Annotated in this window: 30 protein-coding genes; 5 read left to right on the top strand and 25 right to left on the bottom strand. The window is 71.7% G+C overall.

The window, feature by feature from the left end; all coding sequences use genetic code 11:
• Positions 1 to 352: 352 nt before the first annotated feature.
• From ACWCP2_RS33675 to ACWCP2_RS33660, 4 genes are all read right to left on the bottom strand, one after another.
• On the bottom strand, positions 353 to 751 hold the full coding sequence (locus tag ACWCP2_RS33675) for a hypothetical protein (RefSeq protein ID WP_450912363.1): 399 nt from the start codon (positions 749 to 751) through the stop codon (positions 353 to 355).
• Positions 752 to 849: 98 nt separating this feature from the next.
• A complete protein-coding gene (proB, locus tag ACWCP2_RS33670) occupies positions 850 to 1,977 on the bottom strand; it encodes a glutamate 5-kinase (protein WP_450912360.1) in 1,128 nt (375 codons plus the stop codon).
• A gap of 109 nt (positions 1,978 to 2,086) precedes the next feature.
• Positions 2,087 to 2,473: a GtrA family protein gene (locus ACWCP2_RS33665; protein ID WP_450912362.1), complete on the bottom strand. Its 387-nt coding sequence runs from the start codon at positions 2,471 to 2,473 to the stop codon at positions 2,087 to 2,089.
• Between the two features lie 167 nt (positions 2,474 to 2,640).
• Complete coding sequence (locus ACWCP2_RS33660; RefSeq protein WP_450912359.1) at positions 2,641 to 3,642, bottom strand: glycosyltransferase family 2 protein; 1,002 nt, start codon at positions 3,640 to 3,642, stop codon at positions 2,641 to 2,643.
• A gap of 156 nt (positions 3,643 to 3,798) precedes the next feature.
• Here ACWCP2_RS33660 and ACWCP2_RS33655 point away from each other — a divergent pair, with 156 nt between their 5' ends.
• Positions 3,799 to 6,678: a bifunctional glycosyltransferase/CDP-glycerol:glycerophosphate glycerophosphotransferase gene (locus ACWCP2_RS33655; protein ID WP_450912358.1), complete on the top strand. Its 2,880-nt coding sequence runs from the start codon at positions 3,799 to 3,801 to the stop codon at positions 6,676 to 6,678.
• Positions 6,675 to 7,889 (top strand): glycosyltransferase, encoded by a 1,215-nt coding sequence (locus ACWCP2_RS33650; RefSeq protein ID WP_450912357.1) that lies wholly within the window; start codon positions 6,675 to 6,677, stop codon positions 7,887 to 7,889. The genes ACWCP2_RS33655 and ACWCP2_RS33650 overlap by 4 nt, the downstream gene beginning before the upstream one ends.
• 76 nt (positions 7,890 to 7,965) lie before the next feature.
• Here the strand turns inward: ACWCP2_RS33650 and galE are convergent, their stop codons facing one another.
• The 19 genes from galE to folC form a co-directional block, all read right to left on the bottom strand.
• Positions 7,966 to 8,955, bottom strand: coding sequence for a UDP-glucose 4-epimerase GalE (gene galE / locus ACWCP2_RS33645; RefSeq protein ID WP_450912356.1), 990 nt, complete (start codon positions 8,953 to 8,955; stop codon positions 7,966 to 7,968).
• 55 nt (positions 8,956 to 9,010) lie between these two features.
• Entirely contained in the window at positions 9,011 to 10,633 is a 1,623-nt protein-coding gene (locus tag ACWCP2_RS33640) for a glycosyltransferase family 2 protein (protein ID WP_450912355.1), read from the bottom strand.
• Positions 10,634 to 10,763: 130 nt separating this feature from the next.
• The gene (gene obgE / locus ACWCP2_RS33635) at positions 10,764 to 12,206 is read right to left on the bottom strand and encodes a GTPase ObgE (RefSeq protein ID WP_450912354.1); all 1,443 of its coding nucleotides are present in this window, start codon (positions 12,204 to 12,206) and stop codon (positions 10,764 to 10,766) included.
• A 180-nt stretch (positions 12,207 to 12,386) separates the two neighbouring features.
• Positions 12,387 to 12,641: a 50S ribosomal protein L27 gene (gene rpmA / locus ACWCP2_RS33630; protein ID WP_030013081.1), complete on the bottom strand. Its 255-nt coding sequence runs from the start codon at positions 12,639 to 12,641 to the stop codon at positions 12,387 to 12,389.
• Between the two features lie 13 nt (positions 12,642 to 12,654).
• Entirely contained in the window at positions 12,655 to 12,975 is a 321-nt protein-coding gene (rplU, locus tag ACWCP2_RS33625) for a 50S ribosomal protein L21 (protein WP_214950890.1), read from the bottom strand.
• Between the two features lie 359 nt (positions 12,976 to 13,334).
• Positions 13,335 to 17,324, bottom strand: coding sequence for an Rne/Rng family ribonuclease (locus tag ACWCP2_RS33620; RefSeq protein WP_450912353.1), 3,990 nt, complete (start codon positions 17,322 to 17,324; stop codon positions 13,335 to 13,337).
• Positions 17,325 to 17,569: 245 nt separating this feature from the next.
• Positions 17,570 to 18,361: a TIGR03936 family radical SAM-associated protein gene (locus ACWCP2_RS33615; protein WP_450912352.1), complete on the bottom strand. Its 792-nt coding sequence runs from the start codon at positions 18,359 to 18,361 to the stop codon at positions 17,570 to 17,572.
• Positions 18,362 to 18,495: 134 nt separating this feature from the next.
• Positions 18,496 to 19,590 (bottom strand): hypothetical protein, encoded by a 1,095-nt coding sequence (locus ACWCP2_RS33610; protein WP_450912351.1) that lies wholly within the window; start codon positions 19,588 to 19,590, stop codon positions 18,496 to 18,498.
• A gap of 133 nt (positions 19,591 to 19,723) precedes the next feature.
• Positions 19,724 to 22,714, bottom strand: coding sequence for a hypothetical protein (locus tag ACWCP2_RS33605; RefSeq protein ID WP_450912350.1), 2,991 nt, complete (start codon positions 22,712 to 22,714; stop codon positions 19,724 to 19,726).
• A gap of 143 nt (positions 22,715 to 22,857) precedes the next feature.
• Positions 22,858 to 24,783, bottom strand: coding sequence for a TIGR03960 family B12-binding radical SAM protein (locus ACWCP2_RS33600; RefSeq protein ID WP_450912349.1), 1,926 nt, complete (start codon positions 24,781 to 24,783; stop codon positions 22,858 to 22,860).
• Positions 24,784 to 24,885: 102 nt separating this feature from the next.
• Entirely contained in the window at positions 24,886 to 26,424 is a 1,539-nt protein-coding gene (locus ACWCP2_RS33595) for a CYTH and CHAD domain-containing protein (protein WP_450912348.1), read from the bottom strand.
• A 160-nt stretch (positions 26,425 to 26,584) separates the two neighbouring features.
• Positions 26,585 to 27,787, bottom strand: coding sequence for a rod shape-determining protein RodA (gene rodA, locus ACWCP2_RS33590; RefSeq protein WP_450912347.1), 1,203 nt, complete (start codon positions 27,785 to 27,787; stop codon positions 26,585 to 26,587).
• A 15-nt stretch (positions 27,788 to 27,802) separates the two neighbouring features.
• Positions 27,803 to 29,986 carry a penicillin-binding protein 2 gene (gene mrdA / locus ACWCP2_RS33585; protein WP_450912346.1) on the bottom strand — a complete coding sequence of 728 codons (2,184 nt, stop codon included), beginning with the start codon at positions 29,984 to 29,986 and terminating at the stop codon, positions 27,803 to 27,805.
• A gap of 13 nt (positions 29,987 to 29,999) precedes the next feature.
• Entirely contained in the window at positions 30,000 to 30,704 is a 705-nt protein-coding gene (gene mreD / locus ACWCP2_RS33580) for a rod shape-determining protein MreD (RefSeq protein WP_450912345.1), read from the bottom strand.
• 12 nt (positions 30,705 to 30,716) lie between these two features.
• On the bottom strand, positions 30,717 to 31,664 hold the full coding sequence (gene mreC, locus ACWCP2_RS33575) for a rod shape-determining protein MreC (RefSeq protein WP_450912344.1): 948 nt from the start codon (positions 31,662 to 31,664) through the stop codon (positions 30,717 to 30,719).
• A gap of 226 nt (positions 31,665 to 31,890) precedes the next feature.
• The gene (locus ACWCP2_RS33570; protein WP_069923827.1) at positions 31,891 to 32,910 is read right to left on the bottom strand and encodes a rod shape-determining protein; all 1,020 of its coding nucleotides are present in this window, start codon (positions 32,908 to 32,910) and stop codon (positions 31,891 to 31,893) included.
• 296 nt (positions 32,911 to 33,206) lie between these two features.
• Positions 33,207 to 33,617: a nucleoside-diphosphate kinase gene (gene ndk, locus ACWCP2_RS33565; protein ID WP_327306765.1), complete on the bottom strand. Its 411-nt coding sequence runs from the start codon at positions 33,615 to 33,617 to the stop codon at positions 33,207 to 33,209.
• A gap of 105 nt (positions 33,618 to 33,722) precedes the next feature.
• Positions 33,723 to 34,082, bottom strand: coding sequence for a DUF4233 domain-containing protein (locus tag ACWCP2_RS33560; RefSeq protein WP_266877615.1), 360 nt, complete (start codon positions 34,080 to 34,082; stop codon positions 33,723 to 33,725).
• 3 nt (positions 34,083 to 34,085) lie between these two features.
• Positions 34,086 to 35,600 carry a bifunctional tetrahydrofolate synthase/dihydrofolate synthase gene (gene folC / locus ACWCP2_RS33555; protein ID WP_450912343.1) on the bottom strand — a complete coding sequence of 505 codons (1,515 nt, stop codon included), beginning with the start codon at positions 35,598 to 35,600 and terminating at the stop codon, positions 34,086 to 34,088.
• Between the two features lie 118 nt (positions 35,601 to 35,718).
• Here folC and ACWCP2_RS33550 point away from each other — a divergent pair, with 118 nt between their 5' ends.
• Positions 35,719 to 36,768, top strand: a complete 1,050-nt coding sequence (locus tag ACWCP2_RS33550; RefSeq protein WP_450912342.1) for a rod shape-determining protein — start codon at positions 35,719 to 35,721, stop codon at positions 36,766 to 36,768.
• 38 nt (positions 36,769 to 36,806) lie between these two features.
• On the opposite strand, the gene ACWCP2_RS33545 is transcribed toward ACWCP2_RS33550, so the two are convergent.
• On the bottom strand, positions 36,807 to 37,958 hold the full coding sequence (locus tag ACWCP2_RS33545) for a sensor histidine kinase (RefSeq protein WP_450912341.1): 1,152 nt from the start codon (positions 37,956 to 37,958) through the stop codon (positions 36,807 to 36,809).
• A gap of 151 nt (positions 37,959 to 38,109) precedes the next feature.
• Between ACWCP2_RS33545 and ACWCP2_RS33540 the strand changes: the two genes are divergently transcribed.
• On the top strand, positions 38,110 to 38,673 hold the full coding sequence (locus ACWCP2_RS33540) for a vitamin K epoxide reductase family protein (RefSeq protein WP_450912340.1): 564 nt from the start codon (positions 38,110 to 38,112) through the stop codon (positions 38,671 to 38,673).
• A 90-nt stretch (positions 38,674 to 38,763) separates the two neighbouring features.
• Here ACWCP2_RS33540 and ACWCP2_RS33535 read toward each other — a convergent pair whose 3' ends face one another.
• Positions 38,764 to 41,385 carry a valine--tRNA ligase gene (locus ACWCP2_RS33535; protein WP_450912339.1) on the bottom strand — a complete coding sequence of 874 codons (2,622 nt, stop codon included), beginning with the start codon at positions 41,383 to 41,385 and terminating at the stop codon, positions 38,764 to 38,766.
• A gap of 127 nt (positions 41,386 to 41,512) precedes the next feature.
• Here ACWCP2_RS33535 and ACWCP2_RS33530 point away from each other — a divergent pair, with 127 nt between their 5' ends.
• Positions 41,513 to 42,481 carry a hypothetical protein gene (locus ACWCP2_RS33530; RefSeq protein ID WP_450912361.1) on the top strand — a complete coding sequence of 323 codons (969 nt, stop codon included), beginning with the start codon at positions 41,513 to 41,515 and terminating at the stop codon, positions 42,479 to 42,481.
• The last annotated feature ends 136 nt before the right edge of the window (positions 42,482 to 42,617 follow it).

Genomic DNA, 42,617 nt, shown 5'->3' with positions numbered 1-42,617 from the left:
CGGCGGCGGGGTGGGGGGGGGTCCGGGGCTGCGCCCGGACCCCCTGGGGCCCCGCCCCAGACCCCGCGCCTGGGTGTATCCAGCCCCTCCGGCGTTTGAGGAGCGGGGGTCCGGGGGCCGGCCCCCGGCAACGGCGCCGCACGCGGCAAGGGTCCGGGGCGCAGCCCCGGGGAACGGGCGAAGGGCGGGTAGGGGACTCCGCCCCGCAGGGCCCGCCCACCCGCACCCGCCCTCCGGCCCCGAGCCGGACCGGCAGTGGCCCCGGCACCGACCCGCCACCGCCGGACGGAGTCCGGCGCAGCGCGGCGAAGCCGGTAAGGCCCGCCAGGGCCGAGCCGTGCGAGGCGCGCGTCTAGTAGGGGTGCACGCCCACCGGGTGGGCCGGGGGTGGGCCGTAGCCCTCGGCGACGCGTTGGTGGTACGTCGCGCGGTCGATGACTTCCAGGCCGACGATCTCCCAGGGCGGGAGCTTCGCCGAGGAGCGGTGTTCCCCCCAGAGCCGCAGCGCCACGGCCGCCGCGTCGTGGAGGTCGCGGGCTTCCTCCCAGTAGCGGATCTCCGCGTGGTCGTCGGCGTAGCGGCTGGTCAGCAGGAAGGGGTGGTCATGGGCGAGCTGCTCCAGCCCACGGCGTACGTCGCACAGCGGCGCGGGCTTTCCGGAGACGCTCAGGGTGATGTGCCACAGGCGGGAGTCGTCCCGGTCCTCCCCGCTCCCGCCGACGTCACCGTCCCCGGTGCCGACGCTGGTCAGCGCTCGTCTCACCAGCCGCCTCCTTGTCTGCGCTCCGCGTGTCCGCCCCTCACAGTTGACCAGTCCTCGGCCGACCGCGCGGCGGTTTTACGTAAACCTCAGCCCTGTAGCAGGACCAGATCGTCGCGGTGGACGACCTCCCGCTCGTAGGCGGGTCCGAGTTCCCGGGCGAGCTCGCGCGTGGAGCGCCCGAGGAGCTGCGGGAGCTCCTTGGCGTCGAAGTTGACGAGCCCGCGGGCCACCGCCCGGCCGTCGGCCGAGCGCAATTCCACGGGGTCCCCGGCGACGAAGTCGCCCTCGACCGCGGCGATCCCGGCGGGCAGCAGCGAGCCGCCGCGTTCGGTCACCGCGCGGACGGCGCCGTCGTCCAGGACGAGGTGTCCCTGCGGGGCCGAGGCGTGCTGGAGCCAGAGCAGCCGGTCCGTGGAGCGGCGTCCGGTGGAGTGGAAGAGGGTGCCGGTCTCCCGCCCGGCGAGGGCGTCCGCGGCCTGGCTGGCCGAGGTGAGGACGACCGGGATGCCGGCGGCGGCGGCGATGCGGGCCGCCTCGATCTTGGTGGCCATGCCGCCGGTGCCGACGCCCGCCTTGCCGACGCTGCCGATGGTGACGTGCGCGATGTCCTCGGGGCCGCGCACCTCGTCGATGCGGCTGGCGCCGGGCTGGGAGGGGTCCCCGTCGTAGAGGCCGTCCACGTCCGAGAGCAGGACGAGGAGGTCGGCGCGGACCAGGTGGGCGACGAGGGCGGCGAGGCGGTCGTTGTCGCCGAAGCGGATCTCGTCGGTGGCGACGGTGTCGTTCTCGTTGACGACGGGCAGCGCCCCCATGGCCAGGAGCTGGTCCAGGGTCCGGTAGGCGTTGCGGTAGTGCGCGCGCCGGCTCGTGTCGTCGGTGGTCAGGAGCACCTGGCCGACGCGTACGCCGTACCGGGCGAAGGAGGCCGTGTAGCGGGCGACGAGGAGGCCCTGGCCGACGCTCGCGGCGGCCTGCTGGCGGGCCAGGTCGGTGGGGCGGCGGCGCAGGCCGAGCGGGGAGAGTCCGGCGGCGATGGCTCCGCTGGAGACCAGGACGATCTCCTTCTCGCCGCCGCTGCGCGCCTTGGCCAGTACGTCGACCAGTGCGTCCACCCGGTCGGCGTCGAGTCCGCCGGCCGCGGTGGTCAGGGAGGAGGAGCCGACCTTGACCACGATCCTGCGCGCGTCGAGCACACCCTGCCTAGCCGCTGACACTTCTGTCCCCTGACCCTTGACCCTCGGTCCTCGACCGGACCTGTCGAACCTGCCCTGTGAACCTGCCCGCCCAATCTACGGGGTGGCCGGGCGGAGACGCCCGCCGGTTTCAGAGCGTGGACGCGCGGTGGGTCTGCTCCGGTTCCCCGGCCGCTCCGCCCGTTCCGGGAATGAGGATCTTGCGGGAGATGACGAAGGTGAAGGGGATGGCCACGACGGCCGCGACCAGCGGCGCGATCTTGGTGTTCATGCCCGCCCAGGTCACCAGGGCGTACAGGCCGGCCGACTGGATCACGTAGTTGGTGATGTTGGTCAGCGGGAAGAGCAGGAACTTCTTCCAGGTCGGCCGGGTCCGGTAGGTGAAGTAGGTGTTCATGAAGAACGAGCCGACCATCGCCAGGACGAAGGCGAGGGAGTAGGCGGCGAAGTACGGCATCCACGGGTGCAGGACCAGGTAGAGGACGAAGAAGGTCCCCGTGTTGACCCCGCCGACCATGCCGAACCGGATGATCTGGCCCAGCTTGGCCTTCCGGTCGGCGGCCGCCTGCGCGGCCGACTGCGCTGCCGACGACTGCGCTGCCGACGACCCCGTGTCCGGCTCCCGCTGCCCGGCCGGCTGCGCATCGTGCTGCCCGGCCGGCTGCCCCTTCGTCGTGCGTGACATCAGTTGCTTCGCTCCGCGATCACGGCCTGGGTTCCGGACAGCAGCCCGTCACGGGCGTCCGTGGTCCTGGACGTCCGGTCGGCGCCGTGGGACTCCTTCACCAGGAAGTGCGGCCGGCGCTTGCTCTCGTAGTAGATGCGGCCGATGTACTCGCCGATCAGGCCCAGCATGATCATCTGGACGCCGCCCAGGCCCGCGATGAGCGCGACGATCGTGACGTAGCCCGGGGATTCCACCCCGTTGGTCATCGCCATGATCGCGATCCACACGGCGTAGAGCACGGTCAGCGCCACCAGCGACACGCCCGACCAGATGCCGATGCGCAGCGGCCGGTTGTTGAAGGAGATGAGGCCGTCCATGCCGTAGTTCAGCAGGGCGCCGAACTTCCACTTCGTCTCGCCGGCCTCGCGCTGCGCGTTGCGGTAGTCGAAGTGGACCGTGTCGAAACCGATCCAGGAGAAGAGGCCCTTGGAGAAGCGGTTGTACTCGGGCAGCGACAGCAGCGCGTCCACGGCCGGGCGCGACAGCAGCCGGAAGTCGCCGACGCCGTCGGTGAGCTCCACGTCGACCCAGCGGTTGATGCCCCGGTAGTAGAGGCGGCTCAGCGCCGTGCGGAGCTTCTTGTCCCCTTCACGGGTGCGGCGGGCGATGATCTGGTCATGGCCCTGCCGGTAGTACTCGAGCATCGTGGCGATGAGCTCCGGCGGGTGCTGGAGGTCCGCGTCCATGATGACGACGGCGTCGCCGGTCGCCTCGCGCAGGCCGGCGAGCATGCCCGCCTCCTTGCCGAAGTTGCGGCTGAAGGAGACGTAGCGGGTCGCGTCGGGGTACTGCGCCGCGATCTTGCGGAGTTTGCCGAGGGTTCCGTCGCGGCTACCGTCGTCGACGTAGCAAACCTCGTACTCGACGGGAAGCGCGTCCAGAACCTTGCGAATCTCCGTGTCGAAGCTGTCGATGACAGCTTCCTCGTTGTAGCAAGGGACTACTACAGACAGCTTCATGAACACTTCCTGCGGTCCGAACGGGTGATTTACGGCGACCGGACCGGCCACTCACCTCTTCGTTAGAAGTATGCACGGCGGTGGCCGCCCTGCCGGGCACGAGTGCGGCACAGGGTAGCTTTGACGGGATAAACGCAAAGAAACAGAGGGATCGAGGTGCACGTGCCTGACGTCTCCGTGGTCGTCATCGTCTACAACGACGCAGAGCGTCTCCCGGCAGCCGTCCAGTCGGTTTTGGACCAGACCCTGCACGGGGTCGAGGTCGTGATCGTCGACGACTGCAGCAAGGACGGGTCCTACGCGGTCGCCCAGAAGCTCGAAGCCGCGCATCCGGGCAGGGTGCGCGCCTTCCGGCTGCCGGAGAACAGCGGGGGCTGCGGCGCTCCGCGCAATCACGGCATCCAGCAAGCCACCGGCACCTACGTCATGTTCCTGGACAGCGACGACGTACTGGACCGCAACGCCTGCCGCAACATGCTGGACGCCGCCGAGCGCACCGGGTCCGACCTGGTCTCCGGCATGTGCGTCCGGGTCCACCTCGACAGCCGTTCGGGCAAGACCACCGAGTGGTACCCGTGGATCTACGCGCGCACCCGCACGCTGGAGTCGATCACCGAGTACCCGGACCTGCTGGTCTACGACACCCTCTCCACGAACAAGTGCTACCGGCGTGCGTTCCTGCTGGAGCAGGGCCTCGAGTTCCCGGTGGGCATCCACTACGAGGACCTGCTCTTCTCCGCGCAGGCCTACGTCGCCGCCCGCCGCATCACGCTCATCCCGAACCACGTCTACTACTGGAACGTGCTGGAGAGCGCCTCGGCGAAGTCGATCAGCAACCGGCGCCACGAGATCGAGAACTTCGTCCACCGGATGGAGATCCACCGCCGGGTGGACGAGCTGCTGGCGTCCAAGGGCCACGCGGAGATCAAGTCCGCGAAGGACGCGAAGTTCCTCAAGCACGACCTGGTGCTCCACCTGCGGGACCTGCCGCTGCTCGACGACGCCTACCGCCAGGAGTTCGCCCGGCTCGCGAACGGCTACCTGGCCGGCATCGACCCGGCCGCGTACGACAACGTCAGCAACATCCAGGCCATCTGCGCCTACCTGCTCGGCAAGGAGGACTGGGACAACCTCCTGCTCGCCGCCGACGCCATGACCAACCACGGCCGGCTGACGTCCCCGCTCGCCGAGCGCGACGGACGCGTCTACTGGTGCGAACAGCACATCGACGGTCCCGACGCGGACGAGGCCCGCCGGATACTGGACGTCACCAACCAGTCCTACGCCGGCGCCCCGCTCTCCTCCCTCGCGCTGGGCAACCGCCTCACCGCGTACGAGGACGACGGCCGCGGCACGGTCACCATGTCGGGCGCCATCGTGAACCCGCTGGGCCGGATCCGCCCCGACGCGGATCTGAAGGCCACGCTGGAGTTCCGCGCCCGCCGGCAGATCGGCGTCCGCTCCTTCAGCTTCCCGGTGGAGTCCGTGCGCCACGCCGGGGACACGATCGAGTGGAAGACCACGGCCGACGTCCGCGGCACGGTCCGCCCGCTCGGCATCATCGACGCGGTCTGGGACGTACGCCTGAAGCTGACGGTCGGCAGGGACCGGCTCACCACCCGCGTCTCCGTCGGCGCGGTCGACCTGGAGAAGGCGGCCCGGCTGCGCGTGCGCCCGAGGCTGACCCGCCTGGTCTCTGACCGCTTCGCGCCGGAGATGACCAAGAAGGGCAACCTCTCCTACGTCCTGACCGCCGAGGGCGCCGCCGCCGTGCACACCCAGGCGCTGATCGACGGCGCGATGCACGGCAAGGCCGCCGGCGTGGTCAAGCGGAGCCTGCGCAAGGCCCTGCGGGCCCGCCGCAACCTGGGCTCGGGCGAGCAGAAGGTCAAGGTCTACCACGAGGTCTTCTCGAAGCTGCCCATCAAGAAGGGCACGGTCGTCTTCGAGAGCCACATGGGCAAGCAGTACAGCGACAGCCCGAAGGCGATCTACGAGGAGCTGGTGCGCTCCGGCGTGCAGTTCGAGGCGATCTGGGCGCACGCGGGCGGCAAGCCCACCGGCTTCCCCAAGGAGGCCACCCTGGTGCGGCGCTGGAGCTGGGCCTACCTGCGGGCGCTGGCCCAGGCCGAGTACTGGGTCGACAACCAGGGCTTCCCGCTGGCGCTGGCCAAGCGCCCGGGGACCACGTACATCCAGACCTGGCACGGTTCGGCCCTCAAGCGGATGGGCTTCCACGAGCCCCGCACCAAGGCGCAGGACCAGGGCGGCCAGGCGCGCTTCCAGGCGGCCGTCGACCGCTTCGACCACTTCCTGATCCGCTCCGAGCACGACGCCCGCACCCTCGCCAAGGGCTTCCGGCTGCGTGACGAGGTGCTGCTGCGCACGGGCTACCCGCGCAACGACGCCCTGGTCGAGGCCCACCGCTCCGAGGCGCAGAGCGGCGAGCGGGTCCGCGGCCCCCTGGCCGGCGAGTTCGGGATCGACCCGGAGAAGAAGGTGCTGCTGTACGCGCCGACCTTCCGGGCGAGCGCGGACGGCACGGTGGAGGGCTTCGAGTTCCCCTTCGACGTGGAGGAGTTCGCCGACCGGCTCGGTGACCGCTTCACCCTGCTGGTGCGCACCCACTACCTCAACAGCGTGACGCTGCCGCCGTCGGTCGCGGGCCGGGTCATCGACGTGTCCAGGCACCACGACATCACCCCGCTGCTGGCGCTCGCCGACGGGCTGATCACGGACTACTCGTCCGTGATGTTCGACTACGCGGTCCTGGACCGGCCGATGCTGTTCTTCGCGTACGACTACGAGAAGTACGCGAACGACATCCGCGGCACGTACTTCGACCTCAAGGAGAAGGCCCCGGGCCCGGTGGTCGCCACCGCGGACGAACTGCTCCAGGCCCTCGCCGCCTTCGACGAGGCGGACGCCAAGTACGCCGAGGCGCGCCAGCGTTTCCTCGCCGAGTTCGGCGAGTACGACCGCGGGGACGCGGCCCGGCAGATCGTCGAGAAGTTCTTCACCAGGAGCGGCAAGTGAGCGAGCAGACTTCCACCGCCCCGCAGACCCCGCAGTCCCCGGCCACCCCGGCGGAGGCCGCCGGTGGCCGGGACATCTTCCTCGTCTCCAACAGCGTGGACGAACTCGGTGGCGTGACCACCTGGTCGCACCAGATGGCCCGGCTGTTCACCGACCGCGGGCACCGGGTCCACATCATCGGCATCAGCCCCGTCGACGAGGAGATCCGCCAGCAGCTCCCGGCGGACCTCCCCTACGCGGTGACCACGCTGTACGACGCCCGCCCGCCGGCGGCCCGCAGCCTGCACGGCATCAAGGGCCGGCTCAATGCGCCCGAACGGCGCCGGCAGGCGGCCCGCAGGGCGAAGATGCAGGCCAAGGCGGACCAGCTGGGCGCGCTGCTGCGCGCGGCCCGTCCCGGCGCCGTGGTGATCGTCACCCAGATCTGGGCGATGGAGTGGGTGGCCCTGGCCGACACCAAGGGGTGCTCGGTGATCGGCATGAGCCACGAGTCCTTCGAGGCGAGCAACAGGTCCTCCAGGGGCCAGCGGGTCCGCCGGTACTACCGGCAGGTCGACCGCATGCTGGTGCTGACCCCCGAGGACTCGGACCTCTGGATCCGCGCGGGCATGGAGAACGTCTCCAGCATGCCGAACCCGCTGCCGTTCATGCCCGGCTCCCCCGCCCCGCGCACCGAGAAGGTCGTGGCGACCGTCGGCCGCCTCGCCTTCGAGAAGGGCATGGACCTGCTGCTCGACGCGTGGGCCGACGCCGCCCCGCACCACCCCGACTGGGTCCTGCGGATCTACGGGGCCGGCGCGGAGGAGGCGACCCTGCGGGCGTACGCCACCGGGCTCGGCCTGGACGACTCCGTGGAGTGGATGGGCAGCACCAGCGATGTGCTGGGCGCGCTGAACGGGGCCTCCGTCTTCGCGCAGGCCTCGCGCGCCGAGGGCTTCCCGATCACGCTGCTGGAGGCCATGGCCGCCGGCGTGCCGGTGGCGGCCTTCGACTGCGCTCCGGGCGTCCGGGAGATCGTGACGCACGGCGAGGACGGGCTGCTGGCCCGGCTCGGGAACACCATGGAGCTGGCCGGACAGCTGGAGCGGCTGATGGCCGACCGCGAACTGCGCGACCGGCTCGGCGACGCCGCCTTCCGCAACGTGCAGCGGTACTCCAGCGTCGAGATCACCGACCGGTGGGAGGAGCTGTTCTCCTTCCTGGAGCGCTGAGCCCGGTAGCACGTACGAAGCCGCCCGCCCCGGAATCGACCGGGGCGGGCGGCTTCGCGTGTGCGTCCTGCGGGCTTCAGGCCGTGCGGTGGGCCTCCCAGCCCTCCCAGGCCGAGGTGATCATCTCGCGCACGTCGTGGCGGGCCTTCCAGCCCAGCTCCGCCGTGATCCGGTCGGCGGAGGCGACGACCTTCGCCGGGTCGCCGGCGCGGCGCGGGGAGACCACGGGCGCGTAGGCGGGGTCGGTGTGCCCGGTGGCCTCGTTCACCAGCTCGACCATCTCGCGGACGGAAACGCCCTCGCCGCGGCCGATGTTGACGGTGAGGTCCTTGTACTCGCCCTGCGCGCCCCATTCGACGAGCTTGCGGGCGGCCACCACGTGGGCCTCCGCGAGGTCGGCGACGTGGATGTAGTCGCGGATGCAGGTGCCGTCCGGGGTCGCGTAGTCGTCGCCGAAGATCCGGGCGCCCTCGCCCTTGCCGAACCGCTCGAAGATCATCGGGACCAGGTTGAAGACCCCGGTGTCGGCGAGCTCGGGGGCCGCGGCGCCCGCCACGTTGAAGTAGCGCAGGCAGGCGGTGGAGATGCCGTGGGCCTTGCCCGCGGCGCGGACCAGCCATTCACCGGCCAGCTTCGTCTCGCCGTACGGGCTCAGCGGCAGGCACGGGGTCTCCTCCGTGACCAGGTCCACGTCGGGCATCCCGTACACGGAGGCGGAGGAGGAGAAGAGGAAGTTGCGCACGCCCGCGGCCGCCACGGCCTGGAGCAGGACGGTGAGGCCGCCCACGTTCTCCTCGTAGTAGTGCAGCGGCTTCTCGACGGACTCGCCGACCTGCTTCTTGCCCGCCAGGTGGACCACGCCGGTGATCCGGTGCCGGGCGAAGGTCTCGTCGAGGAACTGCCGGTCCAGCACGGAACCGACCACCAGCGGGACGCCCTCCGGGACGCGGCCGGCGTTGCCGGTGGACAGGTCGTCCAGCACCACGACCTCCTCACCCGCGAGCAGCATCGCGCGGACGACGTGCGCCCCGATGTAACCGGCACCACCAGTGATCAGAAACGTCATGCGTGTCTCCCTAGCTCTCTCGTCCCGAGTTTCGTTGTCCCGCGCCGGCCGCGGCCTAGCCGCGGACTATCCGTGCCCGGTTGAACCGGTGGCGGGCCAGGCTCACGACGCCCGCGGCACCCGGCGCGAGCCGCAGCGCCAGGGATCCCCCGGTGGTGCGGTACGGCTGCGCCAACAGCACACCGTACCGGCTGCTGGGCAGCACCCGCCGGTGGAGCAGGCGGCGCAGGGGGCGCGGGGAGGTGAGCACGGAGCTCCCGTCCGCGCACTCCACGTACAGCTTCACGTCCCACGCCTGCAGGCCCCGCCGGCCCTCGCCCCGCCCGAGGCTCGCCAGCGTGGTGAGCCGGAAGGGCAGCTCCGCGGTCCACCCGTCGCCGTCCGCGGCCGGTACGAGCTCCACCGGTTCGGCGACCAGCAGCTCGCCCAGGTCGCCCCGGGGCTGGAAACGCAGCTGGACGGTGCGCGGGCCGGCCGCGGCGAGCCGCCCGTACAGGTCGTGCACCCGGATCCGGAGCCCGGCGAATCCGCTCGGCTCGGCATCGATGGTGACGGGCAGTTGCGCCGTCCCCAGCTTCTCGAGCCCGTCCAGCTCCACCGGCAGCGTGTCGCTCCAGACCGGCGCCCCGGAGGGGCCGGTGGCGTACGGGGGCAGCAGGCGGGGCGGATCGGCCGCAAAGCGGACCAGGCGGTGCAGGTCGGCGGGGGCGGGCGGCGCCTCGGAGGCGAGCAGCACGCGGACGATCCAGCGCGCGTGCGCTCCGGCGGCCTCGATGTCGGCCTCGGAAAACCCGGCGACGTAGTCACGGGTCAGCGTCCACCAGGCGGCCTGGTAGCCGGGGTCCTGGCCGAGCTCGCGCAGGTACATGCGCAGGTCGTACTCCAGGAACTTGACCTGACAGGCCCGGCCCAGCTCGGGCGAGGAGGCGGTCATGAGCCGGGAGGCCACCCGGTGGGCCTCCACCCGGGCACGCCAGTTGCCCACGTCCTTGCGGTCCAGGGAGATGGAGACCTGGGCGGCGTTGCGGCGCACGTGCCACACGTAGACGAGGTCGCCGATCACCGCGATGCGGGGGCCGGCCGCCAGCACGCGGGCGGTGAACACGAAGTCCTCGTAGATGAACCGGCCGTCCGGGAAACGGATCCCGTACATGTCCAGGAAGGCCCGCTCGTACAGCTTGTTGACGCAGAGCGTGTCGCGGACCAGCTCCGGCCGGTCCGCCGGGCGTTCGATGACCTCGCCCGGCGTGTACAGGCCGGGCACCCAGGGCACGTCGCGGCTCTCGGGCAGTTCACGGCGGACGCAGGAGCCGACGGTGACCGGCGAGCGGTGCTCACCGGCCGCGCGCACCAGGGCGTCGATCGCGCCGGGGGGCAGGACGTCGTCGCTGTCCAGGAACATGACGTACGGGGCGGTCGCGACCGCGATGCCGTCGTTGCGGGGGGTACCGCAGCCCCCGCTGTTCTCCGTGCGGTGCACGACCTTCACGCGGGGGTGGCGGGCCGCCAGCTCGTCCAGCACCTGGGCGGTGCCGTCGCTCGACGCATCGTTGACCGCGATGACCTCGGCGACGACCGGACCCTGGGCGAGAGCCGAGGAGACGGCCTGACCGACGAGCTCGGCATCGTTGTACGCGATCACGACGACGGCAACTGCGGGGGTATGGGTGCTCGTCACTCGTGGATCCTAGGCCACCTGGGTAAACGTCACCTTAAGACGGGCCACCCGAACGGGGGATAACCGGAATCCTGTGACGAGCCTGTGACGGCGGCCGGAGTTCCGGCCGCCGCCCTAGGTCAGGGGCCCGTCAGAAGGGACGGAACTCGTCGTACTCCTTCTGCGCGGAATCCCGCTCGGCTTCCTTCTCCTTGCGGCGCGTGGTCGCCGGACGCGGCGCCTCCAGACGGTGGTCCTCACCGCGGCGGCCCAGCATCTCGGCTCCGGCCATCATCGTCGGCTCCCAGTCGAAGACGACCGCGTTGTCGTCGGAACCGATCGCGACGCCGTCGCCGGCACGGGCACCGGCCTTCTTCAGCGCCGCCTCGACGCCGAGGCGGTTGAGGCGGTCGGCGAGGTAGCCGACGGCCTCGTCGATGTTGAAGTCGGTCTGGCGGACCCAGCGCTCCGGCTTCTCGCCGCGCACGCGGTACACGTCCTCGGCCTCGTCGTAGGTGATGGTGAAGCCCGAGTCGTCCACGGCCTTCGGCCGGATGACGATGCGGGTCGCCTCCTGCTTCGGCTTGCGGGCGCGGAACTTCGCGATGACCTCGGCGAGGAAGAAGGACAGCTCCTTCAGGCCCGTGCGGTCGACCGCGGAGACCTCGAAGACCTTGTAGCCGCGGGCCTCCAGGTCCGGGCGGACCATCTCGGCGAGGTCCTTGCCGTCGGGGATGTCGACCTTGTTCAGGACGACGAGGCGCGGCCGGTTCTCCAGGCCACCGCCGTAGAGCTTGAGCTCCTCCTCGATGGCGTCGAGGTCGGCGAGCGGATCGCGGTCGGACTCCAGGGTGGCGGTGTCCAGCACGTGCACGAGGATCGAGCAGCGCTCGACGTGGCGCAGGAACTCCAGGCCCAGGCCCTTGCCCTGGCTGGCGCCGGGGATGAGGCCGGGGACGTCGGCGATCGTGTAGACCGTCGCGCCCGCGGTGACGACGCCCAGGTTCGGGACGAGCGTGGTGAAGGGGTAGTCGGCGATCTTCGGCTTGGCCGCGGAGAGCACCGAGATCAGCGAGGACTTGCCGGCGCTCGGGAAGCCGACCAGCGCCACGTCGGCGACGGTCTTGAGCTCGAGGATGACGTCGCCGCCGGTACCGGGGACACCGAGGAGCGCGAAGCCGGGCGCCTTGCGGCGCGCGGAGGACAGCGCCGCGTTGCCGAGGCCGCCGCGGCCGCCTTCGGCAGCCACGTAGGTGGTGCCCTGGCCGACGAGGTCGGCGAGGACGTTGCCCTCCTTGTCGAGGACGACGGTGCCGTCCGGCACCGGGAGGATCATGTCCTCGCCGTCCTTGCCGGAACGGTTGTCGCCCGCGCCGGGCTTGCCGTTGGTGGCCTTGCGGTGGGGGCTGTGGTGGTAGTCCAGCAGGGTGGTGACAGCCTGCTCCACCACCAGGATGACGTCGCCGCCACGGCCGCCGTTGCCGCCGTCGGGGCCGCCGAGCGGCTTGAACTTCTCCCGGTGAACGGAGGCGCAGCCGTGGCCCCCGTTACCCGCGGCGACATGCAGCTCGACGCGGTCCACGAAGGTGGTCATGGTTGTTCCTCCAGATACAGCGGGAATAACCCGGAAAGCCCGGGCGGGTAGGCCTTGCTACCCATTAAACGTGTCTATGTGACAACGCGCCGAGGGCGGACCTCTCTTCCCGGCTCGCGCCGGGAAGAGCTGAGATCCGCCCTCGGGATGCTTCGACTACCGATTCAGCAGGAGCTGAAATCAGGCGGCCGGAACGATGTTGACGACCTTGCGGCCACGGTGCGTGCCGAACTCGACCGAACCGGCCTGCAGCGCGAACAGCGTGTCGTCGCCACCACGACCGACACCCGAACCCGGGTGGAAGTGGGTGCCGCGCTGGCGGACGAGGATCTCACCAGCGGAAACGACCTGACCGCCGAAGCGCTTCACGCCGAGCCGCTGAGCGTTGGAATCGCGCCCGTTCCGGGTGGACGATGCGCCCTTCTTGTGTGCCATGTCTCAGTCCCTCTTACTTCGCAGCCGCGGGGATACCGGTGACCTTGATCGCCGTGTACTGCTGGCGGTGACCCTGGCGACGGCGGTAGCCGGTCTTGTTCTTGTACCGAAGGATGTCGATCTTGGCACCCTTGTGGTGGTCCACGATCTCGGCCTGGACCTTGATGCCGGCCAGGACCCACGGGTCGCTGGTCACGGCTTCGCCGTCGACAACGAGCAGGGTCGAGAGCTCGACCGTGTCGCCAACCTTGGCAGTGGGAATCTTGTCAACTTCAACGATGTCGCCGACAGCAACCTTGTGCTGGCGACCACCGCTGCGCACGATGGCGTACACGCGGATCTCTCTCTCACTCGAAATCGGGAACCCCTGAAGCCAGCCGGCCCCGCGTGAACCGCAGGCCGGCCTCCCCCGAACCGCGAGGCGGTACGGGAGGTGAGGTGCTCAGTGGATTGGCGTGTGCATAGACACGCCAGCGACCTAGGTTACGGGGCCCGGTCGGAGGGGTCAAACCGAGCTCCTACGGGGCCTTGCGGAGCCCTGGGGACGGCCGTGGGGCGGGCGCGGGGACGGGCGCCCCCGGCCCCGCGGGGCCGGGAAGGCGGCTCAGCGGGGCGCTGACGGCCGGGAAGGCCGAAGCCCCCGCCCGGCACCAGGCGTGCCGGACGGGGGCCGGTGGAGCGGGATCCGGCCGGTCAGGCCTCGGTCGGAGCCGAGACGGAGGGCAGCGTCTGCTGCTCGGCCGCCGCGGTCTTCTTCGTCGCCCGCTTCGCGACCGTCTTCTTCGCGGCCGTCTTGGCGGTCGTCGTCTTCTTGGCCGCCGTCTTCTTCACGGCCGCCGCCTTCTTGGCCGGGGCCTTCTTCGCCGCGGTCGTGGCCGTCTTCTTGGCGGCCGTCTTGCGGACCGCCTTCTTGGCGGGAGCCGCCGGGGCGTCCTCCTCCACGACGGTCTCGGCCGGGGTCTGCGCCGCCTCGACGGGCGCCTCGACCGGCGCCTCGACGACCAGCACGGCCGCCTCCGCGCCCGCCGGGGAACCGGCCGGAGCGGTGGCCTTACGGGTGGCACGGCGACGCGGACGGGCCGGCGCGGCCTCGGCCTCGGCCGGGGCCTCGACGACGGCCGGCGCGGCCTCGACGACGGCCTCGGGCTGCGGCTCGGGCTCGGCCACGGAGGCCTCGGCCACCGGCTCCGGGGCCTGGACCGCCTCGGCCGGGGCGCCCGCCGGAGCGGTCGCCTTACGGGTGGCACGGCGGCGGGTGCGGCCCTTGGGGGCCTCCTCCACGACCGGCTCCGCGACGACGGCCTCGACGGTCTCGACCGTCTCGACGACGGCCTCGGGCTCGGGCGCCTCGACGACCTCGGCGACCTGAACGTCCTCGGCCTCGGCCACCGGGGCAGGAGCCGGGGCCGGAGCCGCCGGGGCGCGGTCCGTAGCCGCACCGCGCGGGGCGCCCGCCGGAGCGGTCGCCTTGCGGGTGGCGCGGCGGCGGTTGCGGCGCCCGCTCACTCCGCCGGCAGCGGCCTCGGCCTCGGCCGGGCTGCCGTAGAGCTCCTCGTCGTCGACGAAGGAGGGCTCGGGCAGCGCGATCGGGGCGGCCACCTCGGCAGCCAGCTCCGCCTCGGTCTCGATCTCGTAGACATCGCCCTCGGCGGTGTCCACGGACTCGGTCTCGTGGTCGTGGTCGTGCCCGGCGCCCTGGCCACCGCGGCGCTTGGAGCGCTTGCCGTTGCCACCGCCGCCGACCACGGTCGGGGTGTCCATGTGCACGATGACGCCGCGGCCGTTGCAGTGGACGCAGGTCTCGGAGAAGGACTCCAGCAGGCCCTGGCCCACGCGCTTGCGGGTCATCTGGACCAGACCCAGCGAGGTCACCTCGGCGACCTGGTGCTTGGTGCGGTCACGGCCCAGGCACTCCAGCATGCGCCGCAGGACCAGGTCGCGGTTGGACTCCAGGACCATGTCGATGAAGTCGATGACCACGATGCCGCCGAGGTCGCGCAGCCGCAGCTGGCGCACGATCTCCTCGGCCGCCTCCAGGTTGTTCCTGGTGACGGTCTCCTCGAGGTTGCCGCCCTGACCGGTGAACTTGCCGGTGTTGACGTCGATGACGATCATCGCCTCGGTCTTGTCGATCACAAGCGAACCGCCCGAGGGCAGCCACACCTTGCGGTCGAGCGCCTTGGCGAGCTGCTCGTCGATCCGGTACGTCGCGAAGACGTCCACCTCGGAGGTCCAGCGCGACAGCCGGTCGGCCAGGTCCGGGGCCACGTGGTTCACGTAGCCGTGGATGGTCTCCCAGGCGCTGTCACCGCTGACGATGACCTTCGAGAAGTCCTCGTTGAAGATGTCGCGCACGACGCGGACGGTCATGTCCGGCTCGCCGTACAGGAGGCTCGGCGAAGAGGTCGAGATCTGCTTCGACTTCTTCTGGATGTCCTCCCACTGGGCCTGCAGGCGCTCGACGTCGCGGCGCAGCTCGTCCTCGCTCGCGCCCTCGGCGGCGGTGCGCACGATGACGCCCGCGTCCTCGGGGACGATCTTCTTGAGGATGGTCTTCAGGCGCGCGCGCTCGGTGTCGGGCAGCTTGCGGCTGATGCCGGTCATCGAGCCCTCGGGCACGTAGACCAGGTAGCGGCCGGGCAGCGAGACCTGGCTGGTCAGGCGGGCGCCCTTGTGGCCGATCGGGTCCTTGGTGACCTGCACCAGGACCGACTGGCCGGACTTGAGGGCGGACTCGATGCGGCGCGGCCCGTTCGCCATGCCGAGCGCCTCGAAGTTGACCTCACCGGCGTACAGGACGGCGTTGCGGCCCTTGCCGATGTCGATGAAGGCGGCCTCCATGGACGGCAGCACGTTCTGGACCTTGCCCAGGTAGACGTTGCCGACGTACGAGGTGGCTTCTTCCTTGTTGACGTAGTGCTCGACGAGCACGTTGTCCTCGAGGACGCCGATCTGGGTGCGCTCGCCGGCCTGACGGACGACCATGACGCGCTCGACGGCCTCGCGGCGGGCCAGGAACTCGGCCTCGGTGATGATCGGAACGCGGCGGCGGCCCTGCTCGCGGCCCTCGCGGCGGCGCTGCTTCTTGGCCTCCAGGCGGGTCGAGCCCTTGATGGACTGGACCTCGTCGGAGGAGGTGGAGCCGGACGCGAGGGACTCAGCGCGCTCGCGCGCCGGGCGCGGCTCGCGGACCTTGACGACCGTGCGCACGCCGTCGTCCTCGGCGGCGTCGGCGTCCGTGCCTCCGTCACCGCTGCGACGGCGGCGGCGCCGGCGACGACGGCTGGAGCTGGAGCCGAGGGCGCCGTTCTCCTCGTCGTCATCGGACTCTTCGGTGTCCGCCTCTTCGGCGGATTCGGCGGACTCGGCCTCCTCGGCCTCTTCCTCGGCGGACTCGTCGAGGTCGGCGGCCTCACCGCGACGGCGGCGACGGCCACCGCGACGGCGACGGCGCGACGGGCGGTCGCCCGACTCGTCGGTCTCGTCCTCGTAGGACTCGGTCTCGGCCTCGTCCTCGACCTGCTCCACGTCGGCCAGCGTGACCGGGCCGGACGGCGCGGCGGCGGCCGGAGCCGGGGCCGCGGGTGCGGCGGTCTCGGCGGCGGCGCCACGGCCGCGGCGGCGGCGACGGCCGGTGGGCTGCGGGGCCGGAGCGGCCTCGGTCTCGGCCTCGGCCTCGACGAGGTCGAGCTCCTCCTCCTCGGCCTCCTCGGCCGGGGCGGCGGCAGCGGCGGCCGCGGCCATCATGGCGGCGGTCTCCGGGGTCTGGAACATCGGCTCGGCGAACACCGGGGCCTGGAACACGGCGACGGCCGGACGGCCGGCGCGGCGGCCGCGGGCCGGAGCCTCGGCGGCCGGGGCCTCGGCGGCGGGAGCCACCGGCTGCGCGGCGGCGGCCGGGGCGGTGGTGGAACGGGTGGCGCGGCGGCGGCCGCCGCGCTTCGGGGAGTCCACGGCGTCGGCCACGGTGACGGTGGCCTTGGCGGGGGCGGCGGCCGGAGCCTCGGCCACGACGGCCTCGGCGGGGGCGGCGGCTTCCGCGGCGGGCGCCTCGGGGGCGGTCACGGCGCGGGTGGCGCGGCGACGGGCACGAGGCGCCGGAGCGGCGGGCTCCTCGGCGGGAGCGGCCGGGGCGGCCTCCACGACCGGAGCGGCGACCGGGACCTCGGCGACGGGCGCCTCCGGAGCGGTCACGGCGCGGGTCGCACGGCGACGGGCACGCGGAGCAGGAGCGGCGGGCTCCTCGGCCGGGGCGGCCGGGGCGGCCTCCACGACGGGAGCCTCCACGACCGGAGCCTCGGGAGCGGTGGACGCACGGGTGGCACGGCGACGGGCACGCGGCGCGGGAGCGGCGGGCTCCTCGGCGGGAGCGGCCGGGGCGGCCTCGACGGGGGCCGCCGCGGGAGCCTCGACCACGACCTCGGCTGCGGACGCCTCGGGGGCGGCCACGGCGCGGGTCGCGCGGCGGCGGGTACGGGCCGGGGCGGCGGCCGGAGCGGCCTCCTCGGCGGGAGGCGCGGCGGCCACGGGCGCGGGAGCGGCCTCGGCGGCGGCCACGGGGCCGCCCGGCGGGCCCGCCGGGCGGGACGCGGCACGGCGGCGCCTGCGCGGCGGCAGGTTGTCGCTCGGGCTGCCTGCGTCGGCGGCGGTGTTGGCGGTGCTGTCGTTTTCGTTGTTGAGCATGCGGGGTTTCTCCCGTCACGCTCCCGGGCGCCGCGGCTGACTTCCGGTCCGGCACGGCTCCGCGTAATGAGCGCGGAGCCGGCCTCCGGGGCGCGTTCGCCACACGGGAGCTCAGTTCAATGGCCGCCGGTTCCGTACGTGTAGTGCGTACGGCCTGGCGGAAGTCTTCAAGTCTTCAGGTCTGTCCGTGCGCGGCCCGACCCAGGTGGCTCCCGAGTCCCAGGGCTGCGCGACGACGACGTTCCTTACGCGGCGGGACCTTCCGGCGCCTTCGCGTCGGCGGTTACGGCCGCCGTGGGTGGGGCGGTCGTGACAGCCTCGCGGTCGGGCGCGAGCGGGTCGGTCACCGTGCCGGACTCCTCGTCGAAGAGCCCCTGCGCCAGCCTGGTCACCGCAGCGGGGACCGGCGGCGTTAGGTCGGCCACAGCTCGGAGACCGGACAGGACGTCGTCGGGTCGAACGGCAGGTGTCAAATGCCGAACAACCAGCCGCAGTATCGCACAAGCATTGTCCAGGGGCCTATCAGCCTCTGCGGTCGCCGTTGCGGGAACCACTTCCAGACCGACCACGGCGCCGCGCGTGTCGAAGGTGCGCATGCCGTTCTTGGTGCGGCGCTGGACCTCCACGGCCTCGGCCGCGAGGAAGGCGCCGACGGCCTTCTGCGCGTCCCCGGGCTCCACGCCGTCCAGGCGCAGCTCCCACACGGAGGCCGTCAGCCGGTCGGCGAGACCGGAGGTGTGCGCCTCGACGGCGTCGATGATGTCGAGGCCGACGGGCATCGACTCGTCGAGCAGCTCGCGCAGGACCGCGGGGTCGCGGGTCTCCGCGAGGGCGATCTCGAGGTACTCGGCCTCGCTGCCGGTCCCGGTCGGGGCGGCGTTCGCGTACGAGACGCGGGGGTGCGGGGTGAATCCCGCCGAGTAGGCCATGGGCACCTCGGAGCGGCGCAGGGCCCGCTCGAAGGCGCGCTGGAAGTCCCGGTGGCTGGTGAACCGGAGGCGGCCGCGCTTGGTGTAGCGCAGTCGGATGCGCTGCACCACCGGTGCGGGAGGCGGGCCTTCGGGCTGTCGCTTGCCCAGTGGTTCATCTCCTTGTGCGGGGCTCCGCGGCTCGCGCGTCGCCCTGAGGTCTGTGGGGCCTGCAGGCCACTCCGCGCCCGGTGCCCTCCGGCTCACCCCTGCTTGTGCAGGGAGCTCGTCGGGCTCTGCATGGCGGCGGGCGTGTCGCCTGCGGCTCTGTTACTACCCAGAGTACGCGCCCGTGACCTCGCCGGTTCCCGGGGCGGCCCCCCGAACACCGCCCGCCGTACGTCGGCCCGCGCCTCGCGCACCGCCCGGCGGGAGGCCCGCCACACCTCGCCGATCGCGCGGCCGGCGGGAGCGATCGCCTGCCGGTGCACCGAGCGGGCGGCGCGGCGGCCGGCGTTCCACCCGGCCCGCAGCACGTTGGCGACCGGGGTGAGCACGTGCCGGCGCAGCCACGCGGCGGGCCGCACGACGGCCCACCGCCACAGCCGCACCAGCCCGCGCCCCAGTGTCCGGCTCACCCGCCCCGCCAGGTGCCATGCCCCGACGAGCAGCCGCCAGAGGGGCACGAGCAGGTACGCCCACACGCCCCGCCCGGCCGGCGCGAGCAGGTACGTCCAGAGCCCCGCCGCGACGGGCCGCACGAGATGCCGCCACAGCGCCACCCAGGGCCGGACGAAGAGCGCCTTGGCGAGCCAGGCCGCGGCCGCCGCGACCGTCCGGGCCAGCCACCGCAGTCCGTGCCCGACGGGGGTGAGGACGTACCGGTACAGCGCGCCGGCCGGCCGTACGAGCAGGTACCGGACGGCGCCCGCGAGCAGCAGGGCGATGCCCCGTCCGGCGGGCAGCAGCCCGTACTTCCAGAGCGGGACCAGCAGGTACCGCCAGAGCCCCGTGCCGGCCGGCTTGAGCAGGTACGCGTACGCGGCCCGCGCCACCGGGAGCACGGCGTAACGCCACAGACCGGCCCAGGGCCAGAGGAAGACCAGCTTGAACAGGACCCCGAGCAGCCATCCGGTCCCCCGCAGCACCGGCAGCGCGGCCCGCTCCCAGAGCCACCGCACCCCCTGTCCCAGCGGCCCGAGCACGCTCCGGTTCAGCATGCGCGCGAAGGCGACGAGCAGGTCCCAGACCACGCGCAGGGGCAGCACGACCAGTACGGCCACGATCTTCACGGGGATCCGTACGGCTCCGACGAGGCAGCCTTCTCCCCCGGGTGCGGGCGTCTTCTGCGGTTCCATGCAGTTAAGGACTCCGCGGGGGCCCCCGCCGTTGCGGGGAACGCCCCGCGGGCCGGTCCGGATGCGGCGACGGCCCGTACCGCCCCGCGCGGGGTGGTACGGGCCGTCGCCGGCGGGCCGGTTCGCCGGCGGGTCAGTTCGCCGCCGGATGTCCGCCGGGCGCGGTCCGCGCGGACGGCGGAGCCGCGGTCACCTTGTACGCACCGGGGAGGTACCCCGGGGAGCGGGTGCCCGAGGAGAATCCCGGGGAGTCGAGCACCAGGTCGTAGGTGCCCGGCGCGGCGCCGAAGGTGCTGACCTGCACCACGAGGACCGTCCCGGCGGTGTTGACCGAGGTCGCCCGGACCATCCGCGAGGAGATGTCGCTCCCGCCGTTGGCGGACCTGAACTCCATCTCGGTGCCGAGGGTCAGGTTCACGCCGCGCAGGGTCACCTTGGTGAGGGTCTGGGCGGGGCTCGTCGCGGGCGTCAGCGAGGTGGCGTCGGCCTGCTTCGGCCAGACGGCGCACCCGGAGGCGCAGACGCCCTGCATCTGGTACTTGAGCGGGGTGGCCGCCGTGTACGCGTCCAGCAGGAACAGGTACTCGCCCTTCGGGGCGTTGGCCGAGACGGCGCAGGAGAAGCGGAAGTCACCGACGTTGTCGTTGCCGCACTGCACCAGCGGGTCGAGGCCCGAGCCGGTGAAACCGGTGGGGCTCAGCAGCTCCACGTTGGGATTGGTCATGCTCGCCTTGCTGTCGTCCGCGCCGTGGACGTCGAAGCGCTGGCCCGGCTTCATGTCGGCGACGGCGCAGTAGCCCGCCGCGTCCTCGGTCAGCGTGCCCTTGCGCGGCGGGAAGTTCTCCGCCCCGATGCGCTTGCCGGTGCACTCCGGGGCCCAGCCGGCCGCGGTGGCGACCCGCCAGGTGTCGATGTGCGCCGCGATGGGCGTGCTGCCGTCGTAGCCGGAGGCCAGCACGTAGACGAGGTACCCCGTCGAGCCGGTGACCCGGCAGGCGGTGCCCCACTGCCGGCAGAGGAACTTCCCGGAGGCGTCGACCACCATGAGCACCGCGCCGGTGCGGTACGCCGCTTCGGGGGTCCTTTCCGAGATCACGAGCTTGTCCGTGGCGGCCGTCTTGAACTGCACGCAGGTGCTGTCCAGGGCGGACCTGAAGGTGTAGCCCGTGGACGCGCCGCCGACGGTCAGCGACGTGGGCGCGGGGCACTTCGCGGTCTGCGAGATGTCCCGGCGGACCAGCCGGTAGCTGTCGGCGGAGCCGGTGCCGAGGAGGAGCGCCGCGTAGGCCGGGGCGGCCTTGAGCGCGCAGCTGGTCGTGGAGCCGCCGACCGTGCTGCACACCTGGTCACCGGCGGCGTCGTAGATCTGCACCGAGGCGTTGACCCGGTTGCTGGTGTTCGTGTAGTCGATCATCTCCGCGGTCGCGTGCTTGCCCGCCGCGAGGGCGAGGCACCTGACCTGCCGGTCCGCGGTCAGGTCGAACCGGGTTCCCGGGGAAGGCCCGAAGGCGGTGCTGTTCCAGGTGGCACAGCCCGCGGTGTTGCCCGTGCCGTGGATGATCATCCGGTAGCTTCCCGTGGCGGGTCCGTTGAGGACCGCGCGGAAGGGGGCGGTACCGGTCAGCTTGCAGACGGCGAAGCGGCTCGTGGCCTCGCACTGCTGCGCGCCCTTGGCGTCGTAGACCGTGGTGCTCACGTCCGCACCGCCGTCCGCCGGCGGGTTGTCGTAGAGGTAGAGCCCCTTGCCCGTGGCCGTCGGGAGGGTCCGGCAGAGCCGCTGGCCGGGTCCGGTGAAGGAGCCGGTCGCCGGGCCGGAGGCGAAGCCGTCGTCGCGGACGTCCGTGCAGCCGGCGGACTGGCCGGTCGCGTGGAACCAGATGCCGTACGCCTCGGTGCCGGTGTTGCTGGAGTCGCGCGCCCAGGTGTACGAACCGACGGAGAGGTTGCACGGCTTCAGGAGCTTCGGCGTGCAGGCCGCCGTGCCGTTGGCCCGGAAGAGCTGACCGGAGATCCACGAGGGGACCTCGGTCGGGCCGAAGGTGTGGAGGCCCGCGGTGGTGACGTGCAGGGTCCGGCACGGCGCCGTGGAGGTGGCGTCGGGGACGGTGCCGTAGGCCTGCTCCTCGACGACGGGGCAGCGGGCGGCGTTGGACAGGCGGGCGACGCTCAGGCCGTAGTCCGCGCTGCGGCCGTAGTCCTCGCTGATCAGCACGGTGTACGGGGCGGTCCCGGTCAGCTTGCAGTCGAAGTCCTGGGAACTGGCGTCCCGGGTGGAGCAGACCGGCTTGCCGGAGGCGTCGAAGACGGTGCCCCGCACCTGGTACGAGGTCAGGTGCACGCGGACGACGGAGCCGGTGACGATGTTCGTCGGCAGGCGGTAGCAGTCACCGGTGGAGCCGGCCGCCACGGTGGCCCCGTAGAGCTTCGGCGCCCCGAGGGTGGCCGCGGACGCGGCGACGGCGGTGCAGGTGGTGCTGGAGGCCAACGACCGGTAGGAGACCGAGAAACCGGCCGCCGAGGAGGAGCTGACGTCCAGCGTGTACGCGCCCGCCTTGGTCGTGGGGCAGCTCGCCTCGCCGTACGAGGGCTGCGGGTTGGTGCAGGTGACCGCGGCTCCGTCGGGCCCGGTCAGCTTCGTGTACGCGGGTCCGCCGTCGTTCAGGGTGACGGCCTGGACGAGGACCAGGTCGGTCGCCGCCGTCAGCGGGAAGGTGAACCGGAAGGGTCCGGGCCCCTGAGGCTGGGTGCAGGTGTGGACCGTGTCCGGGGCGATGGCGCCCGAGCAGGTCTCGGCCGCCGCGCCGCGGCTGATCTCGCGGGCCGCGTCGGCCCGCGCGGCCCTGGGGTCGGGCTGCTCGCGCTCGGGCGGGGCGGGCGGCGCCTTCGGCGCGGGCGCCGCCTCGGGCGCCCCGTCGGCGGTGGGCCCGGACGCCCCGGCGGCGGGCGCGGCCGCGGCCTCGGCCCGTCCCCCGTCCTTCGGCGCGACGGCGGCGGTGGCGGCGGTGGCCGCGCCGGCCGGTGCGACGAGCGCGGCCAGGACGGCGATGACCAGCGCGACGAGCGCGAGGGCGCCGTGGCGTCCGGCTCTCCCCCGACAGCGGACGCCCTTGAAGAGTTGCAGCATGTGATCCCCCCAGGATCTACCGCCCCGCCGCATGTCGGTCACTGTGGCTCGGGGCCAGCGGATCCTAGCGAACCCCCCGGACACGACGACGGCCCGCCCCGGAAAAGGGGCGGGCCGTCGTCACGGGCGGGGGCGCGGACGCGCTACTTCACGACCGACAGCGGCAGCAGCTTCTTGCCCGTCGGGCCGATCTGGATGCTGGTGTCCATCTGCGGGCAGACGCCGCAGTCGAAGCACGGGGTCCAGCGGCAGTCCTCGACCTCGGTCTCGTCGAGGGCGTCCTGCCAGTCCTCCCACAGCCAGTCCTTGTCCAGGCCCGAGTCGAGGTGGTCCCAGGGCAGGACCTCCTCGTAGGTGCGCTCGCGGGTCGTGTACCAGGCCACGTCGACGCCGTACGCCGGGAGGGTCTTCTCCGCGGCCTGCATCCAGCGGTCGTAGCTGAAGTGCTCGCGCCAGCCGTCGAAGCGGCCGCCCGACTCGTACACGGCGCGGATGACGTCGCCGATGCGGCGGTCGCCGCGGGACAGGAGGCCCTCGACGATGCCGGGCTTGCCGTCGTGGTAGCGGAAGCCGATGGAGCGCCCGTACTTCTTGTCGCCGCGCAGCTTGTCGCGGAGCTTGCCCAGGCGGGCGTCCGTCTCCTCCGCCGACAGCTGCGGGGCCCACTGGAAGGGGGTGTGCGGCTTGGGGACGAAGCCGCCGATGGAGACGGTGCAGCGGATGTCGTTCTGGCCGGAGACCTCGCGGCCCTTGGCGATGACGTTGACCGCCATGTCGCCGATCTGGAGGACGTCCTCGTCGGTCTCGGTCGGCAGGCCGACCATGAAGTACAGCTTCACCTGGCGCCAGCCGTTGCCGTACGCGGTGGCGACGGTGCGGATCAGGTCCTCTTCCGAGACCATCTTGTTGATGACCTTGCGCATGCGCTCGGAGCCGCCCTCGGGGGCGAAGGTCAGACCGGAGCGGCGGCCGTTGCGGGTCAGCTCGTTGGCCAGGTCCACGTTGAAGGCGTCCACGCGGGTCGACGGGAGGGACAGGCCCACCTTGTCGTCCGTGTAGCGGTCGGCCAGGCCCTTGGCGATGTCCGCGATCTCGGTGTGGTCCGCCGAGGAGAGGGAGAGGAGACCCACCTCTTCGAAGCCCGTGGCCTTCAGCCCGCGCTCGACCATCTCGCCGATGCCGGTGATGCTTCGCTCCCGTACGGGACGCGTGATCATGCCGGCCTGGCAGAAACGGCAGCCGCGAGTGCAGCCGCGGAAGATCTCCACGGACATCCGCTCGTGGACGGTCTCGGCGAGCGGGACCAGGGGCTGCTTGGGGTAGGGCCACTCGTCGAGGTCCATGACGGTGTGCTTGGACACGCGCCACGGCACGCCGGAGCGGTTCGGGACCACGCGGCCGATGCGGCCGTCCGGCAGGTACTCGACGTCGTAGAAGCCCGGTACGTACACGCCGCCGGTCTTCGCGAGGCGCAGGAGCACCTCTTCGCGTCCGCCGGGGCGGCCTTCGGCCTTCCACGCACGGATGATCTCGGTCATGTCGAGGACGGCTTGCTCGCCGTCGCCGATGACCGCGCAGTCGATGAACTCTGCGATCGGCTCGGGGTTGAAGGCCGCGTGGCCGCCCGCGAGCACGATGGGGTGGTCGACCGTACGGTTCTTCGCCTCCAGCGGGATGCCCGCGAGGTCCAGCGCCGTCAGCATGTTCGTGTAGCCGAGCTCGGTGGAGAAGGAGAGCCCGAAGACGTCGAAGGCCGAGACGGGACGGTGGCTGTCCACGGTGAACTGCGGCACCTTGTGCTCGCGCATCAGTTCTTCGAGGTCCGGCCACACGCTGTAGGTGCGCTCCGCGAGCACGCCCTCGCGCTCGTTCAGCACCTCGTACAGGATCATGACGCCCTGGTTGGGGAGTCCGACCTCGTACGCGTCCGGGTACATCAGCGCCCAGCGGACGTCGGCGCTCTCCCACGGCTTGACCGTGGAGTTGAGCTCACCGCCGACGTACTGGATCGGCTTCTGGACGTGCGGAAGCAGGGCCTCAAGCTGAGGGAAGACCGATTCGGTCATCACGCGACTTTCGTGAAGCGGGCAGGGGGCGACTCTCAAGCGTACCCCGGGCCCCGGAGCGCCCCTGCCCGAAGACCGGCCGCCCGGAGATCAGCCCCGCGGAGATCAGCCGCGCACCGCCGCCGCCGGGCCCGCGGTCGCCGCCCACACCTGGGGCAGCTCCCGTTCGCGGCGTTCGGCCAGCGCCTCCTCCCGGGCGTAGAGCACGCCCCAGGTGAAGGCCGACTCCCCCGCGCCGGCCGCCTGGACGGCGAGTGCGCGCAGGGCTTCGCGGGCGACGACCCCGTCCTGGTAGTCGCCGAGCAGGCTCTGGACCGCCTTCACGGACTTGGCCAGCTTGCGGGCGGGTTTGCCGAGCGCCGGGACCGCCGCCTCGGCCGCGTACCGGGCGCGCTTCGCGGCCTTGCGGGCCTCGTGCAGGGCCAGGTCGCGTGCCTCGCCGGGGTCCATGGACAGGGCGCCGGCGATCCGGTGGGCGAGGCGTTCGTAGTCCGCGAGGACCGCCGCGGGCAGGGCCGACTCGGCGGGCCGGGCGGCGGCCTTCAGCAGGGGCGGGTCGGCGAGCAGGGCGTCGAGGGAGTTCAGCAGGGCCACGTGGCGCCGGCTGTCGAGGGCGGCCAGAGCCGCGCGGCGCGAGCCGGTGCGCCGGGCGACGTTCCAGATCTTCAGCCGGCCGCGGACCGGGCCGAGCACCAGGGTGCGCGGGAGGGCGTCGAGCCCGGACTGGATCCGCTCCAGCAGCACCTCCTGGTCGCGGTCGACTCCGAGCTCGGTGGCGAGCCGGCGCAGTTCCTCGCCGATCGGGCCGGTCGCGGCGGGGTCCAGGACCCGGCGGTGGGTCTTGAAGGCGCTGCGCAGGCGCCGGGTGGCGACCCGCATCTGGTGGACGGAGTCGGGCAGCCCGCGGCGGACGGCGGGGTCCTGGGCGATGAGGGTGTCGCGCTGTTCGCGCAGGTACGCGAGCACGTGCGCGCCCACCGAGTCCGCGGCCGGGGCGCTGCCCGGGCCCGCCTCGGGGCCGCTCGTACGGGCCGGGGGTTCCCCGCCGGTCTCGGTCAGCGCCCGGGCGAGCTTCGAGGGGGCGTCGCTGACGTCGAGTCCGGCCTTGCGGAAGGTCTTCTCCACCGCGTCGAGCAGCGCAGGGTCGGCGCCGTCGGCGAGCTCGACCTCCACCTCGGTCCAGGCCGCGGTGGCGTCGGCGCGCTCGGCCCGTACGGCGTCCGTGGACAGTTCCGCGAGGAGGGCGCCGTCGGCGTCGAGGAGGTGGCTGACCTTGCGTGAGGACAGGAGCCTGACCTGGGGTTCCAGCGGGGCGTCGCGGACGCGGGAGCGCAGCAGCGCGGCCAGCTCGGCGGGGACGGTGTCGCCGAGGGGGGCGGTGATCTCGTCGCGCACGCCGGGGGCGACGGGCAGTTTCAGGTGCCAGCCGGCGTCCTTGCCGCCGGTGCGGCGGCGCAGGGTGAGCCCGTCGGCGGCGAGCCGCTGGTCGGGGGTGTCGTAGTAGACGGCGTCGAGCTCGGCCGTGCCCTGGTCGGTCACGGCCGCGATGGCGGCCGTGCCCGTCAGGTCGGGTACGCCGCGCCGTCCGGCCTTGGTGGTCCTGAACTCGAATTTGCGCTCGATCTCGCGCTTCGTGTCCGCCATGGTTCGAACGTAGTCCTGAACGGAACGCGGCGGGGAGGAAAACGGCGGGTGCGGCGGAAAACCGGCCCGGGAGGCGAGGAATCGAGCCGGTACCGGCCGGGCGGGGCCGGTACCGGCGTCACGTCCGCCCGCCCGGCCGGCATCACCGGCTCGCCCGCCGTCAGGCCGACATCGGCCGCTGCACCCTGATCGACTGGAGCAAGCCGATGGCCACCCACACGGCGAACATCGATGATCCTCCGTAGGACACGAACGGCAGCGGCAGTCCGGCCACGGGCATGATCCCGAGGGTCATGCCGATGTTCTCGAAGGCCTGGAAGGCGAACCAGGCGATGATCCCGGCGCACACGATCGTGCCGTACAGCTCGGTCGTCTCGCGGGCGATCACGCAGGCGCGCCACAGGATGACGCCGAGGAGCACCAGGATCAGCCCGGCTCCGACGAAGCCGAGCTCCTCGCCCGCCACGGTGAACACGAAGTCGGTCTGCTGCTCGGGGACGAACTGGCCGGTGGTCTGCGAGCCCTTGAAGAGCCCGGAGCCGGTCAGGCCGCCGGAGCCGATGGCGATGCGCGCCTGGTTGGTGTTGTAGCCGACGCCGGCCGGGTCGAGCTCGGGGTTGGCGAAGGCGGCGAAGCGGTTGATCTGGTACTCGTCGAGGACGCCGAGCTGCCAGATCAGGATGGCGCCGGCGGCGCCCGAGCCGATCAGGCCGATCACCCAGCGGTTGGAGGCGCCGGAGGCCAGCAGGACGCCGAGCACGATGACGACCATGACCATGACGGAGCCGAGGTCGGGCATCAGCATGATGATGCCCATGGGGAAGGCGGCCAGGCAGAGCGCCTTGACCACCGTGCGGTGGTCGGGGTGGGCGAGGTCTCCCGCGTCCACCCGGGCGGCCAGCAGCACCGCCATGACCAGGATGATCGTGATCTTGACGAACTCGGAGGGCTGCAGCGAGAAGCCGCCGCCGACCACGATCCACGCGTGGGCGCCGTTGATGGTGGCGCCGAGCGGGGTGAGCACGGCGAGGATCAGGACCACGGAGAGCCCGTAGAGGACCGGTACCGCGCCGCGCAGGGTGCGGTGGCCGAGCCAGATGGTGCCGATCATCAGCACGAGGCCGATGCCGGTGTTCATCGCGTGCCGGAAGAGGAAGTAGTACGGGTCCCCGTTGTTCAGCGAGGTCCGGTTGCGGGTCGCCGACCACACCAGCAGGGCGCCGATGAGGGAGAGGGCGAGCGCGGAGAGGAGTATCGGCCAGTCGAGCCGGCGCACCACGGAGTCGCGGGCGGTGAGTTTGGCCATCGCTCCCCGCTGCTCCGGCGCGTACCGGGCCACGGAGAATTTGTTGGCGGTCTGCATGTCGGTCCTCGGTACTCAGTCGTGCTGCGCGGGGCGTTGGGCGGCGGGCGGGCCGGCCAGCACGGGCGGCTCCGGTTCTTCCGGGGACGGGGGTACGTACGGCCTGATCTCGGGGGAATCGATGCCGCCGTCGGGGCGGATCTTGGGCAGGGTCTTCTCCGGGCCCAGCAGGAGCGCCTTCTTCACGTCCTGCTTGCCCTCCATGTCCAGGCCGTAGATGGCGTTGTACAGGTTGCGGACGGCGGGGCCGGCGGCCCCGGAGCCGGTGCCGCCCTGGGAGATGGTCATGACGATGACGAAGTCCTTGGTGTACGTCGCCAGCCACGAGGTGGTCTGCTTGCCGTAGACCTGGGCGGTGCCGGTCTTGGCGTGCATCGGGATCTTGTCCATCGGCCAGCCCGTGAAGCGCCAGGCGGCGGTGCCGCCGGGCTCGACGACCATGCGCAGGCCCTTGTCGAGGTTCTTGATGGTCTTGGCGTCGATCGGCAGCCGGCCGTGCGACTTGGGCTTGATCCACTCGACGTGCTTGCCGTCGGCGCTGATCACGGCCTTGCCGACGGTGGGGTCGAAGAGGGTGCCGCCGTTGCTGATGGCCGCGTAGGCGGTGGCCATCTGGATGGGGGTGACGAGCACGTCGCCCTGGCCGATGGCGAAGTTGATGCTGTCGTACGCCTTGAGCTGGTTGCCTTCGAGGCAGCTCTCGTAGGCGATCTGCTCGACGTAGGTGCCGCCCTTCTTGCCCTGCTTGCACCAGGAGTTCTTGTTGGCCGCCCAGAAGGACTGCTTCCAGTGCCGGTCGGGGATGCGGCCGGAGACCTCGTTGGGCAGGTCGATCCCGGTCTCGGAGCCGAGGCCGAACTCGCGGGCGGTCCGGTAGAACCAGTCGTGGGCGTCCTTCTTGGGCTTGAGGCCGCCGTCCCGCTGCCATTCCTTGTGCCCGAGGGCGTAGAAGACGGTGTTGCAGGAGAACTTGAGGGCTTCGCCGAGGGTGATGGGGCCGTGCCCCTTGGACTCGAAGTTCGCGAAGCTGCGGTTGCCCATGCTGTAGGAGGCGCTGCAGTTGTACTTGTCGTCGAAGGCGTATCCGGCCCGGACGGCCGCGCTCGCCGACACCACCTTGAAGATGGAGCCCGCGGGGGCCTGGCCCTGGATGGCCCGGTTCAGCAGCGGGTAGTTGGACTTCTCGCTGGTGAGCGAGGCGTAGTCCTTGGCGGCGATGCCGCCGACCCACTTGTTGGGGTCGTAGTCGGGCTGGGAGGCCATCGCGACGACCCGGCCGGTCTTGGCCTCCATCACGACGACGGCGCCCGAGTCGGCCTCGTACTTGCGGCCGGTGATGTTGTCCGTCTCGTTGCGGACCACCTTCATCGCCGCCTGGAGCTCGTACTCGGCGACGGACTGGACCCGGGCGTCGATGCTGGTGACGAGGGTGGATCCGGGCACGCCCGCGTCGGACTCGGTCTGGTGCATGACCCGGCCGAGGTTGTCCACCTCGTAGGAGGTGACCATGGCCTTGCCGCGCAGGTACTTGTCGTACGTGCGCTCGATCCCGGAACGGCCGACCTGGTCGGAGCGCAGGTGCGGCGAGTCGGTGTCCTTGGCCTTCTGGATCTCGGCGTCGGTGACCGGCGAGAGGTAGCCGAGCACCTGCGCGGTACGGGCCCCGCCGGGGGCCGGGTAGCGGCGGACGGCCACCGGCTCCGCGGTGATGCCGGGGAACTCCTCCGGGCGCTCGCGCAGCTGCAGCGCCTGCTGCGTGGTGGCGTCGAGGGTGATCGGGATCGGCTGGTACGGGGAGCCGTTCCAGCAGGGCGCGGGGGTCTGGGAGTCGCAGAGGCGGACCTTCTCCATGACCGCCTTGGGGGTCATGTCCAGGACGCCGGCGAGCCGGGTCATGACGGCCTGGCCGCGGTCCTTCATCTTCATCAGCGCCGTGCGGCTGGTGGAGACGACCAGGCGGGTCTCGTTGTCGGCGAGCGCGACGCCCCGGGCGTCGAGGACCGTCCCGCGCACAGCGGGCTGCACGACCCGCTGCACGTGGTTGCTCTTGGCCTCGTGGTAGTACTCCGCGCCGTTGCGGATCTGGAGGTACCAGAGCCGGCCGCCGAGGGTGAGGAACATGGAGCAGACGAGAACCTGGATGATCACGAGCCGGATCCGCACCCGGGAGGTACGGCCGGTCTCCGAAATGTTGGTCACGTGGACTCCTCCCTCACAGCTTCTTGACGCTCTTCACACCCTTGATTCCCTTGACGCCCTTTATCCGGCCGGCCCGGTTGGCCCGGCTGCGGGCCGTCTTCATCCGCAGGCCGCCGCGCTGGCTGCCGATCCGCAGTCCGGTGCCGCCGGCCAGCCAGCCGGAGGCGACGTCCTTGCCCGCGGGCGGGCCGCCGTTGGCCTCGACGGCCATCGGGTCGTTCTCGGCGCGGCGGGCCAGGGCCATGATGAACGGCACGGTGAAGGGGGCGAGCAGCAGGTCGTAGAGGACCGCGGTGAACACCAGTCCGCTCAGCCCCACGTGGCGGGCGGCGGTGTCGCCGACGAGGGCGCCGACGCTCGCGTAGAGCAGGGTGGAGACGAAGGCGGCGCCGACCACGGTGAGCATCGGGCCCCAGGCGGAGCGGAACCGTCCGGTGTCGGGACGGACCAGGCCGGCCACGTAGCCGATGACGCACAGCACGAGCGCGTAGCGGCCGGCGGCGTGGTCGGCGGGCGGGGCCAGGTCGGTGAGGAGGCCTGCGGCGAAGCCGATGAGGGCGCCGCTGACGCACCCGTACACGAGGGCGAGGGCGACGACCGTGAGCAGGACCAGGTCGGGGACGGCTCCGGGGAGTTGGAGGCGGCCCAGGATGGAGACCTGGACGACCAGCGCGACCACGACGAGCGTGCCCGAGAGCAGGATCCGGTTGAAACGCATGATGATCGGCTCCTAGTCGTCGGCCGGCTTGCCGGACGCGGACGCGCCGGGCGACGGGGTGACCGTGACGGTGACCGTCGGGGTGGGCTTGGGCGCCGCGGGCTTGGGCGGCAGGACCGCGTCGCGCGGGTCCTCGCGCGGCGGCATGACCACGACGCCGACGATGTCCAGGCGGGAGAAGCCGACGAAGGGGCGGACCCAGACGGTGCGGGTCAGGTCGCCGCGCGAGGGGTCGACCTTGATCACCTCGCCGATCGGGACGCCGGGCACGAAGGGCTTGTTGCCGCGCGAGCCGAAGGTGACGAGCCGGTCGCCGGTGTTGATCTTGGCCTTGCCGTTGAGCATCTGCACGGAGAGCTCCCGGTCGCCCTGGCCGGTGGCGAAGCCCAGTTCGCCGCTCTTCTCCAGCCGGGTGCCGACGGTGAAGTCGGGGTCGTTCGCGAGCACGACCGTGGCCGTGTCGGGGCCGACCGTGGCGACGCGGCCGACGAGCCCGTCCCCGTTCAGGACGGTCATGTCGCGCTCGATGCCGTCCTTGCTGCCCGCGTCGATGGTCACGGTCCAGGAGAAGCCCTGGGCCGCTCCTATGGCGATGACCTCGGCGCCCTTGATGCCGTACTGGCCCGCGCCGGCCCGCTTGAGCATCTCGTCGAGCTCGCGGATCCGGTTGCGGTTCTGGTCGTCGCTGCCCAGCTTGGCCTTGAGGGCGGTGTTCTCGCGCTCCAGCGTCGCGATGCGGTTGTGCCGCTCGCCGGAGTCCCGTACCGCCCCTATGGCGTTGGCGACCGGGTCGACCCCTTTCGCCACGCCCTTCTCGACCGGCCCGAAGACCGCTGCGGCGGCCTGTCGGGCACCGTCGACCGGAGACTCCTCACCCGTCCTGATGTCCACCGTGATCAAAGCGAACGCGATGGCGATCAGAAGCACCAGGAGCAGCCGGCTCTCTCGTGTGTCCCTCACGTGCGGCGGCCGTGCCTTCCTCTTAGTTACTCGTGCGGCGGAGCCGCTCCGGTGGAGCCGGGGCTTGCACCGGACCGTGCGGCTGAGCCGAACGAGACGGCCGCACCGCTCCGGTGGAGCCGGGGCTCGCACCGGACCTTGCCTGTATATCAACGATCCGCCGCACGGGCCCGGTAGCACCCGTACGGCGGATCATGTGTGTTCCACCGCCGCGCGGCGGGCCGGATCAGCGCCGCGGCTGGGCGTCCAGGACCTGCTGGAGCGCCTCGAACTCCTCCACGCACTTGCCGGATCCGAGCGCGACGGAGTCGAGCGGGTCCTCGGCGATGTGGATCGGCATGCCCGTCTCGCGGCGCAGCCGCTCGTCGAGGCCGCGGAGCAGGGCGCCGCCTCCGGTCAGGACGATCCCGCGGTCCATGATGTCGCCGGAGAGCTCCGGCGGGCACTTGTCGAGGGTGGTCTTGACGGCGTCGACGATCGCGTTGACCGGCTCCTCGATCGCCTTGCGCACCTCGGCGGCCGAGATGACGACGGTCTTGGGCAGGCCCGAGACCAGGTCACGACCGCGGATCTCGGTGTGCTCGTCCTTGTCGAGGTCGTAGGCCGACCCGATGGTGATCTTGATCTGCTCGGCGGTCCGCTCACCGAGGAGGAGGGAGTACTCCTTCTTGATGTGCTGGATGATCGCGTTGTCGAGCTCGTCGCCGGCCACCCGGATGGACTGTGCCGTGACGATTCCGCCGAGGGAGATGACGGCCACTTCCGTGGTGCCGCCACCGATGTCCACGACCATGTTGCCGGTGGCCTCGTGGACGGGCAGGCCCGCACCGATGGCGGCGGCCATCGGCTCTTCGATGATGTGCACCTGGCGGGCACCGGCCTGCGTGGACGCCTCGATGACGGCGCGGCGCTCCACTCCCGTGATGCCGGAGGGCACGCAGACCACGACCCGCGGGCGGGCCAGGTAACGGCGCTTGTGGATCTTGAGGATGAAGTACCGGAGCATCCGCTCGGTGATCTCGAAGTCGGCGATGACGCCGTCCTTGAGGGGCCTCACGGCGACGATGTTGCCGGGCGTGCGCCCGATCATCTTCTTGGCTTCGGAGCCGACCGCCAGGATGCCACCGGTGTTCGTGTTGATGGCGACCACGGACGGCTCGTTCAGGACGATTCCCCGGCCCCTCACGTACACCAGCGTGTTGGCGGTCCCGAGGTCGATCGCCATGTCACGGCCGATGAACGACATGTTGTTCCCCTTGTTCCCCATGAGGAGCGTCTGGCCTTCCAGTTGATAGCGGCTGCTGTCAGGTCGGCGAGGTGGGTGTGTGGGTGGAGGCCCCATCGTAGTGCCGCAAGTACGGCGTCCGCGCGACGGGACTCCGGCAAGCCCGCCGGAACGGATACCCGCCCCCTTAGTGGTGACGTCGTGTCCTGTCGATGCGTTCCCGAATGTGCCCGGTAATACCGGAGGGCGACCGAAATTACTTCGGTCGCCCCAGGTCATGAGCGCTATTCGGCTGATGTTGCGTCAGAAAAGAGTGATCACAGCGCCGGGAAGAACAGCTTCAGTTCCCGCTCCGCGGACTCCTCGGAGTCCGAGGCGTGGATCAGGTTCTCCCGGGTGACGGTACCGAAGTCACCCCGGATGGAGCCGGGCGCGGCGGCAATCGGGTCAGTGGGTCCGGCCAACTGGCGGACACCCTCGATCACGCGCTCCCCTTCGACGACCAGGGCCACGACCGGGCCGCTGGCCATGAAGCCCATGAGGGGCTCGTAGAAGGGCTTGCCCTTGTGCTCGCCGTAGTGCGCCTCCAGGGTCTCCTGGTCCAGCGTGCGCAGCTCCAGCGCGGGAATGGTCCAGCCGGCCTTCCGCTCGATGCGGCCGACGATCTCGCCGATCAGGCCGCGACGGACGGCGTCGGGCTTGAGGAGGACGAGCGTGCGCTGGGTCATATGGGTAACTCCTTGCGGCATACGGGTGCGGTCCGACGAGGCTACAGGGGCCCGGGCCCCCGCCGTACGGGGCCTTGCCCGGCCCCGCTCCGGCTCCCCGGCGGGCTACGCCTCGGTCGGGGCGGCGGCCTGTGCCTCCGCCTGGGCGGCCCAGCGGGCCTTGATCACGTCGATGCGGCGGCCGTAGCGGATCGAGCACCACCACAGCCCCGCGAACACCACGCCCAGGATGAACATCATCGGCACGACGAAACCGCTCAGCACCAGCCCGATCTGCAGGGCCCAGCCGATCTGGACGGCCCCGGGGCGCGAGAGCATCCCGCACAGCAGCACCGAGACCAGCATCGCGATCCCGCAGACCGTCCAGACCGTGGCCTGGCTCAGATCGCCCTTCATCGCGACCAGCCCCGCGAAGCCGATCACGAAGAACTCGGCGATCAGCGTCGAAGCACACAGCGTGCGCATCCGTCAGCCCCTCTTCAGCAGCATGCGGGCCTCGCCCACCGTGATGACGGACCCGGTCACCAGGACCCCGGCCCCTCCGTACTCCGCCTCTTCCTCCGCCAGGGTGATCGCCGCCTCGATGGCGTCGTCCAGCCGCGGCTCCACCTGCACCCGCTCGGCGCCGAAGACCTCGACCGCGATGGCCGCCAGCTCGTCGGCGGAGATCGCCCGGTGGCTGGTGTTCTCCGTGACCACGACCTCCGCGAAGATCGGCTCGAAGGCCTCGAAGACCCCGCGCACGTCCTTGCCGTCGCTCGCGCCCACGACCCCGATCAGCCGGCTGAAGCCGAAGGCCTCAGTCACCGCCTCCGCGGTGACCTGCGCCCCGGCCGGGTTGTGCGCCGCGTCCAGGACCACCGTGGGGCTGCGCCGCACGACCTCCATGCGGCCGGGCGAGGTCACCGAGGCGAAGGCCTTGCGCACGGTCTCCGCGTCCAGGACCCGCGCGTGGTCGGCGCCGATCCCGAAGAAGGCCTCGACCGCCGCCAGCGCCACCGCCGCGTTGTGCGCCATGTGGGCGCCGTGCAGCGGCAGGAAGATCCCGTCGTACTCGCCGCCCAGGCCGCGCAGCGTCAGCTGCTGCCCGCCCACCGCGACCTCGCGGGAGACGACGCCGAACTCCATGCCCGCACGGGCCACCGTCGCATCGACCTCCACGGCCCGCTTCAGCAGCACCTGCGCCGCGTCCACCGGCTGCTGCGCCAGGATCACGGTGGCGCCCTGCTTGATGATGCCGCCCTTCTCCTGGGCGATCTCGCCGGTGGTGGAGCCGAGCCGGTCCGTGTGGTCCAGGCTGATCGGGGTGACCACGGCGACCGCGCCGTCGATCACGTTGGTGGCGTCCCAGGTGCCGCCCATGCCGACCTCGATCACGGCCGCGTCCACGGGCGCGTCCGCGAAGGCCGCGTAGGCCATGCCGGTGAGGACCTCGAAGAACGACAGCCGGATCTCCTCGGCCGCGTCCACCATGTCCACGTACGGCTTGATGTCCTCGTACGCCTCGATGAACCGCTCGGCGGCGATCGGCGCCCCGTCCAGGCTGATCCGCTCCGTGATCGACTGCACGTGCGGGCTGGTGTAGCGCCCGGTGCGCAGCTCGAAGGCGTTCAGCAGCGCCTCGATCATGCGGGAGGTGCTCGTCTTGCCGTTGGTGCCGGTGACGTGGATGGAGGGGTACGCGCGCTGCGGCTCGCCCAGGACGTCCATCAGCGCGGCGATCCGCGTGACGGAGGGCTCCAGCTTGGTCTCGCCCCAGCGGCCGGCCAGCTCCTGCTCCACCTCCCGCAGCGCCTTGGCGACCTCGGGGTCGGCGGGCTCTTCGGGTACCGGGTCGCCCTGGAGCGGACCGGCCTGCGTGCGCAGGGTGCGGCTGCCCGCTTCGATCACCGCCAGGTCGGGGTCGCGGTCGGACTCCTCCGCCACGATCTGGTCGAAGGCGTCGAAGCTGTCATCGTGGCTCTCGGGCTGCTGCTCACTCACGGGACCCAGTCTACGGACGAGGAGCACAGGGACTTTCGGCCCGGTCGTATCGGGACCTTCGGCGGCAGGAGCGACCAGATCGTTATGCAAGCCTTGCGGGCAGGAGATAGGGGAATAAATGCCGCAGGCCAGCACCAATAAGACAGCTTCCAGCCGCGACATAGGCATCGACCTGGGAACCGCGAACACCCTCGTCTACGCACGGGGGCACGGCATCGTCCTCAATGAGCCGTCCGTGGTGGCCGTCAAGGCGGGCACCACCACCGCACTGGCCGTCGGGAGCGAGGCCAAGGAGACCATCGGCCGCACGCCCGGCTCCATCACCGCGATCCGCCCCCTCAAGGACGGCGTGATCTGCGACTACGAGGCCGCCGAGGAGATGATCCGGCACTTCGTCCGCAAGGCCGTCCCCGGCCGCCGGGCGCGCACCCGCATGGTGATCTGCGTACCGTCCGGGGTCACCCCGGTGGAGCGGCGGGCCATCATCCACGCCTCCTCCCGGGCAGGCGCCAGGACCGTGCACCTGATCGAGGAACCCATGGCCGCGGCGATCGGCGCCGGGCTCCCGGTGTCCGAACCGCGCGGCTCGATGGTCGTCGACATCGGCGGCGGCACGTCCGAGGTGGCCGTCATCTCGCTGGGCGGCATCGTCACCGCGCAGTCCCTGCGGGTCGCCGGTGACCGGATGGACGCCGCCATCACCGACTGGGTCCGCAAGGAGCACTCCCTGCTCATCGGGGACCGCACCGCCGAGGACGTCAAGATCGCCATCGGCTCGGCGTGGCCGGTGCCGGACCGGCCGGAGCTGGAGACCGCCACCTTCACGGTGCGGGGGCGCGAGAAGGTCGGCGGCATGCCCCAGACGCTCGCGCTCGACGCGCGCGACGTGCGCGCCGCCCTGGAGGAGCCGGTCGAGGCGATCATCGCGGCGGTCCGCGCCACCCTGGAGGAGTGCCCGCCCGAACTGTCCGGGGACGTCATGGAGCACGGCATCGTCCTGACCGGCGGCGGCGCGCTGCTGCCCGGCCTGGACCTGCGGATGGCCTCCTCGACCGGGATCCCGGTCTTCGTCGCGGACGCCCCGCTGGACTGCGTGGCCCTGGGCTCGGGCCGCTGCGTGGAGGACATGGACGCGCTCAGCAGCCTGCTGGCGCCGGCGCGGGCGTAGCGGGGGGGCAGCGGGGGCGGGGGCGGCGGGCCCCGCGATCAGCCCTTCGGGAGGATCGCCAGGACCTCGTACGCGTCCTGCGTGCGCGTGGCCGTCAGGGTGCCGCCCAGGCTGCGCACGCGCTCGGACATGCTCGCCGTGCCCGAGCCCGCCGAGACGGGGGCCCTGGCCGGGCTGCGCCGCGCCAGCCCGTTGCGGACGGCGATCCGCAGCTGCGGGCCGTCCGCCGCGATGGACACCTCGATGGTTTCGCCGCGCGCGTGCTTGGCGGCGTTGGTCAGGCATTCCTGCACCACCCGGTAGACCGCCGCCTGGCGCAGCGGCGACAGCCCGTGCACGTCCGGATCGAGGGCGAGCCGTACGGGCGAACCCGCGCGCCCGCTCTCCTCCGCGAGCGCCGCCAGCCCCTCCACGCCCGGGGTGGACGCCCGCTCCCCGCGCTGCACGATGATCTCGTTGAGCACGAGGTGGGCCCGGCGCGCGGTGTCGGCGAGCTCCTCGAAGTCCTTCGCGTACGCGGTCTCGCGCGAGCGCATCGACAGCACCTCGGAGCGGACCGTCAGCAGGGTCAGCTCGCGCCCGACGAAGTCGTGGACGTCGCGGGCGACGGAGGTCCGCTCCTGCTGGACCGCGTGGAGGACGGCGGACTCGGCGCGCCGGGTGTCGAGCTCGCGCACGAGGTCGTGCCGGTAGGCGGCGATCCCCACGGCCGAGGCGAGGACCCCGATCGGCACGACGAGGCTGAGGAAGGAGCTGAGGGTCTCGGCCTTGGCCAGCGGCCAGCCCGGCACGCAGCAGAACAGGCACAGCGCGAAGGCGACGTAGCCCAGGGTGGCGAGGACGCCGGCCCGGCGCCCGCGGAAGCGGCCCACCGAGTACAGCGCGAACTGGATCAGGGTCAGCTCGTGCAGCCAGCCGATGAAGAGCAGCGCCGCGAGGTACGAGACCCAGGGCAGCCGGCGCCGCACCAGCAGCGTGGAGCAGCCGACGGCCAGCACGACCGCCGCGGAGGGCCCGCTCAGGGAGTTGTCGGCGGCCGCCAGGCCCGGCAGGTCGAGCGCCATCAGGAACAGGCAGCTCAGCGCCGCCAGCAGGTCCATCGCGCGCGGCGACCCGGCCCAGCCCTGCGCGATCCGGCGGCCGAAGGCCAGGAGCCGCTGGGGCGCCGAAGGGGAGGGCGTGACGTGCATGCCCTCCATCATCCGTGCTCGGGCTCCCCGATCCCGGCCGCCCGGACCCGAGAAGGCGTGATGTAGGGCACTTCGGACAGGCCGGAGGCCCTTCGGCCCGGAGGCGTTCCGCTCTACCCGGGACCGCGGGCCCGCTCGTAGCGTTGGGAGAATGACCAACCGAAGGGGAACGACCACCCCCCGGGGCACCGCCCTGCTCCTGCTGATCGGCGGCCTCGTCGGCACCCTGGCCTCCGGTGTCCTCACCTACGACCGCATCCGCACGCTGGAGGACCCGCTCTTCACCCCGGGCTGCAACCTCAACGCGGTGCTCAGCTGCGGCGACGTGATGACCACCTGGCAGAGCAACCTGCTCGGCTTCCCGAACATGCTGCTCGGCCTCGCCGGCTTCGCGGCCCTCGCCGGACTCGGTACGGCCCTGGTCGCGGGCGCCGTGTTCCCCCGGTGGCTGTGGCGCGGGCTGTGGGCCGGGATCGCGGCCGGCTTCGCCTTCACGGTGTGGCTGATCAGCCAGTGCCTGTACGTGATCGGGGCGCTGTGCCCGTGGTGCATGGTCGTCTGGGCGGTGATGATCCCGCTGTTCTGGTACGTCACCCGGCACCTGTCCCCGGCCGGCTCCCGGCTGCGGGCGCTCCCCCACTGGGTGGTGCCGCTGGCCGCGTACGGAGTGGTGGCGGTGCTCATCCTGACGGAATTCGGCGCCCGGCTGCTGTGACGCCGGCCCCCTCGCGGGGAACGGATACGGCGAAGGCCCCCACGTCGACCGACGGCGTGGGGGCCTTCGCCCATGTCCTCACCCGGGCTGTCAGCCCTCGGGCAGGGCTTCCAGCTGCGCCTTCAGGCGGGCGATGTCGTCCTCCGCCTTCGTCAGCCGGCCCTTGATCTTGTCCACGACGTTGTCCGGGGCCTTGGCGATGAACGCCTCGTTCCCGAGCTTCGCCTCGGCCTGCTGCTTCTCCTTCTCGGCGGCGGCCAGGTCCTTGCTCAGCCGCTTGCGCTCCGCCGGGATGTCGATGGTGCCCGACAGGTCGAGCGCGACGGTGGCGCCGGCGACCGGCAGGGTCGCGGTGGCGCTGAAGGCGTCGCCCTCCGGCTGCAGGCGCAGCACCTGGCGGATGGCGGCCTCGTGGGCGGCCAGCGCGGTGGCGGACAGGTCCAGGCGGGCCGGGACCTTCTGCTTGTCGTCGAGACCCTGCTCCTTGCGGAACCGGCGGACCTCGCGGACCAGGGTCTGGATGCCCTCGATCTCGGCCTCGGCGGCCGCGTCGCGGAAGCCACTGTCCTTGGGCCAGTCGGCGATCACCAGGGACTCGCCGCCGGTCAGCGTGGTCCACAGGGTCTCGGTGACGAAGGGGACCACCGGGTGCAGCAGGCGCAGCATGACGTCGAGGACCTCGCCGAGGACCCGCGCGGAGGCCTTGGCCGGCTCGCCGCCCGCGAAGAACGTCGTCTTCGACAGCTCGACGTACCAGTCGAAGACCTCGTCCCACGCGAAGTGGTAGAGCGCCTCGCTGAGCTTCGAGAACTGGTAGTCCTCGTAGAACGCGTCGGCCTGCGCGACCGTCTCGTTCAGCCGGGACAGGATCCAGCGGTCGGTCGCCGACATCTCCTCGACCGAGGGCAGCTCGCCCTCGATCGTGGCGCCGTTCATCATCGCGAAGCGGGTGGCGTTCCAGATCTTGTTGGCGAACTTGCTGGAGGCCTGGACCCAGTCCTCGCCGATCGGGACGTCGACACCCGGGTTGGCGCCGCGCGCCAGGGTGAAGCGGACCGCGTCGGAACCGTACTTGTCCATCCAGTCCAGCGGGTTGACCGCGTTGCCGAAGGACTTCGACATCTTCTTGCCGCGCTCGTCGCGGACCATGCCGTGCAGGGCGATGGTGTGGAACGGCGGGGTGCCGTCCATCGCGTACAGGCCGAACATCATCATCCGGGCGACCCAGAAGAAGAGGATGTCGTAGCCGGTGACCAGGACGGAGTTCGGGTAGAACTTCGCCAGGCTGTCGGTCTGCTGCGGCCAGCCGAGCGTGGAGAACGGCCACAGGCCGGAGGAGAACCAGGTGTCCAGGACGTCCGTGTCCTGGGTCCAGCCCTCGCCGCTCGGCGGCTGCTCGTCGGGGCCGACGCAGACGATCTCGCCGTTCGGGCCGTACCAGACGGGGATGCGGTGGCCCCACCACAGCTGGCGCGAGATGCACCAGTCGTGGAGGTTGTCGACCCAGTCGAAGTAGCGCTTCTCCATCTCCTGCGGGTGGATCTTGACCTGGCCGTCGCGGACCGCGTCACCGGCGGCCTTGGCGAGCGGTCCGACCTTGACCCACCACTGGAGCGAGAGGCGCGGCTCGATGGTGGTCTTGCAGCGCGAGCAGTGGCCGACGGAGTGCGTGTACGGGCGCTTCTCGGCGACGATCCGGCCCTCGGCGCGCAGCGCGGCGACGATGGCGGAGCGGGCCTCCAGCCGGTCCAGGCCCAGGAAGGGGCCGTGGACGGTGATGACGGCGTGCTCGTCCATGACGGCGAGGTTGGGCAGGCCGTGGCGCTGACCGATCTCGAAGTCGTTGGGGTCGTGCGCCGGGGTCACCTTGACGGCGCCGGTGCCGAACTCGGGGTCGACGTGCTCGTCGGCGACGACCGGGATGCGGCGGCCGGTCAGCGGCAGCTCGATCTCGGTGCCGACCAGGTGGCGGTAGCGCTCGTCGTCGGGGTGGACGGCGACGGCGGTGTCACCGAGCATCGTCTCGGCGCGGGTCGTCGCGACGACGATGGAGGCGTCACCGTCCCCGTACCGGATGGAGACGAGCTCGCCCTCGTCGTCCTGGTACTCGACCTCGATGTCGGAGATCGCGGTGAGGCAGCGGGGGCACCAGTTGATGATGCGCTCGGCGCGGTAGATCAGCTCGTCGTCGTAGAGCTTCTTGAAGATGGTCTGGACGGCCTCGGAGAGGCCCTCGTCCATGGTGAAGCGCTCGCGCGACCAGTCGACGCCGTCGCCGAGGCGGCGCATCTGGCCGGAGATCTGGCCGCCGGACTCGCCCTTCCACTGCCAGACGCGCTCGACGAAGGCCTCGCGGCCCAGGTCGTGGCGGGACTTGCCCTCCTTGGCGAGCTCGCGCTCGACGACGTTCTGGGTGGCGATGCCCGCGTGGTCCATGCCGGGCTGCCAGAGGGTCTCGTAGCCCTGCATGCGCTTGCGGCGGGTGATGGCGTCGATCAGCGTGTGCTCGAAGGCGTGCCCCAGGTGGAGGCTTCCGGTGACGTTCGGCGGCGGGATGACGATGGCGAAGGGGGGCTTGTCGCTCTTCTCGTCCGCCTCGAAGTACCCACGCTCCACCCAGCGCTCGTAGAGCTTCCCCTCTACATCGGCCGGCGCGTAGGAGGTCGGCAGTTCGGAGTAGGGGCTGCTGGGTGTCTGCGTGTTCTCGGTCACGGGGCACAGTTTAGAGCGGTAACAGTCCAGTCATGAAACCGGCTTTCCCAGGGCCCGCCGCCCTGAGGGCCTCCGGCTTCCGCGAGGATGTGTGGGACGTATAAACAACCTCATGGGGGGACGCGGGATGAGCTACAACCAGCCGGGACCGTACGGAGGCCAGCAGCCGCAGCAGCCGGGGCCCTACGGGCAGCAGCCGCAGCAGCCGCCGCAGCCGAACCCGTACGGCGGCCAGCAGCCCGGCCCGTACGGCCAGCAGCCCGGCTACGGCTACCCGCAGCAGGCCCCCCAGGGCGTCCCGCAGCAGGGCTACCCGCAGCAGCAGCCCGGCTTCCCCCAGCAGCAGGCCCCGTACGGCGGCTACCAGCAGCAGCCCCCGTACGGCGGGGTCCCCCCGCAGCAGCCCGCCAAGAAGTCCAAGGCCGGCGTGATCATCGCGGTGGTCCTGGCGGTGGCCGTGATCGGCGGCGCCGGCTGGTACTTCACCCAGGGCGGCGGCGCCTCGGCCTCGATATCCGCGGACACCAAGGGCTACAAGCTGGTGGCTCCGGCGTCGGTGGACGACTTCAAGAAGGACCCGAAGAGCAAGCAGGAAGAGTTCACCGACAAGGACCGCAAGGAAGCGGAGTCCGTCGGCGTCAAGAACCCGACCCAGGTCGGCCAGACCTACCAGTCGGGCGACCCGAAGAACCCGCTGGGCGCGAAGGCGATCAACTTCCAGGGCGTGTACGGCGAGATCGCCGACCCGGAGAAGGCCGTGGACGCCTACTTCGCCATGGCCAAGGCCGATTCGATGAAGAGCGAGGACGACGGGGAGGCGGAACTCGTCGGCTCCCCCAAGGTGATGAACCCGGCAGGGTTCAAGGGCGCCGTGATGAAGTGCCAGGAGCTCAAGCTCACTCCGAAGAAGTCCTCGTCGAGCCCGCTCACCAAGCCCTTCAGCCTCCCGGTCTGCATCTGGGGCGACTACAGCACCCTGACCGTCGTGACCATGGTGGACTTCGCCTCCGTCATGGGCGGCGGCCAGGGCTTCACCCTGGAGCAGACCGCGGGCTACACGGCGAAGCTCTACAACACCTCGCGCACCAAGCTGTGAGCTGAGGCCGCCCGCCGGCACCCGGTGGCGGACCACTCGGGCATACGGACATGAGGAAGGGGCGGGCCCCCGGTAGGGGGGGGGGGCCCTAGGAGAGTGGCGCCGGGGGCCCCGACGCCGCAGATCGGGGGGGGCC

Source organism: Streptomyces sp. NPDC002104, from assembly GCF_053593795.1.
This window is presented reverse-complemented; position numbering and strand designations above follow the sequence as displayed.

Excerpts from the sequence above, each read along its gene's own strand:
- galE (WP_450912356.1), bottom strand. The coding sequence starts at position 8,955 with ATGACGTTTCTGATCACTGGTGGTGCCGGTTACATCGGGGCGCACGTC.
- ACWCP2_RS33595 (WP_450912348.1), bottom strand. The coding sequence starts at position 26,424 with ATGGCGGACACGAAGCGCGAGATCGAGCGCAAATTCGAGTTCAGGACC.
- ACWCP2_RS33665 (WP_450912362.1), bottom strand. The coding sequence starts at position 2,473 with ATGGTCGGCGGGGTCAACACGGGGACCTTCTTCGTCCTCTACCTGGTC.
- ACWCP2_RS33540 (WP_450912340.1), top strand. The coding sequence starts at position 38,110 with ATGACCAACCGAAGGGGAACGACCACCCCCCGGGGCACCGCCCTGCTC.
- ACWCP2_RS33570 (WP_069923827.1), bottom strand. The coding sequence starts at position 32,910 with ATGTCGTTCATCGGCCGTGACATGGCGATCGACCTCGGGACCGCCAAC.
- ACWCP2_RS33610 (WP_450912351.1), bottom strand. The coding sequence starts at position 19,590 with ATGGAACCGCAGAAGACGCCCGCACCCGGGGGAGAAGGCTGCCTCGTC.
- obgE (WP_450912354.1), bottom strand. The coding sequence starts at position 12,206 with ATGACCACCTTCGTGGACCGCGTCGAGCTGCATGTCGCCGCGGGTAAC.
- rodA (WP_450912347.1), bottom strand. The coding sequence starts at position 27,787 with ATGCAGACCGCCAACAAATTCTCCGTGGCCCGGTACGCGCCGGAGCAG.
- ACWCP2_RS33605 (WP_450912350.1), bottom strand. The coding sequence starts at position 22,714 with ATGCTGCAACTCTTCAAGGGCGTCCGCTGTCGGGGGAGAGCCGGACGC.
- mreD (WP_450912345.1), bottom strand. The coding sequence starts at position 30,704 with ATGCGTTTCAACCGGATCCTGCTCTCGGGCACGCTCGTCGTGGTCGCG.
- ACWCP2_RS33620 (WP_450912353.1), bottom strand. The coding sequence starts at position 17,324 with ATGCTCAACAACGAAAACGACAGCACCGCCAACACCGCCGCCGACGCA.
- ACWCP2_RS33560 (WP_266877615.1), bottom strand. The coding sequence starts at position 34,082 with ATGCGCACGCTGTGTGCTTCGACGCTGATCGCCGAGTTCTTCGTGATC.
- rpmA (WP_030013081.1), bottom strand. The coding sequence starts at position 12,641 with ATGGCACACAAGAAGGGCGCATCGTCCACCCGGAACGGGCGCGATTCC.
- ACWCP2_RS33660 (WP_450912359.1), bottom strand. The coding sequence starts at position 3,642 with ATGAAGCTGTCTGTAGTAGTCCCTTGCTACAACGAGGAAGCTGTCATC.
- ACWCP2_RS33550 (WP_450912342.1), top strand. The coding sequence starts at position 35,719 with ATGCCGCAGGCCAGCACCAATAAGACAGCTTCCAGCCGCGACATAGGC.
- ndk (WP_327306765.1), bottom strand. The coding sequence starts at position 33,617 with ATGACCCAGCGCACGCTCGTCCTCCTCAAGCCCGACGCCGTCCGTCGC.
- ACWCP2_RS33545 (WP_450912341.1), bottom strand. The coding sequence starts at position 37,958 with ATGCACGTCACGCCCTCCCCTTCGGCGCCCCAGCGGCTCCTGGCCTTC.
- ACWCP2_RS33530 (WP_450912361.1), top strand. The coding sequence starts at position 41,513 with ATGAGCTACAACCAGCCGGGACCGTACGGAGGCCAGCAGCCGCAGCAG.